Source organism: Zoogloea sp., assembly GCF_041908905.1.
GTDB lineage: Bacteria > Pseudomonadota > Gammaproteobacteria > Burkholderiales > Rhodocyclaceae > Zoogloea.
Genome location: NZ_JAYREK010000001.1, coordinates 332,752 through 385,090, shown reverse-complemented (window position 1 = coordinate 385,090; position 52,339 = coordinate 332,752). Strand labels below are relative to the sequence as shown.

The window sequence follows — 52,339 nt, the reverse complement described above, 5'->3', positions numbered from 1 at the left end:
CACGGCGCTGCCTTCAGCGATGATCTGCGGGGGCTTTGGGTAGGCCTTCATGGGGCAGGGCTCCGGGCCGAGGGTGTCTGGAAGGTACTGTCTAATTATACATGTTTATGCCGTAAATGTTGTTGTGAATGCCATGGAGATTCATGTCATGGCGATGGTGGGCGCGGGGTGGCCTGCAGGGCGTCAGGCCGTCGAATGACGGGAGGTGCCGGGGCTGGCCGCAGGGGAGGGTGCAGGGAGCGCCGCGCCCGGGGGAAGGGCGCGTGGGGCGGGGAGAGAGGATGATCCGCACGAACCCCATTGTCGGGCCGGGCGGGGGCGGGCGTCGCGGCCCGCGGCCAGGGCTCAGCTGCGGCGGATGCCGACCACCTTCTGGTATAGCCCGCCGAAGAAGGTCTCCTTGCGCCACTCAAAGTCCGCAGTCTGCGGCACCATGGTGGAAATCTCTTCGGCCAGCAGCGAGTTGGCGAAGGGCTCGAGATAGCGGAACACCAGCGCCATCGCCGGCCCCATCGGGTGCCACCAGCGCGGCTTGTGGTAATCCACGAAGACGATCCTGCCGCCCGGCTCGACCGCCTCGAGGAGGTTGGTGACGATGCGGTGGCGCGCGTAGGTGGGCACCTCGTGGAGCAGGAAGAAGCAGCACACCGCGTCGAAGCTGACGCCCATCGGCTCGGTGAGGTCGGCCACCTGGGCCCGCGCCTGGGGCCAGGGCTCCAGCTTGCGGCGGGTGTTGGCGATCTGGATCGGCGCCACGTCCACCACCGTGAGCTGCCCGCCGTCGCCCAGCCGCCGCGCCAGCCGGGCCGAGAAATCCCCATACACCGCCGCCGCCTGCAGCACCCGCTGGCCCGGCGCGAACTCGCGCACCGCCGCATCCATCAGGCGGCTCGCGTTGCCCCACAGGATCGCCGACACCACCGCCGGCTGGTCGAGCCAGGGCACGGTGCGGTGGTTGAGGTAAGCCCAGCTGTAGGTGTTGCGGAGATAGTCGGGGAGCCGATGCGCGGAACTGCTGGAAGAGTCGGACATGATCTGGGTGCAGTTGAACGGAATCAACCGTGATCATACCTCTTGAGAGGTAGGCCGGCGCCTTTCGCCACCCGCGGGCACCTGGTGCATCATGTCTGGCAGGTAGCCCGCCGCGCCCGCGGGGGCTTTCCCATCCAGCGGAGGAGACCCCATGAACCAGATCATCAACGCCCGGCTCCGTGGCCGCGACGGCCTGTTTTCCATCGAATGGGCGGGTGGCCTGATCCGCGCCATCGACGCCCAGCCTGGCCCGCAGCCCGCCACCGCGGAGGCCCTGGACGCCGGCGGGATGCTGGTGATCCCGCCCCTCGTCGAGCCGCACATCCACCTCGATGCGGCGCTCACCGCCGGTGAGCCACGCTGGAACCTCAGCGGCACCCTGTTCGAGGGCATCGAGCGCTGGGCCGAGCGGAAGGCCCGGGTGACACCGGAAGACACCAAGGCCCGCGCCCACCGCACCCTGCGGATGCTGGCCGCCCACGGCATCCAGCACGTGCGCAGCCACGTGGACGTCACCGAGCCCGGCCTCGGTACCCTCAAGGCCATGCTCGAAGTGCGCGACGAGGCCCGCGGGCTCATCGACCTGCAGCTCGTTGCGTTTCCGCAGGAGGGCATCGAGTCCTTCGCGAATGGCCGCGCCCTGATGACCGAGGCCGTCGAGATGGGCGTCGATGTGGTCGGCGGCATCCCGCACTTCGAGAACACCCGCGAGCAGGGCGTGGCGTCCATCCATTTCCTGATGGACCTGGCCGAGCGCCACGGCCGGCTGGTGGACGTGCACTGCGACGAAACCGACGACCCGCACTCGCGCTTCCTCGAGGTGCTCGCCGAAGTGACCCGCGTGAAGGGCATGGGGGCCCGGGTGACGGCCAGCCACACCACGGCGATGGGCTCCTACGACAACGCCTATTGTTCCAGGCTGTTCCGCGTGCTGAAGCAAGCGGGGCTCAGCTTCATCAGCTGCCCCACCGAGAGCATCCACCTCCAGGGGCGCTTCGACAGCTACCCCAAGCGCCGCGGCCTCACCCGCGTGCCCGAGCTCGACCGCGCCGGGCTCAACGTGTGCTTCGCGCAGGATTCCATCGTCGACCCGTGGTATCCCCTCGGCAACGGCAACCTGCTGCGCATTCTCGACGCCGGCCTGCACATCTGCCACATGCTCGGCTACGAAGACCTGCAGCGCTGCCTGGATTTCGTCACCGACCACAGCGCCCGCGCGCTGGCCCTGGGCGCGGGCTACGGCCTCGAAGTGGGCCGCCCCGCCAGCCTGGTGCTGCTGTCGGCCGACAGCGACTATGAAGTGCTGCGCAGCCAGGGCCAGGCGCTGCTGTCGCTGCGCCACGGCGAGGTGATCATGCGCCGCACGCCGGGCGAGACGACGCTGCTGCCGCTCAGTACGCCAGCGCCGGGCTACGGTCCCTGAACAGGCCGGTGCCGGAGGCGATCGCCTCGCGCATCGACTCGCGCATGCTGCGGCTCAGGGTCGTGTCCTTGTTGATGTCGATCAGCGTCCGGGTGAGGTTGTCGTTGATCTTGCGGTCGATGTAGGTGGCGGCAAAGTCCAGCGGGTTGCTGTAGGTCTTGGAGTAGGCCGAGAAGGCCGGGTCGAGGATGTCGGTGACGTTCTGGTTGGTGGCAAACCCCAGGGCGCCGAAGGCCTTCTGGGCGTAGTCGATCGCCTTGTCCTTGAACGTGGCCTTGAGGCCGTTGCTCCCCGGGATCGTGCCCAGGGCCGACGCCACCCGCTCCCAGGTGTTCAGGTCGCGGCCGTTCACCCAGCTCTTGCCGCTCACCGCCTCGTAGAACGCCAGCAGGTTGCCCACGATCGGCATCGCCTCGACCAGCTTGGCGGCGGCCGGGGAGTTCCGGAACACGCCCAGGAAGGCATCCCTCACCTTGCCCGGCTGCGCCACGCTCTTGAAGGCCTTGGTGGCGAGGAAGCGGGCCGCGTCGTACAGCACCCCGTCGTCGATCTTCTTCTTGAGCTTCTCCCACAGGGTGATGTCTTCGGGGAGCACGTCCATCGGATAGGCCCGCGCCAGCACTCCGTCCGGCCGCGACGGATACATCGCGATCCGCTGGGCGCGCCGGGCGGGCTGCATCACGTAGTCGGTCAGGTCGATGTTCACCGGCGCGTTGCCGGCATTGGCGAGCAGGATGCGCGGCGTGAGGGTGCTGGTGCCCACCGAGAAGGTGGCCACCGTCGGCGAGATCATCTGGTAGTCGCGGTTGTCCTGGGGCACCGCCCCGGTCACCGGCTGGTTCATCGCCGCCGTGTGGCTCTTGAACAGGTCCGCCATCGCCTGCTCGCTCTTTTTCGGGTCGATCAGGTCGAAGGGGTTGACCTTCTTCCCGCCGGTCTTGATGGCGATCTTCTTGCCCAGTTTGTCCAGCAGCTGGGCCTGCATGATCTGCCCGTTGTGGTAGTCGGCAAACTGCTGTGCGCCGCCGGGCAGCGCGTCCTCCATCAGTTGCAGGGTCTTGCGGTCCACGTTGGCGGCCATCCCGGTGGGGTTGCCGGCGGAGCGCAGCGTCCACACGATGGTCTGCATGCTGTTGCGGTACGGCTCGTCGCGGTACGCCTTCTGCATGATCGCCTTGTACAGCGGCAGCAGGGGTGCGGGGATCAGCTTGCCGGCGGACGTGAGGCTGAGCTTCTCGTCCTTGCCCGGGGCCGGCAGCCCCGAATCCATGCAGTAGCCCTTCTGATTGACCGTCACCATGAAGCCTGGCGGCAGCGTGATCGTGCCGTCCGGCGCCACATTCACCCGCCCGCGGTTCTTGGCATTGCGCAGCTTCTTCTTCAGCTCGGCGGGATTGACGGCGTTGATGTCGAAATACATCCGCAGCATCGGCAGCATGTGGCGCACGAGGTCGTAGGTCTCCTCGCTGCCGAACTCCGTCAGGCTGGCGTATTTGGTCTTTGCCTCCGCGAACAGCGCCAGCGCCTTGTCCACCTGTGCCTCGCTCGGGATGGGCAGCTTCTGCGGCATCACGCCGTTCCTGAGGAGGCTGTAGAAGATGTCCTGGGCCTTGTTGGACAGCTCCGGCACGTAATTGCCGTCCTGGTCGATGGTGTAGAAGCCGTTCGACTCGGCAGCCCCCGCCACCGAGTAATACAAATCCTCGACCTTGCCGACGCCCAGCGAATCCTCGATCTTCCTCACAAAATCCGGCCTCGACTCCGTGCCGGCACAGCCGCTCAGCACTCCCAGCCCCAGGATGGACACCCTCCCGGTAAATTTCCGCCTGCTGCGATCCACGTCAAACCCTCTTCAATGGCAATCAATCGTCAGGCCCGATCATGACGCAGTTTTGTGAAATTCTGTGCCAAAAATGTTGGTTTTGATGGATTGACGGGCGTTGTGAAGTTGAACAGGCGCCCCGGAGCGCGGCAACGGGGGGCGCCTCCCGGACATCCCGGGAGACGCCACGAACACCCGCCGACGCCTCGCAAAAACGTTTCTCCACGTCGCCAAATTCCTGACGCACTCCGCGCGCGCTTTCCGCGGTGCCGCCAGAACTCCCCGCTCCGTCGCAAAAATTGCCGGTTACGCCAAAAAAGCTTTCCGCCTCGCCACAGAAACATCCAGCCGCGTCACAAAAATCTTTTTACACGCCGCCTGCGCCTTTTGTCATATCAAAAAAACTCCCGGTGGACCCGCCGATATTTTTTGTGGCGCCACCGACGGATTTATTGATATGACAAAAGGAGTTTGCAGCGTGACGAACGGTTTTTGTTACATGGAAAAAAGTTTCTGCGGGCCTGCCGGCAAGTTTTTTCCCTTCGCCGACGGTTTTTGTCACGTCCCCCGGGGGATTTGTCATGTGACAAAAACTTCAAAAATCCCAGCACTGCGCCCCGTGGAAAGAGCCGAAACCCAGTGATGGCGCGGGTTTTACGCATGAGTCGATGATGTTGTAAATTCCGTGTCGGACCAATGAATCGATATCACGATGCACGAACAAGAATCCTGTTCAACACCAGGCGCCTATTGGGGTAAGGCTGATAATTCCGGTGCCTATCACCTGCTGCACTATCACGCTCTGGATGTCGCTGCCGTCGGTGTTGCCCTGCTTCGACAGAGTGCTTCACTGCAGCAATTATTCCGGAAGGCTTTGCCCGACTGTACGTCAGAAGCGCTTGAGGGGTGGGTGACGTTCTTCCTGGCTCTTCACGATCTCGGCAAGTTTTCCGAAGCTTTCCAGAGTCAGCGTGCTGATCTGATGCAGCTTCTGCGCGGACGTGCGCCAGACCCTGGCAAGCCCTACACGCTGCGTCACGATACGCTCGGCTGGCTGCTCTGGAAGCAGCGGCTGGAGGAACAGGCGATTGACGAGGGGTGGTTCGGGCCGGATTCCTGTGATCTGGTGGAGTCTGGTGGACTGGACTGGTGGATGAAGGCTTGCACAGGCCACCATGGCACACCACCGGAATTGGGCCGAGGGGATTGGAAGCAGCACTGCAACGCCCGCGAAGATGGCATCGCAGTTGACCAATTTATCGGCAGCCTCTTCATCCTTGTTCCGCGCAAGTTACTCGCGGAAATAGCGAGCCAACTGGAGGCGGAAACCTTTGCGCAGGCTAGCCAGACTCTCTCCTGGTGGCTGGCTGGTGTCGTGGTGTTGGCTGACTGGCTCGGCTCCAACCAGAGCTACTTTCCCTATTGTGCGACCCCGATGCCCATTGAGGAGTACTGGGGTCATGCACAGACCCGGGCGTCCTTGGCGCTGGCAGCCTCGGGTTTGACGTCGCGGCCATCGGGGGCGCGTGAATTCTCGGATTTCTTTCCGGGCATTACCCAGCCTTCGCCGCTGCAGGCTTGGGCGATCAATGTTCCAGTGTTGTCAGAACCCCAAGTCCATCTGCTGGAGGATGTGACCGGCGCCGGCAAGACCGAGGCGGCCATGATGCTGGCTCACCGCCTGATGGCGGTTGGTTTGGCCGATGGCTTCTTCATTGCGCTGCCCACCATGGCAACCGCTAATGCTATGTACGGCCGGATCGCCGAGGTCTACCAGCAGCTTTTTGCCGGTGATGCCAGTTTGGTGCTCTCCCATGGTCAAAGTCGGTTGGTCGAGGAGTTTGCGACGTCAATCCTGCCTGCCATCGACCCGGAAGCGGATGGTCACCAGCTGGACGAAACGGCGGGCGCTCGTTGCGCCGTCTGGTTGGCGGAGCACGGCAAGCGTTCGCTGCTTTCTCCGGCCGGTGTGGGCACCATCGACCAGGCATTGCTGGCGGTACTCACCAGCAAGCATCAGTGCCTGCGCCTTCTTGGTCTGTTCCGTAAAGTGCTGGTTGTGGATGAGGTGCACGCTTGCGATGCCTACATGCAGCGGGTACTGGAAACGGTGCTCACCTTCCACGCGTTTGCGGGTGGTAGCGCCATTCTGCTCTCGGCAACGCTGCCCGAACGCATGAAGCAGTCCCTGCTGGACGCTTTTGCCCGCGGACGTGGATGCCCGTCTGCGCCACAACTCTCTATCGATGCATTTCCACTCGCCACCTCTTGGCGGGATTGTGCTGCGAGGCTGGATGAAACTCCTATTGCCACCCGAGATGCAGTAAAGCGTCGGTTGGAGGTGCGTTATGTGTCCGATGAGTCACAGGTGCTGTCGGTCATCCGAGAGACGCTGGCTGTGGGGCGCTGCGTCTGTTGGATGCGCAACACTGTAGCGGATGCGCTGGTAGCTCACGCTCACTTCCGCGATGAGTTGCCCCCTGAAAACCTGATTCTCTTCCATGCCCGCTTCACGCTGGGGGATCGCCTGGCGACGGAAGAACAGGTGCTATCCCATTTCGGAAAAGGCAGCGATGCTCAGATGCGGGCAGGAAAGTTGGTGATCGCGACGCAGGTGGCCGAGCAATCGCTGGATGCCGATTGGGACTTGGTCGTTTCAGACCTTGCGCCCATCGATCGTCTTATCCAGCGTGCGGGTCGTCTGCAACGTCACCCGCGGGATCTCGCTGGCAATCGGTTGATGGATGCTGCCGGCGGGGATCAGCGTGGTGCGCCCTGTCTATGGGTGTTTGGCCCGGAATGGGTCGAAAGCCCTGCAGAGGACTGGTACAAACGGACCCTTCCTCGTGCCGCACGGGTTTACCCTCACCACGGGCAATTGTGGCTGACCGCCCAGGTGCTGCAGCAGGGGCAGATCGCCTTGCCCGACGATGCGCGTTTTTTGGTCGAAAGCGTATTCGGCGACCTGGGGGACATCCCGGAAGCCTTGCTGGCCAGCAGCGGGGCGGCGGAGGGTCGGGCACTGGCGGACCGTAGCGAAGGCCAGCAGAACACTATCAAGCTGTCCAGTGGTTACACCGCCGACGGCACTGAATGGTGGAGCGACGCCCGTGCCCCGTCGCGTTTGGGAGAGGCCACTGTCAATGTCATTCTTGCCCGCTGGGTGGATGACACCCTGGAACCGTGGAATCACCATGCCGAACGCCGTCATGCCTGGGCTTACAGCAGTCTGCGCATGGCGGAACGGCAGATCTGCGCTCGTTGGGTGGAAACCGATCCGGATCGGGAGTCGGTCGTGTTAGCAGCCCTTGAAACCCTGCCGGACAAGGGCAAGTGGTCGGTGCTGCTGGCGCTCGAAGAGCAGGCGGGGCGTTGGGTTGGTCGAGCGCTCGCCCCTGGCAAGGATAATCAAGCGTCGCGACCTGTGTTCTGGCGCTACGACTTCGAGGCTGGATTGATTCGGGAGAAAACGCCGGCGGGCTGACGCCCGCTCGGCAAAGACCCCGCGGAGGCGGGGAACGTCAAATCACCGAATCATCGCTTGAGCAGACACACGGGTCATCTCTGCGGATGCAGAGAACGCATGCATTCTAGCAGTCGCGTTGGTGGCTCTGGAGGAAGAGGATTGCCCATATTTTGAATTTTCGTTTGAACAAACACACTTAAAATAATTTGCTGGGCAGTGTACCCAATGCTAGTATTCATTTGTAGTTTAAAAAGCCTCCTGTCCTGGTTGTGTGCCTCCTGAATATCTGCAAGGGCTGGGGGCGGGAGCCTTCAGCGCTCGTTGCCACTTCGCCTTTTTTCAGGAGCCCCGTTCATGAACCTCCTGCAACACCCCTGGATGCCGGTGCGCCGTCGCGACGGGCTGCGCGACTGGGTTGCCCCTGGAATGCTATCCGATCCAGATATCGTCGCTTTTGATGCGGATCGGGCGGATTTCAACGGCGCCTTGATGCAGTTTGCCATCGGTCTGCTCCAAAGCGTCAGCCCAGCCGAGACGCACTCCGCCTGGAGCCGCCTGTTTCGGCTGCCACCAGACTTCGCCGCACTGTCAGCCTGGTTCGATCCGGTTTTGACTGCCTTCGAGTTCGACGGGGAGGGCGCCCGCTTCATGCAGGACTTCAGCCTGAAGCCAGAAGAGGCGGGGCTTAATTCCATCGCCGCGCTATTGATCGAATCGCCCGGGGAAAATGCCCTGCGCAATAACAGCGATCATTTCGTCAAGCGAGGCAGGGTGGAGTGTCTCTGCCCCGACTGCGCTGCCCTGGCCTTATTCACGCTGCAGACCAACGCGCCCGCGGGAGGGGTCGGCTATCGCACCGGGTTGCGGGGTGGTGGCCCTTTGACCACGCTGCTTTTGTCCGGAACTCCTCAGAGCCTGTGGCAGGATTTGTGGCTCAACGTGCAGCCACGCGCCCAGCACCTGGAGAGCTGTGGAGACGCTGGCTTGAACCTGCTGCATCACCGTTTTCCGTGGCTTGCAGACATTACCGTTACTCAACCGGGGCAGGAGACCGTACCGGTGCAGGTGCACCCGGATCACATCTTCTGGGCAACCCCACGCCGCATCCGTCTGAATCTGGATGGACTCATGAGCGGAAAGTGCGATATTTGCGGGCGAACCTCGGACCGTTTGATCCGCCAGTTTTACGCCAAGAACTACGGCCTTAACTATAAGGGCGCCTGGCTGCATCCTCTGTCCCCTTATTACTCGAACAAGGGTGATTGGCTGCCGATGCACCCTCAGCCAGGAGGCATCGGTTATCGCCACTGGCTGGGTTGGGTGCTGGGCGTTTCCGACGGCAAGGAGCAATTGCGTCCGGCACGCACTGTGGTGTCGGCTTTGGACGGGACGCGCAGCCGGCAGGTCGGGCCGAGCCTCCGCCTGTGGGCCTTCGGTTATGACATGGATAGTATGAAGGCCCGGTGTTGGTACGAGTCTTCACTCCCGCTATATGGACTCGCCGATTGCAATCAGGATGCCCTGCGCACCCTGACCGTCAGCGCGGGCGGCTGGCTGGCGGGTGCCCGCCTAGCCGTGCAGGCCTTGCGCAACGCGGTCAAGGATGCCTGGTTCGGCGGTGATGCTCGCGGCGATTTCAGCGCCGTCGACATCAGCTTCTGGGGTGCCACCGAACGAGCTTTTTTCTTCCAGTTGCACGACTGCATCGAGGCCTTGCGCTTGGACCCGCTGGCAGAGCCCGACACGCTCGAGCTCCGCCAGCGCTGGCAGGCCCAGCTGCAACATGCAGCCTATCAACTCTTCGATCAGCAGTTCGTCGGTGCCGGTCCCGTAGAGCGTCAACACCCCCGTCGAGTGGCTGAAGCCCGTCGTCGGTTGGGCTACGCCCTCAACGATGAGAAATTACTCACGGCCCTGCGCCTCCCCCTTCCCGAAAAAACCGCCCGCAGTCGCGGCAGGGCCATGTCGGCCCAGTCTTGAAGGAGACACCATGAGTGAACGTTTCGAACGGGATAAACCCATCGGAAAAGCCCTGGCCGAGTGGTGGCAAGGTCTGGAGAACGATCGCGCAAGCCGGGCTACCCTCCGCCGCGCCGCCGGCCCCACCGAGGTGGCTCTGTCTGCCCCTTACCAGCGCCTATATCGACGCCTGCAGCTCCAGGGGTGGAATCCGGACAGCAAGGCTTACTTGGATGACCGCCTCGCCGCAGCCGTGGGCTTGCTGGCACATGTCCGTGAGGATAGCCCTGGCCTCTCACCCGCCAAATCCATGAGCCAGAGGAAGGCTGGGGATGACCGCCTGGCGGTAAGCGAATTGCGCTTTCTTCGCCTGCTCGACGCGCGGGATATCGAAGCTCTCTATGACGGCCTCCGTCGAGTGCTCCCCCTGATGGATCGCCGGGTTGATGTGCTTGCTCTCACCAATGACCTGCTGCAGTGGGGCGAGCAAGTGAAAAAACGTTGGGCCTACGCCTACGAGTGGCCCGCTCGCACTAGCTCTTGACGCTTTGCCCAGTCATTCCCATCTCATCTAGTCACCTTCCGGAGACCGCTCATGCAACGTTTCGTGCAACTGCATCTGCTCACCAGCTATCCGCCCTCTAACCTCAACCGCGACGACACGGGCCGCCCGAAGACAGCGCTGATGGGCGATGCGCAGCGTCTGCGCATCTCCTCCCAGAGCCAGAAGCGGGCATGGCGTACCTCTGAACTCTTCGAGTTCGCGCTGGCCGGCCACATTGGTACCCGTACGAAGGACATGGGTAAGCGCATCCACGAAGCGTTGACGTGCGCCGGCATCGCCGACAAGGCTGCTCGCGAATGGGCACGGCAGATCGCTGGGCGCTTTGGCAAGCTCAAGTCCGACAAGAAGATGGATAAGGACGAAGATCTGCAGATCGAGCAACTCGCTCATTTCAGCCCGGAAGAAGTGGAAGCCATCGAGGCCTTGACCAAGACCTGCGCCGAGCGGGGAGGAGCCCCCTCCGACGAAGAGCTGCAGTTGCTGCGCAAACCACGCAAGGCTGCTGACATTGCCATGTTCGGGAGAATGCTGGCCGACAGCCCGGCCTTCAATATGGAGGCTGCCGTGCAGGTAGCCCATGCGATCACCGTGCACAGCAGTCCGGTGGAAGATGACTATTTCAGCGCAGTCGATGACCTCAACACTGGGCTCAGTGACAAGGGGGCAGCGCATATCGGTGAGCGAAGCTTCGGGGCGGGTCTGTATTACCTGTACATCTGTATCGACCGCACACTCCTCGCGGAGAACCTGGGCCAGGATGTCGCGCTTGCCCGCCGGGTGCTGGAGGCATTTTTGCATGCCGTCACCAAGGTCTCTCCCACCGGTATGCAGAATAGCCACGCCTCCCGCGCCTACGCCAGCTACGTATTGGCTGAAAAGGGTGATCAGCAGCCACGCTCGCTGTCCCAGGCGTTCCTCAAACCGGTCAAGCCCTACGGTGATCAGGACATGCTTGATCTCGCCGTCCACGCAATCGAACGCCGATACCAGAACTTCGATAAGGTCTATGGCCCTTGCGCTGACGCACGCAAGAGCCTGAACGTGGAGAAGGGCGAAGGCAGCCTTGCCGAGCTGATTGCTTTTGTCCAGGACTGAGACCATGGACTTTCTGGTCTTTCAATTGCAGGGGCCGATGGCAGCCTGGGGCGACACCGCCGTAGGCGAATTCCGCCCCAGCCTGGACGCTCCCGGCCTCTCGTCGTTGGTGGGGTTGCTCGGTGCGGCACTGGGCCTACGCCGCGAGGATGAGGCCGCCCATGCCGCGCTTCGTGATGGGTACGGTTATGCGGTGGGCGTGCAGTCCGCAGGTCGGCTGCTGCGGGATTACCACACCGCCCAGGTGCCCGGACAGGCCAGTTTGAAAAAACGCCCTCACGCCTCACGGCGGGATGAGTTGGCGCTGCCTCGGGACGAACTAAACACTATTCTCTCCACCAGGGACTACCGCCAGGATGCCGCCTGTCTGGTGGCCATCCAGCCGCGGGGGGAAGCGCCATATTCCCTCGTCGAACTGGCAGAGGTATTGCGGTGCCCGCGCTTTGTACTTTACCTGGGGCGCAAGGCCTGCCCACCAGCCGCGCCTTTGTTTCCCCAGGTGATAAGCGCTGGAAATGCTGAGTCAGCCTTTGAAGACTACATCCTGCAACTGATTGCTCGGCTTAATGCGCTGGACAAGCCGCACAACCGGCATGGCCTGCCCGCTCCACAAGCTTTGGAGCGCTTGATCTGGGGCGACGGCATCCGTGTGGATCTTGTTCCCGATCTCACCACCTCCCGCAAGGATCGCCCTATCCGCCGCCGTGGCTGGCAGTTTGGTGACCGCACCGAATATCAGGCATTTTTTCGACCGGAGGCTTGAGACATGTATTTCAGCCTGATCATGCCCCATCCCGATCGGGAACTTGCTGCCGCTCATGCCCGATTGAGCGGCCCCTATGCTGAACACCAGTGGCTGTGGAGGTTTTTCCCTGCAGAGGCCGGCAGTCCGCGGGATTTCCTGTTCCATCGTCGTGAGGTAGCGGGGCGGCCACGTTACTACGTGGTCTCGGTACGCGCTCCCCATTCCGTCGATCCGTCCTGGCTAGTCCAAACACAAAGCTACGCACCGCGTTTGGCCGCCGGAATGCGCCTGGGCTTTGAGTTGCGCGCCAATCCAGTGGTCAGCCGCCGGGTCGACGGCAAACATAGTCGGCATGATGTTGTAATGGACGCTAAGCGCCGCATGCTTGCCGAGCGAGGTTTGTCCCGTTGGGTGGAATGGAAGCCTGACCACATCGCTGCCGACGGCCAGCCCGACCCGCGGCCACCACTCTACGAACTTGTCCAAAGCAACTGCAGCGCCTGGCTAGAGGCCAGGGCCGAGGCGGGAGGCTTTGCTGTTGATCCAGCCTGTCTGGTGGCTGACGCCTACCAGCAACAGGCTGGCAAGCAGGAGCAGTTGCATTTCAGTACCGTTGATTTTCGCGGGGAATTGACTGTAATCGACCCTGACCGGTTTAGTGCCACGCTACGTCAGGGTATCGGCCCTGCGAAAGCCTTCGGCTGTGGCTTGCTGCTCGTGCGACCGTTACCCTGACCATGCTTCCACCCCTCAAACCCATTCCCATCAAGGAGCGCATGTCCATCGTCTTCGTCGAGAAGGGCGAAATCGACGTGGTGGACGGCGCTTTTGTCGTGGTGGATCAGCAAGGCTTTCGGGTGCGGCCGGTACTCACGCACATTCCGCTGGGTGGGGTTGCCTGCATCATGCTGGAGCCAGGCACGCGGGTGTCCCATATGGCAGCAGCGCTGGCGGCGCGGGTGGGGACGCTGCTGGTGTGGGTGGGGGAGGCGGGCGTGCGCCTGTATTCCTCCGGCCAGCCCGGTGGAGCGCGTGCCGACCGTTTGCTCTACCAGGCGCGGCTGGCGCTGGACGACGCCCTGCGGCTGAAGGTGGTCCGCAAGATGTATGCGATGCGCTTCGGCGAGGAGCCGCCGGCCCGCCGCAGCGTGGAACAGTTGCGCGGTATAGAAGGCGCGCGGGTGAAGCGCAGTTATCAGCTGCTAGCCCAGAAGTTCGGCGTCAAATGGTCTGGTCGTGCCTACAACCCCGAGGACTGGGACGTCTCCGACCTGCCCAACCGTTGCCTGTCGTCCGCCACCGCCGCGCTGTATGGCGTCACGGAAGCTGCGGTGCTGGCTGCCGGCTACGCACCGGCGGTGGGTTTCATTCACACCGGCAAGCCCCTGTCGTTTGTTTACGATGTGGCCGACATCTACAAATTCGACACGGTCGTGCCCGCAGCCTTTCAGGTGGCGGCCTCCAACCCGCCCAACCCGGAGCGGGCGGTGCGTCTTGCCTGTCGCGACATCTTCCGCAAGACCAAGCTTCTGGAACGCATCATCCCCGACATTGAGGAGATGCTCTCTGCCGGCGAGATCCCACGCCCTGAGGCGCCGGAAGACGCCGTCGGCCCGGCCATTCCCAACCCGGAGAGCTTAGGCGATGCTGGTCATCGTGCTTGAAAACGCCCCGCCGCGGCTGCGCGGCCGGCTGGCGGTGTGGCTGCTGGAGGTGCGCGCCGGGGTCTACGTGGGCACCTACTCGCGCAAGGTCCGTGAGCACATCTGGAGCCAGGTGGAGGCCGGCATCGAGGACGGCAACGCGGTGATGATGTGGTACACCAACAACGAAGCCGGCTTCGAATTCCAGACTCTCGGCGCCAACCGTCGGCTGCCCGCAGACTGGGACGGCGTCCGGCTGGTCAGTTTTCATCCCGAGCGGATGTCGGACGATCTTTAACAATTTGGCATGTTTGGATGGGGCGAAAAATATGGTGGATCGGAGCGATGCTGGATTCTCGCGTAGAATCAAGGTGTTGAAAGAAGTGTGTTCCCCGCGCTCGCGGGGATGAACCGCTCACGGCCCGTTTCACCGAAGCGCAGCGCTTGTGTTCCCCGCGCTCGCGGGGATGAACCGATCATGGCAGATCCGAAGTATTTCCCGGCGTAGTGTTCCCCGCGCTCGCGGGGATGAACCGCTGCTATTCGCGCCGGTTATAGCCAAGCTACCGTGTTCCCCGCGCTCGCGGGGATGAACCGTCACGTAGCTGGAGGCAACGACCTGTATCGCCGTGTTCCCCGCGCTCGCGGGGATGAACCGCGAAGGGGACAAATCTTCCGTCGTTGCGCACTGGTGTTCCCCGCGCTCGCGGGGATGAACCGGCGGCGGCCGGCGAGGGCGGCACCCAGAAGGCGTGTTCCCCGCGCTCGCGGGGATGAACCGCCGGTATTGACCCGACGCCGAAGGACACCGACGTGTTCCCCGCGCTCGCGGGGATGAACCGGCGGACCAGATGCGGCCGACCTTCTCGGCGCCGTGTTCCCCGCGCTCGCGGGGATGAACCGGTCACGATCGACGGCATCACGTTTGACTCGAAGTGTTCCCCGCGCTCGCGGGGATGAACCGTCGGGGCTACGCGGGTCGGCGGCCTGGTGGGAGTGTTCCCCGCGCTCGCGGGGATGAACCGACCTGGCGCGCGGACTTCACGCCATGGAGTGAGTGTTCCCCGCGCTCGCGGGGATGAACCGTGCGAAGACCGTCCGGCATGGTCATGACCCCTGTGTTCCCCGCGCTCGCGGGGATGAACCGAGTAGGTCGGCTGGTCGTGGTGGCCTGGTAGGGTGTTCCCCGCGCTCGCGGGGATGAACCGCGGCCTTGATCTTCGATACGGGCTACCTGTACGTGTTCCCCGCGCTCGCGGGGATGAACCGCTTGCTGATGGTTTCTGCCTTGGCGCGGGCGAGTGTTCCCCGCGCTCGCGGGGATGAACCGCTATGATCGAGGCGACCAGACGTTTTGCTCTTGTGTTCCCCGCGCTCGCGGGGATGAACCGGGCGTGATCAGCACGAAGTAGCGGCGGTCCTTGTGTTCCCCGCGCTCGCGGGGATGAACCGTTCACCCACTCGAGGACGTGGTAATGGCCGCAGGTGTTCCCCGCGCTCGCGGGGATGAACCGCGCTCGGACACCCCGCGCCAGATCACGTTCTTGTGTTCCCCGCGCTCGCGGGGATGAACCGTTGAATCATGGAAACCAAAGACAAGCCCGCCGGTGTTCCCCGCGCTCGCGGGGATGAACCGCCGGGCAGGATGTGATGCGTGAGTCCCTATCTGTGTTCCCCGCGCTCGCGGGGATGAACCGTATGGAGAAGGACCTCCTACTTTTAAATAGGTGTGTTCCCCGCGCTCGCGGGGATGAACCGGCCTTCGACAGCGGAAATCTGCTGCCGGCTGTGTGTTCCCCGCGCTCGCGGGGATGAACCGGGCTTGGTGATTTTCGTGCTCATGATCTTTGCGTGTTCCCCGCGCTCGCGGGGATGAACCGTAGTCGCGTAGAGCCATTCCTGCGTAATCTCGGTGTTCCCCGCGCTCGCGGGGATGAACCGGCCCTAGCCATGAGCATCCGCTTCTCCCTCCGGTGTTCCCCGCGCTCGCGGGGATGAACCGCGGTCGATGTGGCTCCGCTCCCAGGGCATACCGTGTTCCCCGCGCTCGCGGGGATGAACCGGATGCTGCCGCCCAGGTAGAGCGCCGACGATTGTGTTCCCCGCGCTCGCGGGGATGAACCGCCTACGCACAAAGGTGCGGGACCACCCTTAACGTGTTCCCCGCGCTCGCGGGGATGAACCGGAGAAGGCCCGCCAGGAGCGCGAGGCCGAGGCGTGTTCCCCGCGCTCGCGGGGATGAACCGCGTGTTCGCTGGACTGAAGTCCGGCAAAACGCGTGTTCCCCGCGCTCGCGGGGATGAACCGGATAGTGGCAACTGTCCCCGATAGCCGCCCGGGTGTTCCCCGCGCTCGCGGGGATGAACCGGTCGGCAGCGGGTTCATTTAAACCTCTGGGTCGTGTTCCCCGCGCTCGCGGGGATGAACCGTTGTTCAGGTCGAGCTCGACACCCATCGACAGGTGTTCCCCGCGCTCGCGGGGATGAACCGCCTTACCAGCGCACTGCGCTGCAGCCCGGCGGGTGTTCCCCGCGCTCGCGGGGATGAACCGTCTTCTTGTGCGTCGGCTTGGTTTTCCGCTTCGTGTTCCCCGCGCTCGCGGGGATGAACCGCGGTGACGGCCGTTGCGGATGCGCTCGAGGGTGTGTTCCCCGCGCTCGCGGGGATGAACCGCCCGCAAGCGGGCCGCAGAATCCAAGGCCAAAGTGTTCCCCGCGCTCGCGGGGATGAACCGGCGATCATGGGGGCGCCTTGGGCGTCGAGCTCGTGTTCCCCGCGCTCGCGGGGATGAACCGTTCGAGTCGAGATCCACTTCCGTGGAAACGGGGTGTTCCCCGCGCTCGCGGGGATGAACCGGCTGCGACCAGGTCGGCGATGGCGGCTTCGACGTGTTCCCCGCGCTCGCGGGGATGAACCGGACAGATCGCAGATAGAATCCTGCGAATCGTCGTGTTCCCCGCGCTCGCGGGGATGAACCGAGCTTGCACCGGCAAATTGCGCGATGTAGCCCGTGTTCCCCGCGCTCGCGGGGATGAACCGTCGTCGTCGTCGAGCAGCCAGACGACAACGACGTGTTCCCCGCGCTCGCGGGGATGAACCGTGACCGTCGATTTAAGAATTACTGCCCCCCCGGTGTTCCCCGCGCTCGCGGGGATGAACCGAGTTCGGCGCGTATCGGATCGACCCGGCTGCAGTGTTCCCCGCGCTCGCGGGGATGAACCGAATGACTGCGCAATCTGTTGTTAATGTTAAAGGTGTTCCCCGCGCTCGCGGGGATGAACCGCCCGTAGCCATTGCGGGGGCTGACTGAATGGGGTGTTCCCCGCGCTCGCGGGGATGAACCGCCCGTGCATTGCAAGAGGCGGGTTCTCCACAGGTGTTCCCCGCGCTCGCGGGGATGAACCGGGTGCTTGGGTGCAGCCGAGACGGCCATCGTTGTGTTCCCCGCGCTCGCGGGGATGAACCGGGTAGCTCCTAGCTTTGCAAATGAACTAATCGCGTGTTCCCCGCGCTCGCGGGGATGAACCGCTGGTCTTGCCGCTTCGTTGAGCGAGGACGATGTGTTCCCCGCGCTCGCGGGGATGAACCGCGAGCTGTTGCATCGCTGGGCAGCCTCCAGCCGTGTTCCCCGCGCTCGCGGGGATGAACCGCGCCTGGGCGACTACAACCGTTCGGTGAAGGAGTGTTCCCCGCGCTCGCGGGGATGAACCGCTGACATGCAACAGCTGACGGACCAGCCCGAAGTGTTCCCCGCGCTCGCGGGGATGAACCGGGGGCGAGCTGTCCCCCCCCCCTTCGCGCCCTAGTGTTCCCCGCGCTCGCGGGGATGAACCGGGCTCGCGATGCGGTGTTCGAGGTGGTCGCCTGTGTTCCCCGCGCTCGCGGGGATGAACCGTCGCCGCCCTCGTACATATCGCGGCCCTCCGGGTGTTCCCCGCGCTCGCGGGGATGAACCGGCCGTCGACTTCCTCGGCCCGCCCGACGGCTCGTGTTCCCCGCGCTCGCGGGGATGAACCGTAACCGCGGCTGTTCTGCACCAGCTCGCCCGTGTGTTCCCCGCGCTCGCGGGGATGAACCGGTCGGCAAGCGCGGGCGCAAGTGCTATGCGCTCGTGTTCCCCGCGCTCGCGGGGATGAACCGACAGATCCGCGGCCCCCTCCATGTGCAAGGTCGTGTTCCCCGCGCTCGCGGGGATGAACCGCGCGTTTCGACTCCACCACCGCACGCGCAATTGTGTTCCCCGCGCTCGCGGGGATGAACCGTGCGGATGATTGCGTGGATTCTCAGGGGCTCATGTGTTCCCCGCGCTCGCGGGGATGAACCGGTGGCCCGCGCCGTGGCCGAGCTGGGCAAGGCGTGTTCCCCGCGCTCGCGGGGATGAACCGGTAGTTAAGCTCGGTGTTCGAGCCGATGATGAGTGTTCCCCGCGCTCGCGGGGATGAACCGTCTCCTGGCTGAAGGGGGACGCACTCCTGCGCGTGTTCCCCGCGCTCGCGGGGATGAACCGTCACCTCATCGCCGGTGCCCTTGCCGAGATCCGTGTTCCCCGCGCTCGCGGGGATGAACCGCACGGATGTTCCTTCTTCTGCGCGTCCTTCACGTGTTCCCCGCGCTCGCGGGGATGAACCGCGGGCGATCTTGCGGGCGCAGTCTTCCGAGAGGTGTTCCCCGCGCTCGCGGGGATGAACCGAAGCCGAACAGCCCGCACATCACCGGCTGCCCGTGTTCCCCGCGCTCGCGGGGATGAACCGACATGACACACCCCACCGCAATCACGCCGCGCGTGTTCCCCGCGCTCGCGGGGATGAACCGCTATTGCATAAACTTCGGCGTCCTTTCGCGCAGTGTTCCCCGCGCTCGCGGGGATGAACCGTCCGACTGGAGGCTGAAAGGCGCCCCGTAGGCGTGTTCCCCGCGCTCGCGGGGATGAACCGGCCTGGCTCAGCATGTACACCGCGCCGTCGGCGTGTTCCCCGCGCTCGCGGGGATGAACCGCAGGCCGCCCGCAGCAACGACACCCTGATCGAGTGTTCCCCGCGCTCGCGGGGATGAACCGCATCTGCTTGCGGCGGTTCGCATGGTATTCGAGTGTTCCCCGCGCTCGCGGGGATGAACCGACGCCCGCGCCGCCCTGGTGTCGGTGTTCGCCGTGTTCCCCGCGCTCGCGGGGATGAACCTCGATCTTCATCTACACGCTGCGGTTTTCAAGCGTGTTCCCCGCGCTCGCGGGGATGAACCGATTAGCCGCGATAGCTCGGCGGTGGGCATTGCGTGTTCCCCGCGCTCGCGGGGATGAACCGGAACAATAGCGAATTTCACCGTTTCGTAAGTCGTGTTCCCCGCGCTCGCGGGGATGAACCGTGGTCGGAACTGAGGCCAGCAGTACCCTGATGGTGTTCCCCGCGCTCGCGGGGATGAACCGTATTCACGGCCTTGCCCGACGTGGGCCGTGAAGTGTTCCCCGCGCTCGCGGGGATGAACCGTCGGCATGAGCAAGAACGAAGCCCAGGGCTTCGTGTTCCCCGCGCTCGCGGGGATGAACCGCTCGCTGTCGTCCTGGCGCCAGGCGTTGTAATGTGTTCCCCGCGCTCGCGGGGATGAACCGGGCGTCGGCAGCGAGCTGCTGAGACGTCATCGGTGTTCCCCGCGCTCGCGGGGATGAACCGCCAGAGTTCGCATCAGTGCCACCGACAGCATCGTGTTCCCCGCGCTCGCGGGGATGAACCGCCGGCGAGCCGTTCGGCCCACAAGCTCATTGCGTGTTCCCCGCGCTCGCGGGGATGAACCGATCGGCATGAGCCCCGATGAGGCGCAAAAGGTGTGTTCCCCGCGCTCGCGGGGATGAACCGGATGAGGTCGGGCGTCAGAGAGGACCACAGCCGTGTTCCCCGCGCTCGCGGGGATGAACCGACCACGAAGAGCCCGGTTCGCATGGAGTACGCGTGTTCCCCGCGCTCGCGGGGATGAACCGCCAGTAGGCGACACGCTGGCCGATGGCGTTGTGTGTTCCCCGCGCTCGCGGGGATGAACCGGACGGCGCCGAGCTTTGGATGATCGGCACCGACGTGTTCCCCGCGCTCGCGGGGATGAACCGCTCTCGGTGCCCGCCCGCCCGGGCGTCAACCGGTGTTCCCCGCGCTCGCGGGGATGAACCGGTGTCGCCCACGGCAGGCGTGGCCGGCAGCGGGTGTTCCCCGCGCTCGCGGGGATGAACCGATCCAGCCGACTCGCGTCGCGATTGCATATAAGTGTTCCCCGCGCTCGCGGGGATGAACCGGAATTTCTGTGCTTTTTGTGCCCGTTGTCGCGGTGTTCCCCGCGCTCGCGGGGATGAACCGCGCCATCTGCTCATGTCCGACCGGAGCCGGCGGTGTTCCCCGCGCTCGCGGGGATGAACCGGATTCGCTGCAAGCCTGGGTTGGCATCAAGGAGTGTTCCCCGCGCTCGCGGGGATGAACCGGCGTCGCGGACAGCATCCGCCAGCTCCTGCTGGTGTTCCCCGCGCTCGCGGGGATGAACCGGCGATCACCTCGATCCTGGCGCCGTCGCCCAAGTGTTCCCCGCGCTCGCGGGGATGAACCGTCAGTAGTCAAACGAACGGTAGGGCTTCGAGAGTGTTCCCCGCGCTCGCGGGGATGAACCGGCGACGTTGTTGCGCAGCCGGCCAGGGCCAGCGTGTTCCCCGCGCTCGCGGGGATGAACCGCCAGCCAGATCCGGTACGAGTCGGGCGACTCGGTGTTCCCCGCGCTCGCGGGGATGAACCGGTGGATACCGGGAGGCTGGAGCGCAGGTTGCAGTGTTCCCCGCGCTCGCGGGGATGAACCGGTGGCTTCGCCTTCGCTGGTGTTCACGCCCTCGTGTTCCCCGCGCTCGCGGGGATGAACCGCGCGTCGAGTTGCCGGCGCTGAGCGGGCCTGGGTGTTCCCCGCGCTCGCGGGGATGAACCGTGACGATTGAACAGACTGCGGCCCCTGGTCAAGTGTTCCCCGCACCCGCGGGGATGAACCGGCTGGACAGGTGTCACCGACCGGCACATAGGAGCCACTTGATGATCGGCACATTGGAGCCAGCGCCGGATCGGCGTAATGGAGCCAGTCTCACTCTGACGGACCTTTCGATCTTTCGTGGTCCACCGCTACCCTGTCGGGTTTGGCAGGATGAAGCCCGCGGCCAGATACCGCCGCACCGTGTTGCGCGCAATCCCCGGCGTTCTGACTGCCACGCGGCGGTATCGCCGGTTGCTACCTCTCCGGCAGATTGCGTAGACAGCGCCTGCGTAATCTCGCCAATGCACGGCCGCGTCTGATCATGCCTGCCGCCGCGCAACGCAACCTCCCCCGACTTGAGCCAGAACAGGGCGCCGCGCTCGCCGTCCAGCTACATTCCTGCCCATGCGGCCCCGCTTTTCGGGCCACGCCGGACGCCTTCCGGCGGCGGGCTGCGCTAGGATTCCCGGCGTGTTTCCCGGACTGCCGGGCAGGGGCCTGGCGGCGGGGTGGCAAGGAGACCGGAGCAGATGATCAAGACGGAAGAACTGGCGGGCAGGCGGGCCCTGGTGACGGGGTCGACCTCGGGGATCGGGCTGGCGGTGGCGCAGGCGCTGGCGCGGGCCGGGGCGCGGGTGATGCTGCATGGCTCGCGGCCGGCGGCCGAGGCCGAAGCGCTGCGGGTGGCGCGGGCTGCCGCGACCGGCACCGAGCCGGGCTATCTGTCGGCCAACCTGGCCGACGCGGCGGCGGCGCGGGGGCTGGTGGAGGCCACGGTGGTGGCCTTCGGCGGGCTCGACATCCTGGTGAACAACGCCGGCATCCAGCACGTGGCGGCGGTGGATGCCTTCCCCGACGAGAACTGGGCGCAGATGCTGGCCATCAACGTGTCGGCGGTGTTCCACACCACCAAGGCGGCGCTGCCGGGCATGAAGGCCCAGGGCTGGGGGCGGATCATCAACATTGCGTCGGCCCACGGGCTGGTGGCGTCGCCCTTCAAGGCGCCGTACACGGCCACCAAGCACGCGGTGGTGGGGTTCTCCAAGGCGGTGGCCCTCGAGGTGGCGGAGCAGGGCATCACCTGCAACGCGCTGTGCCCGGGTTACGTGCGCACGCCGCTGGTGGAGAAGCAGGTGGTGGACCAGGCCCGGGTGCACAACCTGCCCGAAGACCGGGTGATCCGCGAGGTGATCCTGGCGGCGCAGCCCACCCGGCAGTTCATCGAGGCGGACGAAGTGGCGGCCTTCGCGGTCTTCCTGTGCTCGGAGGCGGCCCGATCGGTCACCGGTTCGGCGCAGCTGATCGACGGGGGCTGGACGGCCCGCTGAGGCGGGCGACAACAGGCGGCAGGCAGACATGGAAGAGTTCATCGGCGGGCTGTGGCACCGCTTCATCACCCGGGCGGCGACCCGCAGCTACCCCCAGGCGGCGGTGCGGCTGGAGAGCATCGAGCGCACCGCGGGCATCCTGTTCCGCGCGCTGGGGGGCGATCCGGGCCTGCGGGTGGCGCCGGCGGCCGAGGTCGAGCACGGCGCCCGGCGCGGCTGGCTGGCGCGCATCGCCCACGTGGGCGAGAAGGCCGCCCAGGCAGCCCGCGACGACGAGACCCTGCGCCTGCCGGCCGAGATCGCTTTGTTTGCCGAGCGCAGCCTCAACCGCGACCTCTACCTGTGGCTGATCGCCCAGGGGGCGGCGCTGCCGGCCGGTGGGCTGGCGGCCGACAGCTGGATCACCGCCAACCAGGCGGCCAGCGCGGCGACCCTGGCGGCCTTTCCGGGCTTCGCGTCGCGCTACCGCCGGCTGGTGGAGGCGGTCGTCGCCGAGCGGCCCGACCCGCGCAAGCTGCCGGCCGACGAGGCCGCCGCCGAGCGGGCGATCCGCCAGGCCCTGACCGAGCCGGGCAGCGTGGCGGCGCTGCCGGCGGCCAAGCGTCCGCCGACGCCGGTGGCCCTGTGGCTGTACCCGGCGCCGGTGGCCCTCGACCGGCGCCAGGCCGAGCCGCCCGCCACCCCGGCCGAGCGGCCCGACGGTGCCAACAAGACCCACGACGCCGCCGACCGCCGCCGCCAGGCCCAGCGGGAGGACATGCCCGACGGCAAGAATGGCCTGATCCTGCCCTTCCGCGCCGAGAGCCTGCTGTCGTTTGCCGAGTACGTGAAGGTCAACCGCGGCCACGATGACGACGAGAGCGACGACCCGGCCCGCGCCGCCGCCGACATGGACCGCATCGCGGTGGCCCAGGACGGCCGCGATACGGCTTCAAAGCTGCGCTTCGACCTCGACCTGCCCTCGGCCGCCCAGGACGACATCCCGCTGCAAAGCGGCATCCTGCTGCCCGAGTGGGACTGGAAGAAGCAGCAGCTCAAGCGCGACATGTGCCGCCTCACGGTGCTCGACCCGCGCAACGCCGCGCCCTGCGAGCTGCCCTCCCACCTGCTGCGCCCGGCGCGGCGCCTGCGCCACCAGTTCGAGGCCCTCACCCCGGCCCGGCGCTGGCTGAAGAACCAGCCGGAAGGCCCCGAGCTCGACATCGACGCCTGCGTGCGCGCCTTCGCCGACCGGCGCACCGGCCACGCGGTCAGCAACGCCGGCGGCTACCTGGCCTGCGAGCGCCGCGAGCGCGACCTGTGCTGCCTGGTGCTGGCTGATCTGTCGCTGTCCACCGACACCTGGGTGAGCGACGAGCAGCGGGTGATCGACGTGATCCGCGACAGCCTGTGGCTGTTCTCCGAGGCCCTGGGCGCCACCGGCGACCCCTTCGGGCTGTACGGCTTCTCGTCGCGCAAGCGCGACCACATCCGCTTCCACCGCATCAAGGATTTCGACGAGCCCGCCGACGCGCGCATCCGGGGCCGCATCGGGGCGCTCAAGCCGGGCTTCTACACCCGCATCGGGGCGGCGATCCGCTACGCCACGCAGATCCTGGCCAGGCGGCCGGAGGCCCTCAAGCTGCTGCTCATCCTGTCGGACGGCAAGCCCAACGACGTGGACCACTACGAGGGGCGCTACGGCATCGAGGACACCCGGATGAGCCTCAACGCGGCCCGCCAGGAGGGCGTGCGGCCCTTCTGCGTGACCATCGACAAGGAAGGCCAGGGCTACCTGCCCCACCTCTTCGGCCCGGCCGGCTACACCATCCTGCGCAAGCCCTCCGAGCTGCCCGCCCGCCTGCCGCTGCTCTACGCCCAGCTCACCAGCGCCTGAGGCGCGCGTTGCCCGCTGGCGGCTTGAGGCTAGCCCGCTTCCTCGGCACGGCGCCGGGCGAGGTACATCGGGCCGACTTCGGCGACGATCTTTTCGCAGTTCAGCCAGATGTCCGGGTGAGGCCGGAAGCTGTCGCGGAGCTGCTTCCAGAGGGGCGAGGCCTTGTGGAGCAGCTCGTGGACCATGGTGTCGAGGAGGTCCAGCGCGTCGTCGTCGGAGAGCCGCGCCAGGTAGCGCGGGTTGAGGCGCAGGGTGTCGGAGTGCCACCGGTATTGCCCCAGCACCCGGCCGGCCGGCGACAGCTTGCGGGTGCACAGGTGCCGCGGAATGCCCAGGTGGGGCAGGGTCTCGCGGACGATATCAAGGGCCAGGTCGATGTCGCGCTGAGTCATCGAATGCGTTTTTGTTGGAGTGATGGGAAGCCCGCCGGCTCGCGGCGGGGCAGGGCGGCAGCCGTGGTGGAGGGCGTCACACGCCCCAGGTCACCGGCACCTTGTCCTTGAGGGAGCGCTCGAGCAGCTCGAGCAGCGGCACCGCGCGCTGGAAGAAGCTCACGCCGCCACCGGCAGGCTTGGCGTCGCCGTCGTCTTCAGTGGCTGGGGCGCTCTCGGCGAGGCGCGTCTTGTCGGCGTCGATGGCCGCGCGCACCGCGGCGATGGCGCCGGGCAGCTGCTCGACGGTGACGATGCCCTTCGCATCGGCCGGGTCTTTGCCGAGCACGCTCAGCATCTCCTTGCCATTTTTTTCGAACATGATCACGTCGCCGCTGGCGGGGGATTTGAAGATGATCAGCATGGTGGGCTGCCCTTGTAATGTAATGTCACCATTGTAGGCCCGAGCGGGCCTCTCGCGGAAAACCCCAAGCTCGTTTTGAGGCGGAGAGTGCTACCGTGCATGTCCGATTTCTCCCCAGGTTTGAGCGTGGACAAAGGTAAAACTCTCTCCGGCATCGCCTTCGGCCTGGGTGCCTATGGCATCTGGGGCTTCTTTCCGCTGTTCTTTCGCCAGCTGGGCCACGTGAGCCCGGCCGACGTGCTGTGCAACCGGGCCCTGTGGGCCTGCCTGGTGGTCACCCTGATCCTCGCCGCCCGGCGCGGCTGGAGCCAGGTGGGGGCGGCGTTGAGGCGGCCCGGCACGCTGCTGCGCCTCACCGCGGCTGCGTGGCTGGTGGGGGCCAACTGGCTGGGTTTTTTGTGGGCGGTGGACCAGCAGCTGGTGATCGCCGGCAGCCTGGGCTACTTTTTGGTGCCGCTGGTGAATGTGGTGCTGGGGATGCTGGTGCTCAAGGAGCGCCTCAACGGCAAGGAGTGGGCCGCCGTCGGGCTGGCCGTGGCGGCGGTGGGCAACGAGTTCGTGGCCCTCGGCAGCCTGCCCTGGGTGTCGCTGTTTCTGGGGGGCACCTTCGGGCTCTATGGGCTGGTGCGCAAGCAGGTGCCGGTGGATGCGGTGTCGGGGCTGTGGCTCGAGACCCTGTCGATGCTGCCGCTGGTGGGGCTGTACACGCTGTGGCAGAGCAGCCAGGGGCACGCGGTGTTCACCGGCCACGACGGCGTCACCGACTTTCTGCTGGCCATGTCCGGGCTGATGACGGCGTTGCCGCTGATGCTGTTTGCGGCCGCCACCCAGCGCCTCAACCTGGCCACCATCGGCATGCTGATGTACATCAACCCGACGATGCAGCTGGTGACCGCGGTGTGGATCTTCGGCGAGGATCTGCAGCCCGCCCGGATCGTCACGTTCGCGCTGATCTGGGCCGGGCTGCTGGTGTACAGCTGGAGCGGCTGGCAGAAGTATCGGCAGGGCTGAGGGGCAGCGGGCCTCACGACTTGCCACAGGTCTGGAGGGTGGCGATCAGCGTGGCACCGCAGGAGGTCTTGTGCCCTGCATAGGCGACCGGGACGCCGTTGATCCGGTGGTCCGGGTCGCCCTCGGCGATCACGCAGTTGCCGTGGCCCCGCTTCGGGCAGGAGCACGGGTCGCCGAGCAGGGCGACGGGGATGCCATCGACAAGGTAGTAAGGCGCGCCGCTGCCGACCACCTGGCCACCGTGGTCGGTCGGGTCGCCCAGGCGAATGATGGCTTTCATGGCGGTGCTCCAGCGGGCGGTCAGCTCTTGTCGGCGGGGGGCTGCGGAGCATTGCTCCGGGCGGTGTCCGGGGCGGTGGCGTGCGTTGCTGCTGCGTCGTCCGGATAGGCGCTCAATTGCCAGACCGTGGCGCGGCGGAACTGCGGTGTCTCGCCCTTGACCCGCTGCCACAGGCTGGGTTCGCCCTGCAGCACGACCTCCGGCATGGGCTCGTTCTGGCGGATGAATTGCCGGGAGCCGCCGAGCACCGGGGCGCCTTCGTCGGCGCACTGCCACCAGCCGGTCTCCGGGCAGGCCCGGCCGGTGAGGGCCAGCGCGCCCAAGGGTGTCCTGGGGGGCGGGGCTTCGCTGTGCCTGGCGGGGCTGGTGGTGCGGAGGCGGATGGAGTTGACGATGCGGTCCCAGAGTTTCAGCACTTGGGCGTCTGAAAGGCTGGAGTTGGTGTGCTTGTAGCCCTTGTAGCCGGTCTTGCCTTCGAAGTTGATCGAAGGCGCGGTCGGGTCCGTGGGCTTGCCCAGGGCCTCCCAGTCCAGCGCATGGACTCTGGCGCCATCGGCTTCGTGCACGGCTTCGACCAACTCCTGCCCCTCCATGCCATTGACCGGCCGCGGGCCCGAGCGCAGCTTGTTGAAGCGGTGCTGGATGTGGGCCAGCGTTTGTTCTGCCCGGGCTGCGCGTGCCAGCAAGGGCTCGTCGAGCTTGTCGCCGTTGGTGGAGATGACCAATCTGAACTTCACGTCCGGATGGTGCTTCAGCCCGAACTGGATTTCGGTGGCCTCGTGCTGTTCTGGCGGCGGGGCCCCGGCGATGAACGCCCGCCCCAGGTCCATTTCCATGCAGTAGCCGGGTTCGGCTGGGATTTCGTCGGCGGATAGCGAGCGGAGCGGGGTGGCGCGTTGCATGAGAATTTCCCGAACGTCGGTACGCCGGTAGCTGCCTTTGAACGAGACTCCGTGATTGCCGAGCCAGAGCCATCCTTCACCAGTCAATTCATCTTCAGTAACTATCTTCTTTCCATCTTCGAACCAATAAACGGGTTTCTTCCTGCCATAAAGAAAGAGTTTGCCGCTTGAGCTGTCAAGGCTTAAATCTTCCGTGCGCTCCATTGATGGTTTTCCATATTCATTCTTTTCCTGTGAAAGTTCAGCCTCTCGTTTGGATAGTTTGGCTTTGAATGCAGCCTCGTCTTGCATTTCGCCGAGGGACTCGATATCAACGCCATCGATCCGATAGCGGTGATACTCCAATACGTATTGGGCGGGCACGTCGATCAGGTGGCGGCCGACGCACAGGGTATGCATGGGTTTGTCGAACAGGTCCTGGCTCATTTGATGTTCCCGATGAATTTTCCATCCAAATCCGCCGATGGCGGCCACCGCAAGGGCCGCCATGGCCAGCATTCCGTATCTCGATTTCGAGGGCTGCATCTCAGGCGGCTCCCTGGACGATCTTGCAGATCAGGTGAAAGGTCAGCTGGCGCATGTTGGTGTCGTTGTAGCTGCCTTGGTGATCATAGCCGGTGGTGCGGAAAAGTCGCTTGACCTTCCGGGCTGGCGCCTCGCCCGATTGCCAATTCACGGTGCCATCCCCGGCTGCGTCCTGGGGCTGGATCTGAAACTCGATGCTGGGGTTGGCAGTTGGGAGTGGTACCGGCTGGGAATGCCGAGCGGACGCCTGGGCGCTTGAGCCAAAATCGGCAATGACTTTTCCCGGAGTGTTGAACGACTTTGGTTTGCCCTGGCGCAGCGTGGCTTCATCCATGGAGTCCGCCCTGTGCCAGTTGCCTGCCCAGCGAACGGTGCCATAGCTGAGATGATGGGTATCCTGCCCGCAGAAAGCGTAGGTGTTCGGGTGGTAGTAGTCGCTGATTATTTCTTTATGAAAGCGTTCGGCCTTATCAATTGCTGCGATACATTTTGCGGTAGCTCCTTTCATCTGGCTTTGGCTGAGATAGCCGGAATACTTCTTTCCAGGGTCAAGCAGCGCCGGATCTATCAATCTGTACCAGCTGCTCATGTCCCGATAGATTTCGTCATAGGGGTCGGCCTTTGGCAGCGCGAGCATTTCTCTCGGGGTCGAACTGCTGGGCTCCTTCACGAGGGTTTTCAGCCAACCGGGTGGGTGAAGGTGACTGGGGAGCAGTTCGAGCGGGCCGGGCGATACCCCCATCACCGGGACGGTTTCGGCTGGCGTCTTTCCGGCGATCATGGCGAAATAGTTCATCTTCAGGTCATCTATCTTGCCGTTGTTGGGACTGCTTGTTTCGGTGCCGCAGGCCATGCGCCGATAGGCGAGTGGGGCGCCCACGGCGGGCTGAACGCCGTGAATGACGCCCAGGATCTTGTCCGGGTGTTGCCTGGCGTAGGCGCGACACACCAGCCCGCCCATAGAATGGGAGATCAGGATCACCTTGTCGCATTGGTAGCCGGGCCTGGCTTTCCACTCCGCGATCCAGCTGTCGATTTTCTGCGCGAGGCGGGCGGCGGCCTCTGAATTGCAGCGCAGCCAGTTGTAGCCCAGCGCATAGACCGGGTAATGGTACTGAGCGGATTTTTCGAGCTCGGCCTCGCTCAGGGCGGGCATGTCCGCCGCATCCCAGCCCTTGCGGTCGGCGTTCATGACCGTGCGCCAATGGGCCGCGATCAGGCGTCGGTCGGGTGTGGCGCCTCGTGTGAATGTTCGGTTGAGCCCTTCTTCCAGATTCAAAAGCCAGTCGCCGTAGCTGTCCCAATGGATCTCGCCCCAGCCGCGTGCCCGGTACTGCTCCTCGCTGGCAAACCAGCCGACCTCGATATCTCCGCCATCGTCGATCTCGGTGTTGTCCGGGTCGAGGAGCGCCTGTCTGAGCTTTGGGCTGCGCTTTTCCCATTCCTTGGCCTGGTTATAGCCCTCCACCGAACCATTCGGTGGTCGCCAGGCGATCTCGGACGGCTTGCCCTTGCTGGCTTTGGTTTTCAGGTTGCTGCCCATGATCCCGGGCACGAAAACGATCGGGATGATCTTGGAGGGTGGAACGCCGACCCCGGCGCGAACCCCGAAACGGATCGGGCTGGTCACGCTCTGTGCCTTGACTTGACCTTGCGCGTCGATTTCAACGGGGACACGGCGGATGGGTTCGCTCATGATGAGTGCCTGGTTAGCTTTGGAATCAGGGAAGGACGAGACGGACGAGTTGGATGGCTTGCGCGGGGGACAACGCCGTCCGCCCTTGCGCATCGGTAAGGCCCTCGATGACTTGTCCATCGTCGAGCGTCGCCCGATAGGCCCGGCCGGCGATCGGCGCGCCGGTCTGCTCGTTGTGGATCACGAAGCGTTCATCCGTTGCGAGGCTCGACTGTGGCAGGTCGGGCAGGTCGGCCTTGCCACCACCGCCCTGGTTGAAGTTGAAGCCGGGTGCCTTGATCTCGACGCCGTTGGCCGCGGACAGGGTGATCTTGCCGTCGGCGAGGGTGATCTGCGCGCCGCCGCTGCGCAGCGTGATGCCCTTGCCGGATTCAAGCAGGATCGATTCGAGGGACGCCAGCCGCAGGAGCTTGGCGGCGATCATCTCCATTTCGTCCGACTGGGCCTGCAGGCTCAGTTTGCCGGCGGCGGCGATGAGCTTCATGCCGGCCTTGTGGGCGAAGGCGGCCAGGCCTTGCCCGGCGTGCAGGAGGAGTTTGCGCCCCGTGCTGAGGTGGGCGTCCTGGGCGGCGGTCAGGTTGAGCGCGGTGCCGCTGGCGGCGGCGATGGCCCCGGCGCTGCTCATGGCGAGGCCCGCAGGTGCGCTGATGGCGATGGCCGGGGCGCCGCCGCCGGCTTGCCAGCGCTTGATGTCGTCGGTGAGCCTGGCAGCTGGCTGGAGATCGGCCGTGCCGGCCTGGTGGGTGTCGGCCAGCTCGGCGAGCTGCCGGGCGATGGCGAGCGCGGTGTCGAGCTGGCCGGCGAGCTCCTGTCGGGCGAGCGCCTCGCCCTGGGCTCTGGCTTGCGCGTCGCTGGTGATGAGAAGGCCCTGCGCGGCGCGGATCGCGCCGGCGAGATCGCTGCGTAGCTCGAAACCTTCTCCGCGCGGTTCGGCTTTGCCGTCGTGGCGTGGGTGGCCGAGCCAGCCCTGGTTGAGGGCGGTATGGCCGTGCTCGCTGGCAAGCTGGGCGCCGATCTGGCCTGGGCTGTCGTCGAAGCGCAGTTGCTGCAGGCGTGTGCCGTGCAGTTCGCGGGTGCTCCAGCCGCTCACGGCATGGTTGGCGGGCAGGCTGCCGGCGTTGTTGAAATGGGGCGGGCGGTTGTCGGCGTTGTAGACGCGGCCGGTGATGAGGGGCCGGTCGGGGTTGCCGTCGAGGAACTGGACGATCACCTCCTGGCCGACGCGGGGCAGGGCGAGCTGGCCGTAGTGTTGGCCGGCCAGGTCGGTGGCGACGCGCACCCAGGCCGAGCTGAGGTCATCGTGCCGGCCGCTGCGGTCCCAGTGGAACTGCACGCGCACCCGGCCGTATTCGTCGGTGTGGATCTCGTGGCCAGGCGGGCCGACGACGAGGGCGGTCTGCAGGCCGTGGATCTGCGGTGCGTGGCTGCTGTGGCCGGGCGTCGGGCGCCACGGGATGCGCTTGCGCAGGCAGGTGAAGCGGGCGCGGTATTCGGCAGCCTGCCCCTGTCCGGTTTCGTAGTTGTTGCTGACGATGTGATGGACGTCGGTGATGAGGAATTCGTTGTCGCCCTCGCCGCGGCCGATGGCCTGGATGTCGTAGGGGCCGGCCAGGGTGAAGCTGCGGCCGGGCTGGACGGTGTCGGCGTCGCCTTCGGCCGAGAAGTGCTTGGCGCCGGCCTCGTAGGCTTCCATGCGCCGTCGGGCGAGCGCATCCCCGTCGGCGGCGTTCTGGAAGCCGTAAGCACCGGCATAGTCGTAGACCTCCATCGGCGGCATCTGGCCCTGGTCGTTGAGGGATGGCACGTCGGCCGTCCGGGGCTGGGGGGCCTTGAAGTCGAAGCTCGCCGCGCTGTAGTGGTTCGGGATCACCCGGCGGCTGGCGGCCAGCGCCCAGATGCCGCAGGGGTTGACGCCGCTCCGGCCCTCCCAGCTGATGTGCCCGCCGCCGTCGACCGGGTCGGCTTCCCGGCTGTCGCCGCACAGCACCAGGGTGTGGCCATCCTGGCGATGTTCGTACCAGTAGGCCCACCCCTGGGCCTCCCAGCGCCGGTGCAGGTAGTTGTGGTCGTCTTCGGCGAACTGGACGGCATCGCTCATCGGCGCATCGGGGCCGAGCTGGCGGGTCTGCCAGTCGTGCATCGGGTAGGCGTCGAGGATGTGGTGGGTCTGCTCTTCGAGAGTCTTGCCGTGAAAGATGCAGTTGTTGCGACGTTGCCGAAGGAAGGCCAGCCAGGGTCGCAGGGTCATCTGGTAGTGGGCAAACCCGGCGTCGTGCTTGAGGAAGCTGAAGGCGAACACGTGGCCGTTGAAGTAGCGGACCGAGCCGTCTTCGCGCTGGAGCTCGACGGTGACCATCTTGCCCATGACTTCTTTCAGGGGAATGGCCGGGTTGAGCGAGAGGACGTCGACGGTGTACTCGAAATCGCGGGAGAGCCCCTCGTCGGCCTCCAGGCGATTGGCCACGAGCTGGCTGCCTGCGGGGGCGTCGTCGTGGGGAAAGGCGAGCTTGAGCAGGCGTCCGTGCTGGCGCTGTGCGTGGAGCAGGGTGTCGAGCGTATTCGATGGAGCCATGCCTTGTCCTTTCTGCCCGTTTCACATTGCGCGAGGCATTTCGTGTGTGTGTGTCGGCACTGGAGCACTGCATTGTAGAGGGTCGTATATATGAATGGAATTAAACTAAAGTCATACGTTTTGGCAAGTTTCGGCGAGATCTTAACCCGCACTACCGTTTTCCGGTCGCTGCGCCCACCTTTGCAGAAGTCCGGAGTTCGGTGCGCGGCCCGCTAGAATGTGGCCCCGTGCGGGCTGGATGCGACGGGACCTCCGACAAGATGGCAAACCCTTTTGGCTGATTGATCATGCAACTCCGTATCGGAATCGACCTCGGCGGCACCAAGATCGAGGTGATCGCCCTCGGCGCCGCGGGGCAGGAGCTCGCCCGGCACCGGGTGCCGACGCCCCAGGGCGACTACGCGGCCACGCTGGCGGCGGTGGTGGGGCTGGTCGAGCGGGTCGAGCGCGAGACCGGCCGGCGGGGCACGGTGGGGGTCGGCACGCCGGGGGCGTTGTCGCGGGTGAGAGGCCTCATCAAGAACGCGAATTCCACCTGCCTGATCGGCGAGCCGCTGAAGGACGACCTGCAGGCCCTGCTGGGCCGTGAGGTGCGCGTCGCCAACGACGCCAACTGTTTTGCCCTGTCCGAGGCGGTGGATGGGGCCGGGCGGGGGGCGCAGGTGGTGTTCGGGGTGATCCTCGGCACCGGGGTCGGCGCCGGCATCGTGGTGAACGGGCGGGCCCTGGATGGCGCCAACGGGATCGCCGGCGAGTGGGGCCACAACCCGCTCCCGCTTCCGGCGGGTGATGATCTGCCCTTGCCGGCGTGTTATTGCGGCCGCGCGGGCTGCATCGAAACCTATCTGTCGGGGCCGGGCCTGGCGATGGATCATGCCCGCTGCAGCGGTGAGCTGGCGCGGCCGGAGGGCATCGTGGCGGGCGCCGCCGAGGGCGACCCGGCCTGCGAGGCCAGCCTGGCGCGCTACGAGCAACGCCTGGCGCGGGCCCTGGCGGGGGTGATCAACATCCTCGACCCGGACGTGATCGTGCTGGGCGGCGGGCTGTCGAACGTCGAGCGCCTCTACGAAACGGTGCCCAGCCTGTGGCGCCCGCACGTGTTCTCCGACCACGTGGCGACGCGGCTGGTGCAGGCCCGGCACGGGGATTCGTCGGGGGTGCGGGGCGCGGCCTGGTTGTGGCCCGATTGACCGTTTTGCCCCGGGATGGCGCAAAATGGGGGACGTTGCATTTATGGGGCGCAAAGGGGCGGAAACGCCCGGCCCTGATGGGTTGCGGCCGTGAAGCAATGTTCGGCAGCCTGTACCCGGGGCCGGGCCTCGTTTCGCCCGGCCTTGACTCGTGCGGCCCGCCGACTAGATTTCAGAATTCCCCGCGATGATTTCCAACGAGAGTTCAACCATGCCTGTCCTCCGCCACCCCGCGCTGCTGGGTCTGCATTACACCGAACTGCTGGGGCGCCTCAGCCTCTCCCAGGCGGATGTCACCCAGCGCCTCCAGTATCTGGCGTGCCGTCTGTCGATGGGGGTGATGGAGAACAGCCTGCGTCAGTTCATCCTGCGGCGCGACGAGGCTTACTATGCCGCCGACTGCGTGGAGCTCGAGGAGCGGCTCGGGGTGCTCTTCGATGCGGGGGCCGAGGGCTGCGTGACGATCCTGCGCAGCTACATCGAGGAGTTCACCAACGCCCACATCCGCTGCCTCGAGGCGGCCTTCGAGACCGGCGGTGAAGCGCTGCCCCTGCGCCTGCTGCCCTTTGTGCCGCAGCGCGCCCTGCCCGCGCCGGGCCTGCCCGGGCTGAAGCGCGGCGCCCTCCGCTGAGGCGGTGCCGGGCGTTCAGGCCCGGCGCCGGTCTTCGGGCGCTTGCGGCGCGATGTCTTCGGCGTCGGCCGGGCGAGCGTTGGCCACCATCAAGGTTCCGCGCCAGCGCTCGATGGCCGTGGCGAGGGCGAGCCGGTCGACCGGCTTGGGCAGGTAGTCGTTCATGCCGGCGGCGAGGGCGGCCTGGCGTTCCTCGCTCATCGCGTCGGCGCTGACGCCGATGATGTACGCCGGGGTGTTGGCCCTGCGCAGCGCGACGGTGGCGGTGAGCCCGTCCATCCGCGGCATGCGGGCGTCCATGAAGATCAGCTCGAAGTCGTGGTCGGCGCAGCGGGCCAGGGCTTCCTCGCCGTCCTTGGCAAAGGCGATGTCGTGGGCGCCGAAGCTCTCCAGCATGCGCGCCAGCACGGTGCTGTTGATCGCGTTGTCCTCGACGATCAGGATGCGGGTGGCGCGCCGCAGGATCAGCCGCGGTGCCGCCTGGGGCGTGGTGCCGGCCTCGACCTGGCCGGTTTCGAGCTTCACCGTGAACCAGAACTCCGAGCCGACCCCCTCTTCGCTCTTCACGCCGATGTGGCCTTCCATCAGCTCGCACAGCATGCGGCAGATGGCGAGGCCCAGGCCGGTGCCGCCGTAACGGCGGGTGGTGGACATGTCCGCCTGCTCGAAGGGTGTGAAGATGTGGCGGCGCTTGTCGGGGGCGATGCCGATCCCGGTGTCGCGCACGCTGAAGTGCAGGCCGACCTTGCCGCCGGCCGCCTCGCCGAGCTGCAGGTGCACCCGGATCGCGCCCTGGCTGGTGAACTTGAAGGCGTTGCCGACGAGGTTGAGCAGGATCTGGCGCAGCCGGGTCGGGTCGCCGACCAGCGCGTGGGGGACGCTGGAGGCGACGCTCCAGTCGAAACGCAGGCCGCGCTCGGCGGCGTTGGGCTGGAACAGGGCGCCCACCTCGGCCACCAGCAGGTGCGGGTCGAAGCCGACCGTCTCGAGCTTGAGCTTGCGGGCCTCGATCTTGGAGTAGTCGAGGATGTCGTTGAGGATGCCCAGCAGGGCCTGGCTGCTGTTGCGGATGGTGGCGATGTAGTCGCGCTGCTCGGCGCTCTGGGGCGTCATCTCGAGCAGCTGGGCCATGCCGATGATGCCGTTCATCGGGGTGCGGATCTCGTGGGACATCATCGCCAGGAAGTCGCTCTTGGCGCGGCTGGCGGCGGTGGCGGCGTCGCGGGCGTCGATCAGGGCCTGCTCGGCCTGTCGGCGCTCGGTGACGTCGGCGATGCAATACACCCGCCCGATCACCTCGTCGTCGTGGCGGGCCGGCCGCGAGCTGACCTCGAAGATGCGCCCGTCGGTGGTGTGGAGGGTGTCGAAGGTCTCGGTCTGGCCCTGGTTGCTGGTGGCGATGAGGGCCCGGAAGGCGGCCGGGTCGGTGAGGCCGGCGGCCATGTATCCGAGGATCGCGGCCTCGTCCCGCTCCGCCAGCAGGGCCTCGGGCAGGGGCCACTGGTCGGCCAGGCGGCGGTTGAGGTTGACGATGCGGCCTTCGCCGTCGAGCACCAGGATGCCCTCGGTGGTGGCTTCGAGGGTGGCGCGCAGGTGGGAGGTCATCTGCGCCAGCTCGTCCTCGGCGCGTTTCTGGGCGCCGATGTCGGTGGCCCGCACCAGCACCCCCTCGGGGATCCGCCGGACCGTCTTGCGGGCTTCGAGCAGGCCGCCGTCGGCGCGCCGGTAGAGGCCCTCCATGACCTGATCGTCCACCAGGCCGCCGCTGCGCACGTCCTCCCAGAAGAAGATGTCGGCCAGCGCGCACTCGATTTCGGTGACCGGCTGCCCGACCAGCTGTTCTTCCGGGTAGCCGAGCAGGCGGGTGGCCGCGGGGTTGACGGCCAGGATGGCCAGGCTGGCCGGGTCGACGAGGAACAGGATCTCCTCGGCGGCGGCCAGCAGGGCGCATTGGTATTGGCAGTTCATTTTGAGCGCCCCTGGCGAGGGTCGCCGTCGAAGTAGTAGGTCACCCGCTTGCGGGGGCTGAGGTATTCGTGCACCTCGGGCGGGAGGTGGATCGGGCGCAGGGCCTTGGTGATGTTGACCTCGGGCTCCTCTTCGAGATTGAGCATGATGGCCTCGTCCTTCGGTACCTGGGGGTCGTAGACGGTGACCCAGGGCCGCAGCGGGCGCTGCGGGTTGACCGACGAGACCAGCGCCAGAGTGTCGTTGGAGAGGCGCACCACCGAGCCCGGCGGATAGACGCCGAGGCAGCGGATCATCACCTGCAGCGCGCGGGCGTCGAACTTGGAGCGGCGCTGGGCGAACATCAGCGACAGGGCCTCGTGGGGCGTCATGGCCTTGGCCAGGTCGCCCGGGTTGCACAGGTTGTCGTAGTAGTTAACCAGGGACACGATGCGCGCCGCCGGGTCCATCTGCTCGCCCTTCAGGCCCTTGGGGTAACCGCTGCCGTCGGCCAGCTCGTGGTGCTGGGCGATGATGCGCAGCACCGGATCGGGCAGCCCGAGCTGGCGGCCGATGCGCACGCCGTATTCGCAGTGCATCTCCCGCAGGCGCCGCTCGGGGGGGCTCAGCTCGTGGCGGGGCCGGGCGATCCGGTCCGGGATGTCGGCGAGGCCGATGTCGTGGAGCAGCGCGCCGACGCCCAGCACCTGGCTGCGCTGGCGGTCGAAGCCGAGCTCCTTGGCCAGCATCATCGCCAGGATCGAGCTGTTGAGCCCGTGGTAGTAGGTCTCCTCGCTGCCGGGGTTCTCGCCCATCACGTGCAGCGCCACCTCGGGCTGGTCGAGGAAGGCGATGACCATCTGGTTGACCAGCTCACCGACCTCCTCGAGGCACTCCTTGGGCCGCGCGAAGAGGTTCTTGCTGATGTTGCGCATCACCCCGGCGGCCTTCACGAAGGCCTTTTCCACCTCGACGACCTTGCGGTTGCGCTCGGCCAGCCGGGCGATGCGCTCGCGTTTGGCGGCCAGGGTGGGGTTGGCGTCCGGTTCGGCCGGGGTCGCCGGAGGCTGGGGCGGCGTCGGTGCGGGCGCCGCCCGGGTGGTGGCGCCGGCGGGCTGCTTGTCGGAGCGGGCGGGGTCGTAGCGGAAGTGCCGCACCCCCAGCCCGCGCAGGGTCTTGATCTGCTCCGCCGAGCTGATCTTGAAGCTGTTGAAGCTGAACGGGTGGCTGAACCAGGGCAGGTCGATATGGATGAACAGCCCGACGCAGAGCTGGTCGGGCGTGACGACGAAGTCCTGGGGCAGAGGCATGGTAGCGGCAGAAAGCGGTCAATAGTCCTATTTCGGCCTGCCCACCGCGAAGTTGAGCCCGGGCCGTGGCGCCGTGCCTCAGATCGGGGCGTCGACCAGGATCACGTGCACGCTGCGGGGGCCGTGGGCGCCCAGCTGCAGGGTCAGTTCCACGTCGCCGGTGCGCGATGGGCCGGCGACGAGGTTGATGGTGCGCGGCATGCCGCCGGGCCGGGCCCGCACGAGCGGCCAGACGTCCTCGAAGTGGCGCACGATCTGGCTGCAGTGCAGCACCACGAGGTGGTGGTCGGGCACGAAGTTGAGGGTGGTCGGGCTGTCCGGGCCGGAGGGCAGGGCGACGCTGCCCACCTCGGCGATGCCGGCCAGACAGGGGGTGACCGACAGCAGCTCGTCCGGGCCGGCCGGGCCCGGGTGGTGGCTGAAGCCGGCCGGCCACGGCAGGCCGGCCAGCGGGCGGGCCACGGCGGCGCGGGGCGGCAGGCCGAGGCGGGCCTGGTAGGCGGCCACCGCGGCGGGCACCTCGTCGAGGGTGGCGACCCGCGCGACGCTGCCGGCGCGGCTCTCGAACCTGGCGATGAAGCGCGTCACCAGGTCGTCGCCCACGGCGACGCGGGTGTGGGCCGGGCGGCGCGCCTCGAGGGCGGCGACGGCGTCGGGCGGCAGCGGGCCGCGGCCGAGCTGGCGGCGGATCTGGTCGAGGATGGCGGAGCGGGAGGACATGGACGGACGGAGGTCGGGGGGCGGTTCAGGGGCGCTTGTGGGCCTGCCACATCTCGAGGAAGGTCTGCCCCTCGGGCGCGGGCAGGTCGCGCAGGCCGCTCCAGGCTTCGCCGAAGGGCAGGCTGGCGAGGCGGCCCCGGTTGCCGGCGGCGGCCTTCAGGGCCCGGGCGGCGAGACGGTTGGCGGCGCGGTAGAGGGTCGGCCGTTCGGCGACGAAGCGCCAGGCCTGGAGGGCCCGGGTTTCAAGGGCCGGGCGCAGGCCGGCCTGGCTCTGGCGGTGGCGCAGCTCGCGCAGCAGGTCGGGCAGCGGGATGCGCACCGGGCACACGGTCTGGCAGCGGCCGTTGAGGGTGCATGCGTTGGGTAGGTCGTAGGTGCTGTCGAGGCCGACGAAGAGCGGCGTGAGCACCGAGCCCATCGGGCCCGGATAGACCCAGCCGTAGGCGTGCCCGCCCACCGCGCCGTACACCGGGCAGTGGTTCATGCAGGCGCCGCAGCGGATGCAGCGCAGCATGTCCTGGAACTTGCCGCCCAGCATCTTGCTGCGGCCGTTGTCCACCAGCACCACGTGGTATTCCTCGGGGCCGTCCGGGTCGCCGGGGCGGCGCGGGCCGGTGGAGAAGGTGGTGTAGGTTTCGGTCTCCTGGCCGGTGCCGCTGCGCGCCAGCAGGCGCTGGAACAGCGACACGTCGTCGAGGCTGGGCACGATGCGCTCGATGCCGCTGGTGACCACATGCACCCGGGCGAGGGTCTGGGTGAGGTCGCCGTTGCCTTCGTTGGTGACGATCACCGACGAGCCGGTCTCGGCCACCAGGTAGTTGCCGCCGGTGATGCCCACGTCGGCCTGGAAGTATTTTTCGCGCAGCACCAGGCGCGCTTCGGTGACCAGCTCGCCGACGCTGGTCTTGCGCGGCCCGCCATGGGCCGCCTCGAACAGCTCGGCCACCTGGGCGCGGGTCTTGTGGATGGCCGGGGCGATGATGTGCGAGGGCGGCTCGCCGGCGAGCTGGATGATGTATTCGCCCAGGTCGGTCTCGGTCACCCGGTAGCCGTCGGCCTCGAGGGCTTCGTTGAGGCCGATCTCCTCGGAGACCATCGACTTGCCCTTGGTGATGGTCTTCGCGCCGACCCGCCGGCAGATGCCGAGGATGATCTGGCGGGCCTCCTCGGCGTCGGCGGCCCAGTGCACCTGGCCGCCGGCGGCGGTGACCTGCGCCTCGAAGCGTTCGAGGTAGTGGTCGAGGTGGGCCAGCACGTGGTTCTTCACGTCGCGGGCCTGGTCGCGGAGGGCCTCGAACTCCGGCAGCTCGGCGACCAGCGCGCCGCGGCCATTGACGAAGCCCTTGCGGGACTGGCCGAGGGCGTCCTTGAGGTGGGGGTCGGCCAGGGCCGTGATGACCTTGGCCTTGAAGCGGGGGCTGGTGACCTTCATGGCTGCCGCGCCTCCGGGGCACCGCCGATGCCGTCGCCGTCGGCCAGCCCGGCCAGCACCTCGGCGGTGTGGAAGACCTTGACCGGCGCGCCGCAGCGGGTCATCCGCCCGGCCAGGTGCAGCAGGCAGCCCAGGTCGCCGCCGACGAGGGTGCCGGCGCCGGTCTCGGCCACCCGGGCCAGCTTGTCGTCGGCCAGGCGGCCGGAGATCTCGGGGTATTTGACGCAGAAGCTGCCGCCGAAGCCGCAGCACACCTCGGTGTCGGCCATCTCGGCGAGCTGCAGGCCGTCCACGCTGCCGAGCAGCAGGCGCGGCTGGGCCTGGATGCCGAGCTCGCGCAGCCCCGAGCAGGAGTCGAGGCAGGTGACGGTGCCGGGGTAGGCGGCGTCCACCGCCTGCACGCCGCGCACGTCGGTGAGGAAGGAGACGAGCTCGAAGCTCTTCGCGGCGAGGGCCTCGGCCCGGGCGCGCCAGGGCGGGTCGTCGGCGAAGAGGCGGGGGTAATCCTTGCGGATCGTCGCCATGCACGAGCCGGAAGGCCCCACGACGTAGTCGAAACCCTCGAAAACCTCGATAACCTGCCTCGCCAGCGCCCTGGTGGCCTCGAAATCGCCGCTGTTATAGGCCGGTTGGCCACAACAGGTCTGGTTTTGGGGCACTTCCACACGGCAACCGGCGTTTTCAAGCAGCTTTACGGCGGCAAAACCCACATTGGGGCGAAACAGGTTCATCAGGCAGGTGGCGAAGAGGCCAACGCGGGGGGGCATGGGTGTTTCCTTGAAGACAGGTCGGCCTGACGGAACGGAGCGGCGGCGCGCATGCAGTATTACCGCCGCCCATTCTAGCCGGGGCGCCCCAAAGTGGGGAGGGCGCGCCGCGCGGCCGCGGTCCGGGCGGGCGGCCACCGGCGCCCTGGCACCCTGGCTCGGTGGTATAAAACCCGTCCTTTATCGCACAGGTGGTCGACCGATGGAAATGGATCTCGCCGGGTGGGTCGTGACGGGGTTTGCGATCCTCATCACCGGCATCTCCAAGTCCGGCCTGGGCGGTGCGCTGGGCGGGCTGGCGGTGCCCTTCATGAGCATGTGGATGTCGCCCCGGGACGCGGTGGCGGTGATGCTGCCCATCCTCATCACGATGGACATGGTGGGCATCCGGGCCTGGCGGGGCAAGGCCGACTGGCAGGACCTGCGCACGCTGATCCCCGGCGCGCTGGTCGGCATCGCCCTCGGCACGCTGGCCTTCGGGGTGATGTCGGACCGGGTCGTGAAGGGCTCGATCGGCCTGATCGCGGTGGTGTTCGCCCTCGACCGGCTGCTGCGCAAGGGCGGCCGGGTGGCCAGCGAGGCGCGGCCGCCGCGGGCGGTCGGCTGGCTGTGGGGGGCCGGGTCGGGCTTCACCAGCACCCTGGCCCACGCCGGCGCGCCGCCGGTGATGATCTACCTGCTGTCGCGCCGCCAGCCGCGGGAGACTTTCGTGGCCACCTCGGTGTTCTTCTTTGCGGTGATCAACCTCGCCAAGCTGCCCTTCTACATCGGGCTGGACCTGTTCAGCCGCGAGACCCTGGTGATGTCGGCGCTGTTCATTCCGCTGGTGCCGATCGGCGTGTGGAGCGGCATGCGCATCCTGAAGCACATCCCCGAGCGGCCGTTCTATTTCTTTGCCACCGCGGCGCTGGGCCTGTCGGGGGTGAAGCTGCTGTGGGACGGGGTGATGGGCTGAGGGGGCGCCCTTCCGCTTCACCTCCGGGCGGGCCACCGCCCCTTCCGGTGGCGCTGGCCACGCTCTCCCGGCGGCCACAAGTGGCAGGGCGTCTGTTCGCGGTCTTCGCGCCCCTTCGCCGAGCGGCGCGAGCCCCTGAGGGGCGTGGGTTTACAGTCGCAGCCGTCCGCCCCGCTTGCGGGTACCGACGCCGGCCAGTTTGGCCAGCCCGGCGCTGCCGTGGGCGTGGCAGATGGCGCAGGCCAGCGCATCGGCCGCGTCGCTGGACGGGCTGCCGTCCAGGCTGAGCAGACGCTGCACCATGTGGTTGACCTGCTCCTTGGCCGCCTTGCCATGACCCACCACGGCCTGCTTGACCTGCAGCGCGGTGTATTCGGCCACCGGCAGGTCGCACGACACCGCGCCGCAGATCGCCGCGCCGCGGGCCTGGCCGAGAAGCAGGGTGGATTGCGGGTTCACATTGACGAAGACGATCTCGATCGCCACCTGGTCCGGCTGGTAGGTGGCGATCACCTGGCGCACCCCGTCGAGGATCACCTTGAGGCGCTCCGGCAGGCTGCCCTCGCCGCTGCGGATCACGCCGCTCGCCACGTAGCGCAGCTGGCTGCCGAGGGTGTCGATGACGCCGAAGCCGGTGTTGCGCAGGCCCGGGTCGATGCCCAGGATGCGCGTCGCGACGGTGGCGGAGGCGGCCGGCGCGTTCATTTGCGGGCCAGCCAGACGCCGAACACCGTGACGCCCATCCCGGCCAGGGCCAGGCCGGTGAGCGTCTCGCCGAACACCGCCCAGGCGATCAGCGCGGTGCTGGGCGGGGTGAGGTAGAACAGGCTCGCCACATTGACGGCGCTGCCGCTGCGGATCAGCAGGTTGAGCAGGCTCACCGCGCCCACCGACAGCACCAGCACCAGCCACAGCAGCGCGAACACGAAGTGGCCGCTCCAGGTGACCGCCAGCGCCTCGGTCTGGGTGGCGACGAGGCCGGTGGCGAGGAGGGACGGCACGAACTGGATCACCGAGCCTGTGCGCAGGTCGAAGGCCGGACAGAAGCGCTTCTGGTACAGGGTGCCGGCGGTGATGCCGATCAGGGCCAGCAGCACCGGCGTGAGCATCGCCGTCAGTTGCGGCGTGCCGGCGGTGCCGGCCACCTTGTTCGACACCACCAGCGCCACTCCGGCGAGGCCCAGCACCAACCCGGCCCACTGGCGCGGCCGCACCTTCTCGCCCAGCAGCAGGCCGGCGCCCAGGGCGGTGAGCAGGGGCTGAAGGCCGACCACCAGCGCGGCAATGCCGGCGGGCAGCCCGTGGCTGATCGCCACGAACACCCCGCCCAGATACACCCCATGCACCAGCAGCCCGGTGACGCCGATGTGCAGAAACTGGCGCGGCGTCTGCGGCCACGGCGCGCGGCTGGCCAGGGCGACGCCGCCCATCAGCAGGATCACCAGCATGTAGCGCAGGCACAGGAAGCTGAGCGGCTCGGCGTAGGGCATGCCGTAGCGGGCGCCGATGAAGCCGGTGCTCCACAGCAGCACGAAGAGGAGGGGATAGAAGCGTGTCACGGGGAAGGGGATGTCGGGGCTTGGAGCGGTGGTTCGCCGGGATCTGGAGCAGCGCGGGCGGCGCGGGCGCAAGGGGGCTCGCGCCGTCGCGCCACCTACTGCCCGGCCTTGTGCCGGCTGCGGTAGATGCGCGTGGCCGCGGTGACGATGGCCTGCACGTCGGCCGGCGGCAGCTGGGGCAGGTTCTCGCGCACCAGCCGGTAGGCCAGGTGCTCGAGCTGCTGGCCATTCCAGGCGTTGGAGGGGTCGAAGAAGGGTTCGATGAGGTGGTAGGCCTGGTCCACCAGCTCGCGCAGGGCCAGGTTCTTGCGGCGTTCGGGGATCGGGTTCATGGGCGGCTGTCCGGAAAAAGGCCGAAGAGGGCGAGGGGGATGATAACCCGGCCCTCAGGCCGCCCCGGGCCGGCGTGCCGGCGCGGCGTACCATTTTTCGGGGGGCACGCACTTCTCCTGGGCCGGGTCGGCCATGTAGTGGGGCGACATGATCTGCACGCCGTGCTCATTGAAGACGTCCTGGATGCTGGCGTGGAGATTGCTGAGCACCCGCGCCCGCGGCGCGTCGCCGGTGGGGGCGGCCTGGGCGACCAGGCAGTATTCGGGGTAGAAGTCGGACAGCGCGGTCTGGAACACCCGCGGCGGCGGGTCGGCGAGCACCCCGGCGGTGCGCCGGGCGGCCTCGAGGAGCATCGCCTCGACCTGGCGCCACGGGGTGTCGTAGCCGATCGTCACCGTGATGTCGATCATGAAGCCGAGCCCGTCGGTGGTACGCGAGTAGTTGCGGGTGGCGCTGCCGACGATCAGCGCGTTGGGGATGGTGACCTCGGCGCCGCGCCCGGTGCGCAGCCGGGTGTTGAAGAGGGTGATCGCCGCGACGGTGCCCTCGTGCTCGCCGATGCGCACATATTCGCCGGTGCGCAGGGTGCGCGAGTACATCAGGATCAGCCCGCTGGCGGCCTGGCCGACGACGCTGGAGGCGCCCAGCGACACCATCAGGCCGATCAGCACCGACATGCCCTTGAAGGCCTCCGTGTGGGCGCCGGGCAGGTAGGGGTAGGCCATCACCAGCGCGAAGATCCAGATCAGGATGTTGGTGATCTTGCGGGTCGGCTCGACGGTGTCCCGGTCCAGCCAGCCAACCCCGCCGCCGTTGCCCGCCACGTGGTCGAAGAAGGGTTTCAGCAGGCCCACCACCGCCCGGGCGACGAGCAGCATCAGCACCGCCACCAGCAGGTTGGGCAGGGTTTCGAGCATGCCCAGCCCGAGCCGGGCCAGCACGCCGAGCAGGTAGTCGTCGAGTTGCTCGCCCCAGGCCCGGGTGTAGGGGAACAGCGCCAGCACCCGGGCCAGCCAGGTGTAGGCGAGCAGGGCGGCGAGCAGCCAGAACGCCGCGCCGGTGAGCCACCTCGCCGCGGCCAGCACGCGCTCGCCGCGGATCAGCTCGGCACCGCCCGCCCGCAGCCGCCGGGTGTGGGCGTCGATGGCGGCGGCGAGGCGGCGGGCGATCCAGCCGCGCAGGCGCGCCAGCCCGGACAGCAGGATGACGAACAGCAGCGTCAGCCCGGCCGACACCGCCAGGCCTCCGGCCAGGGTCCTGCTGTCGTGGCTCTCGCGGGACTCGGCGAGGGCCGTGCGGAGGGCCGCCAGGGTGGTGTCGGTGAGGGCGTCGAGGCTCTCGCCGGCGAGCTTGTCGGTGTCTTCGGGGGTCAGTACGAAGGCCAGCTGGCCGCCGACCAGCACGATGTTGCCCACCGGGTTGGGCTGCACGCTGACGGTGTCGCCGGCCCCCCGTTCGAGCTGCGCAACGATCGCCTGCCGCCCACGCTCGGCCCGCTGGCGGGGTGGGGCGCCCAGGAAGGTCGCCCGGAAGCGTACGATCCGGCGGTTCATCAGCACCAGCTCGGCCTCTTCGCCGGCCGGCACGGCGACGGCCGCCGGCGGAGACGGCTCGGCCGGTGTCGTCGCCCGGGCCTGCTCCGGCCCATGGCGGGCGTGGCCGGAGGCGGCGCTGCAGGCCGCCGCCAGCCCCAGGGCCCAGACCAGGAACAACAGGCGGAGGATGCCGCCGCGGGGCGGACGCAGGGAGTCGGAGCGCATGGCGATGGGGTGTGGTCGGTGCATGCCGGCGGGGCATCCGGGCAATCGGGAAATGCCCTGATGATAGCCGTTCGCCCGGCGTGGGGCGTGCTTTTGCGGCGGACCGGCTTGTGTTCCGCCGCGTTTTGCGCGACAACCCCGGCTCCGACGCGCCGGCTCCGGCCGCGCGCCCAACCCCGCGACGAGGACCCGCCATGCCCTGCTGGCTGATGAAATCCGAACCCGACGACGTCTCCATCGACGACCTGGCCGCCCGCCCTGGCCAGACGGTGCCCTGGTACGGGGTGCGCAACTACCAGGCCCGCAACTTCATGCGCGACGCGATGCGGGTCGGCGATGGGGTGCTGTTCTACCATTCCGGCTGCGCCGAGCCGGGGATCGCCGGCATCGCCCGGGTTGCCAGCGGGCCTTACCCGGACGCCACCCAGTTCGACCCGGCGAGCAAGTACTTCGACCCCCGGGCCACGCCTGACAACCCGCGCTGGCTGCATGTGGACGTGGGCTTCGTGCGCAAGACCCGGCTGGTGGGTTTGCCCGAATTGCGCGGCCGGCCCGAACTGGCGAACATGCGCGTCCTCGCCCGTGGCAACCGGCTGTCGATCACGCCGGTCGAGCCGGCCGAGTGGCGTTTCATCGTCGGGCAGCTGCTCGGCGCAACCGACCTGCAGGACTGGACATGAACATCGGTATCGAATGGCTGGCCGCCTACCTGGCGCTCGGCGCCTTCGTGGGCTTTTTTGCCGGGCTGCTCGGCGTGGGGGGCGGCGCGATCATGGTGCCTATGCTGACCACCTTCTTCGCCGCCCAGGGTTTCCCGCGGGAGCACCTGGTGCATCTGGCGCTGGGCACCTCGATGGCCGGCATCGTGATCACCTCGATCTCCAGCCTGCGCGCCCACCACGCCCACGGCGCGGTGCGCTGGGACATCGTGCGCGGCATCGCGCCGGGCGTGCTGGCCGGCACCTTCGCCGGCACCTTCGTGGCGTCGCGGGCGCCAACCCAGCCGCTGGCGATCTTCTTCGCCTGCTTCACCGCCTACGTGGCGGTGCAGATGATCCTCAACGTCAAGCCCAAGCCCTCCCGCGAGCTGCCGGGCACCGCCGGGCTGGTCGGGGTGGGCGGCGTGATCGGGGCGATCTCGTCGCTGGTGGCGATCGGCGGCGGTTCGCTGTCGGTGCCCTTCATGACCTGGTGCAACGTCAAGGTGCACAACGCCATCGGCACCTCGGCGGCCATCGGCCTACCGATCGCGGTGGCCGGCGCGCTGGGTTACCTGATCAATGGCTGGAGCGTGGCGGGGCTGCCCGAGTGGAGCCTGGGTTATGTCTACCTGCCGGCGCTGGTGCTGCTCAGCCTGCTCTCCAGCCTGACCGCGCCGATCGGCGCCAGGCTCGCCCACAAGCTGCCGGTGGCCACCCTGAAGAAGGTCTTTGCCGGGCTGCTGATCGCCCTGTCGGCCAAGATGCTGCACACCGTGCTGGCGGGCTGAGTCCCGCCTCTCAAGGCCGGGGCGGCCCGGCCGTAAGACAATGCACCGACTTCGTACGGGTGCGCCCATGTCCGCCGCCAATGTCCGTCTCCGGCTCCAGTTCGAGCTCGAACTCGCCGTCCCCACACAATTGACCGCCCTCGACCACGCGCAGCTGTGCCGCGCGCTGGCCGGGGCCCTCGGCCCGACGGTGATCCAGGGGCTGCCGATGATCGCCGGCAAGCAGATGGCCAAGGTCGGCGTCCGCGTGGTCAAGCATCACCACCACCTGGATGCCCGGGTCACCACGCAGGCCCGCGTCGAGCCGGCGCGCATCGTCGAGGTGGCGCCCCACCTGACCGACGCCGAGGTGGAGGCCCTCTCCGCCCGGGCCGGCGCGCGCCTGCCGGCGGGCGAGGCGGAGGCCGCCGCCTACCTGCGCGGCCAGGCGCTGGCGCTGGTCAACGAATACCGGCTGGTGCCGTGCTCGGTGAGCGCCGTGCTCACCAGCGGCAAGCCCGCGCGGATCGACGGCGAGCTCAACCTCACCAACGGCCACATCTTTCTTGATAGCGTCCACCGCCAGACCCGCCTGCGGGCCGACCAGGGGCCACTGCGGGTGGAGGTGGCCGGCACCGCGGTGGCGGTGTCCGCCGAGTGTTCCGGCCATACCCTCACCGGCCCGGTGCTGGATGTGGCGGTGGCGCAGCTGGTGCCCCACCGTGGCGCGCTGCTCGCCCGCTGGCAGGCGGGTTGAGGGGCGGCTCAGCGCCCCTTGAACACCGGCGGGCGCTTGGCAAAGAAGGCGTCGAGGCCTTCCTTGTAGTCTTCGGTGGCCAGGAAGTCGAAGGCGGCGCGCTTTTCGTCGGCCGACAGGGGCGTGCCCTTCATCAGCCGATGCACCCACTGCTTGTGCCAGCGGGCCACCAGCGGCGCGCCCTTGAGGATGCGGGCGGCGGTGGCGTGGGCTTCGCGCTCGACCTCCTCGTCGTCCACCACGCGGGTCAGCAGGCCCTTGGCGAGAGCCTCGTGGGCGCCGAGGATGCGCCCCTCGAGCAGGATCTCCAGCAGCACCGCCGGGCCGACGAGCTCGAGCAGGCCGGCCATCTCGCCCGGATACATCGAGAAGCCCAGCTTGTTGATCGGCGCGCCGAAGCGGCTCGACTCGCCGGCGATGCGGATGTCGCAGCAGCCGGCGATCTCCAGCCCGCCGCCGATGCAGGCGCCCTGGATCATCGCCACGGTGGGCACCGGGCAGGCGCGGATGGCGTCGAGGGCGGCGGCGACGAGCCCTTCGTGGTAGTGCAGGGCGTCGTCGACGGTGGCGCGCACGACCAGGAATTCCTCGATGTCGCCGCCGGCTGCAAAGGCCTTGTCACCTGCGCCGCGCAGGATCACGCAGCGTACCTCGGGGTCGGCGTTGATGGCGCTCATGCGGGCCTGCAGGGCACGCCACATGTCGGCGTCCACGGCGTTGAGCTTGTCGGGGTTGGAGAGGCTCAGGGTCGCGACGCCCGAGGTCTGGCTGCAGTGGATTTCTCCGGACATTGGGGGGTTCCGTGGGTGAAAAAGGTATTGCGCTGCAAAAAAGTTCCATACGCAGTAGTATGGAGTCTTGTGTATGTTATATCATCTGGCTCGGGCGTCGTTGCGGCGCGGCTTCGCCCTGCGTCACATCCATCGATAACACCAAGAAATGGCAGTCTGGGGTCTTTGCCCTGAGGAACCAACAGACAGTCCGCGCCACATCCACTGATGTACTAAGGGAGGAAACATGTCGAGCACTGCAAACCAGAGTGCGGTTTACGCACGCATCCGAAAGAACCCGCGCTTCACCGAGCTCGTCTCCAAGCGTACGAGTTTTGCCACCCTGTTGTCGGTGGTCGTCCTGGTGATCTTCTACGGCTTCTTCATGGTCGTGGCGTTCAACCCCAATCTGATCGGCCAGCGCCTCTCCGAGGGCTCCTACCTCACCGTGGGGATCGCCGCCGAATTGTTCATGTTCATCTTCTTCTGGGTGCTCACGGCGGTCTACGTCAAGCGCGCCAATGGCGAATTCGACGCCATCACCGAAGAAGTCGTCCGCGACGCCGCGAAGGGGGTGAAGTGATGCGAGCCCGTCTCAATCTTGCGCTGCTGGCCCTGCTGGCGCCGGCCCTGTCCTTTGCCGGTGATGCGATTTCCGCCACCGAGAAGCAGGCGCTCAACATCCACGCGATCGGCATGTTCGTGCTGTTCGTCGGCATGACCCTGTTCATCACCAAGTGGGCGGCCGGGCGCACCAAGTCGGCGTCCGACTTCTACACCGCCGGCGGCGGCATCACCGGCTTCCAGAACGGCCTCGCGATCGCCGGCGACTACATGTCCGCCGCCACGCTGCTGGGCCTCACCGCGCTGGTCTACACCAAGGGCGTCGATGGCTACATCTACATGATCGCCTTCTTCGCCGGCTGGCCGATCATCCTGTTCCTGATGGCCGAGCGCCTGCGCAACCTGGGCAAGTTCACCTTCGCCGACATCACCTCCTATCGCCTCAACCAGGGCAAGGTGCGCACGATGGCGGCGGTGTCCTCGCTCACCGTGGTGTGCTTCTATCTGGTGGCCCAGATGGTCGGTGCCGGCCAGCTGATCAAGCTGCTGTTCGGTCTCGACTACAACATCGCCCTGTTCGTCGTCGGCGCGCTGATGATGGTGTATGTCACCTTCGGCGGCATGGTCGCCACCACCTGGGTGCAGATCATCAAGGCCTGCATGCTGCTGGCCGGTGGCACGTTGGTGATGATCCTGGCGATGAGCCAGTTCGGCTTCAGCTTCGAGAACCTGATGGCCAAGGCCGTCTCGGTGCATAGCCTGGGCGAGAAGATCCTCTTCCCCGGCTCCCTGCTGCCCGACCCGATCACCGCGCTGTCCCTGGGTCTCGGCCTGATGTTCGGTACCGCCGGTCTGCCGCACATCCTGATGCGCTTCTTCACGGTGACCAACGCCAAGGAAGCCCGCAAGTCGGTGCTCTATGCTTCCGGTTTCGTGGCCTACTTCTTCAACGTGATCCTGCTGATGGGCCTCGCCGCCATCATCATCGTCGGCCAGAACCCCGAGTTCTTCGAGGGCGGCAAGATCGGTGGCAAGATCATCGGTGGTGGCAACATGGTCGCGATGCACCTGGCCAAGGCCGTGGGCGGCAACCTGCTGCTGGGCTTCCTGTCGGCGGTGGCCTTCGCGACCATCCTGGCGGTGGTGTCCGGCCTGGCGCTGGCCGGTGCGGCGTCGATCTCCCACGACATCTATGCCCGCGTGATCCGCAAGGGCAAGGCCACCGAGACCGAGGAGCTGCGCGTCTCCAAGCTGTCCTCCGTGGGTCTGGGCCTGGTGGCGATCGTCCTCGGCATCCTCTTCGAGAAGATGAACGTGGCGTTCATGGTGGCGCTGGCCTTCGGTATCGCCGCCTCCGCCAACTTCCCGGTGCTGATCCTGTCGATGTACTGGAGGGGCCTCACCACCCGCGGCGCGGTCGTCGGCGGCTACGTCGGCCTGGTGGCGGCGGTGCTGTTCGTGCTGTTCTCCAAGTCCGTGTGGGTGACCGTGCTGGGCAACGCCCAGGCGCTGTTCCCGTATGACCAGCCGGCCCTGTTCTCCATGCCGCTGGCCTTCCTGGTGACCTTCATCGTGTCGAAGCTCGACAACAGCGCCGAAGCCCAGGCCGAGCGCGCTGCCTTCGAAGACCAGTACGTCCGTGCCCAGACCGGTTTCGGCGCCGCCGAAGCCAGCTCGCACTAAGCCAGCCGGGCCCCGCGAGGGGCTCGCCGGATGCAGAAACCCCCGCTCGGGCCTGGCTCGGCGGGGGTTTTTACATGGGTGAGAGGCTGTGTTTTTGAGTGGGGCGGCCCAGGCCGCTGCCGGGCGCTCAGGTGGTGCTGTCGCGACTGGCGGCGAACTTGGCGAGGGCCTGGCGGCCGCTGGAGATGTGCTCGCGCATCAGCTGTTCGCTGCGCGCGACATCGCGCCGGGACAGCGCGTCGAGGAGGCCCCGGTGTTCGGCGAGGGACTGCCTGAGGCGGCCGTCGCTGAACAGCGAGTGGTGGCGCGACAGTTTGATGACCTTGCGCAGGTCGGTGATGGCCTGGGTCAGCCAGCGGTTGCCGGCGATGTGCTGGACTTCCTGGTGGAAGGCCTGGTTGGCCTCGAAGAAACCGTCGATGTCGTTGGCGTCGGCGGCCCGCTCGAGATCGTCGTGGATCGCGCGCAGCTGGTCGAGGTCGGCCTCGCTGGCCTTGCGGGCGGTGTCGGCGGCGCACTGGCCTTCGAGCAGCGCCATGACGGTGAAGATCTCGTCCAGGTCGCGCTCGGAGATCTCGGTGACGTAGCAGCCGCGCCGCGGCTTGAGCGTCACCAGACCCTCGGCGGCGAGCACCTTGAGGGCCTCCCGCAGCGGGGTGCGCGAGATCCCGTAGTCGGCGGCCAGGGCCTGCTCGTCCACCCAGGTGCCGGGCGGCAGTTCGTGGGAAAAAATGCGCTGGCGCAGTCGCTCCGCGACTTCCTGGTACAGGGCTAGGGGGGCTATCCGGCCGGCCTTCATCGATTCGCGTGACGGGTTTTGTTGGAGAGGTGACTCAGCTATTGCATCCATAATTATGGATAAAGTATTATTTACAGGATATCAAGTCAAGCACCTGCGCAGCATCTGAACCCGGGTCTGTCCGGCGGCATCGCCGGCGGATCGAACAAGACAAAGAGGGAGGGAGAAATGCCCTGCGCAGGGCACGACAGCCGGCCGTGGCCAGGGGTCACGGCCGGTACTGCCGTATATGATCGAACCGTCACGGGCCGTCCGGTGGCCCCAAAAATCGAGGGTAACAAGCCATGGCGAACAGCAAAGAACCGACCTTCCCGCAACCTGATCTGGCCGCCTGGAACAAGGCCGCCGCCAAGTCGGCCCCCGAAGGCGATGTTGCCAAGCTCAATTGGGTGACGCCGGAAGGCATCACGGTCAAGCCGCTGTACACCGCGGCCGACCTCGAGGGCCTCAAGTACGCCGACACCCTGCCGGGTTTCGAGCCCTTCCTGCGCGGCCCGCAGGCCACCATGTACGCCGCCCGTCCGTGGACCATCCGCCAGTACGCCGGCTTCTCCACCGCCGAAGCGTCCAATGCCTTCTACCGCAAGGCGCTGGCGGCCGGCGGCCAGGGCGTCTCGGTGGCCTTCGACCTGGCCACCCACCGCGGCTACGACTCCGACAACCCCCGCGTGGTCGGTGATGTCGGCAAGGCCGGCGTGGCCATCGACTCCGTCGAGGACATGAAGATCCTCTTCAACGAGATCCCCCTCGACAAGGTGTCCGTCTCGATGACCATGAACGGCGCCGTGCTGCCCATCCTCGCCGGCTACATCGTCGCCGCCGAAGAGCAGGGCGTCTCGCAGGACAAGCTGTCCGGGACCATCCAGAACGACATCCTCAAGGAGTTCATGGTCCGCAACACCTACATCTACCCGCCGACGCCGTCGATGAAGATCATCGCCGACATCTTCCAGTACACGTCGACGCACATGCCCAAGTTCAACAGCATCTCGATCTCGGGCTATCACATCCAGGAGGCGGGCGCCAACCAGGCCATCGAGCTGGCCTTCACGCTGGCCGACGGCGTCGAGTACGTGCGCACCGGCATCAAGGCCGGCATGGACGTGGACACCTTCGCCGGCCGCCTGTCCTTCTTCTGGGCGGTGGGCATGAACTTCTACCTCGAGATCGCCAAGATGCGTGCCGCGCGCATGCTGTGGTGGCGCCTCATGAAGCAGTTCGAGCCGAAGAGCCAGAAATCGATGATGCTGCGCACCCACAGCCAGACCTCCGGCTGGTCGCTCACCGAGCAGGACCCGTACAACAACGTCGTGCGCACCACCATCGAGGCGATGGCGGCCGTGTTCGGCGGCACCCAGTCGCTGCACACCAACGCGCTGGACGAAGCCATCGCGCTGCCCACCGAGTTCTCGGCCCGCATCGCCCGCAACACCCAGATCATCATCCAGGAAGAGACCCACATCACCAGCGTGGTCGACCCGTGGGCTGGCTCCTACATGATGGAGAAGCTCACCCAGGACATGGCCGACAAGGCCTGGGCCCTGATCGAGGAGATCGAGGCGATGGGCGGCATGACCAAGGCCGTCGAGTCCGGCTGGGCCAAGATGAAGGTCGAGGAGTGCGCCGCCGAGAAGCAGGCCCGCATCGACTCCGGCAAGGACGTCATCGTCGGCGTCAACAAGTACAAGCTGGCCAAGGAAGACCCGATCGAGATCCTCGACATCGACAACCACGCCGTGCGCGAGGCCCAGATCGAGCGCCTCGCCCGTATCCGCGCGATGCGTGACCAGGCCGCCGTCGACGCCGCCCTGGCCGCCCTCACCGAGTGCGCCAAGACCGGCGAAGGCAATCTGCTCGATCTCGCCGTGAAGGCCGTGCGCCTGCGCGCCACCGTCGGCGAGATCTCCGACGCGCTCGAGGTCGTCTTCGGCCGCTACCGCGCCAACCCGCAGGCCGTCACCGGCATCTACAA

General features: G+C 67.0%; 41 protein-coding genes and 1 CRISPR repeat array (1 of these 42 cut by a window edge). Of the genes, 21 read left to right on the top strand and 20 right to left on the bottom strand.

The annotated features are described in order from the left end of the window. Positions 1–345: 345 nt before the first annotated feature. On the bottom strand, positions 346–1,032 hold the full coding sequence (rquA, locus tag ACE3OU_RS01815) for a rhodoquinone biosynthesis methyltransferase RquA (RefSeq protein WP_374239818.1): 687 nt from the start codon (positions 1,030–1,032) through the stop codon (positions 346–348). A gap of 151 nt (positions 1,033–1,183) precedes the next feature. On the opposite strand from rquA, the gene codA reads away from it, so the two are divergent. After that, positions 1,184–2,455 carry a cytosine deaminase gene (codA, locus tag ACE3OU_RS01810; protein ID WP_374239817.1) on the top strand — a complete coding sequence of 424 codons (1,272 nt, stop codon included), beginning with the start codon at positions 1,184–1,186 and terminating at the stop codon, positions 2,453–2,455. On the opposite strand, the gene ACE3OU_RS01805 is transcribed toward codA, so the two are convergent. Both ACE3OU_RS01805 and ACE3OU_RS01800 read right to left on the bottom strand, forming a co-directional pair. Further along, positions 2,424–4,199, bottom strand: a complete 1,776-nt coding sequence (locus tag ACE3OU_RS01805) for a pre-toxin TG domain-containing protein (RefSeq protein WP_374239816.1) — start codon at positions 4,197–4,199, stop codon at positions 2,424–2,426. The genes codA and ACE3OU_RS01805 overlap by 32 nt on opposite strands. A 445-nt stretch (positions 4,200–4,644) precedes the next feature. Further along, complete coding sequence (locus ACE3OU_RS01800; protein WP_374239815.1) at positions 4,645–4,860, bottom strand: hypothetical protein; 216 nt, start codon at positions 4,858–4,860, stop codon at positions 4,645–4,647. Between the two features lie 129 nt (positions 4,861–4,989). On the opposite strand from ACE3OU_RS01800, the gene cas3 reads away from it, so the two are divergent. From cas3 to ACE3OU_RS01750, 10 genes are all read left to right on the top strand, one after another. Continuing rightward, positions 4,990–7,761: a CRISPR-associated helicase Cas3' gene (gene cas3, locus ACE3OU_RS01795; protein ID WP_374239814.1), complete on the top strand. Its 2,772-nt coding sequence runs from the start codon at positions 4,990–4,992 to the stop codon at positions 7,759–7,761. Between the two features lie 336 nt (positions 7,762–8,097). Then, positions 8,098–9,723, top strand: a complete 1,626-nt coding sequence (casA, locus tag ACE3OU_RS01790) for a type I-E CRISPR-associated protein Cse1/CasA (protein WP_374239813.1) — start codon at positions 8,098–8,100, stop codon at positions 9,721–9,723. Positions 9,724–9,733: 10 nt separating this feature from the next. Continuing rightward, on the top strand, positions 9,734–10,246 hold the full coding sequence (gene casB / locus ACE3OU_RS01785; RefSeq protein WP_374239812.1) for a type I-E CRISPR-associated protein Cse2/CasB: 513 nt from the start codon (positions 9,734–9,736) through the stop codon (positions 10,244–10,246). Positions 10,247–10,297: 51 nt separating this feature from the next. Continuing rightward, the gene (cas7e, locus tag ACE3OU_RS01780; protein WP_374239811.1) at positions 10,298–11,362 is read left to right on the top strand and encodes a type I-E CRISPR-associated protein Cas7/Cse4/CasC; all 1,065 of its coding nucleotides are present in this window, start codon (positions 10,298–10,300) and stop codon (positions 11,360–11,362) included. A 4-nt stretch (positions 11,363–11,366) separates the two neighbouring features. Further along, the gene (gene cas5e, locus ACE3OU_RS01775; protein WP_374239810.1) at positions 11,367–12,125 is read left to right on the top strand and encodes a type I-E CRISPR-associated protein Cas5/CasD; all 759 of its coding nucleotides are present in this window, start codon (positions 11,367–11,369) and stop codon (positions 12,123–12,125) included. Positions 12,126–12,128: 3 nt separating this feature from the next. After that, a complete protein-coding gene (gene cas6e / locus ACE3OU_RS01770; RefSeq protein WP_374239809.1) occupies positions 12,129–12,842 on the top strand; it encodes a type I-E CRISPR-associated protein Cas6/Cse3/CasE in 714 nt (237 codons plus the stop codon). 2 nt (positions 12,843–12,844) lie between these two features. Beyond that, the gene (cas1e, locus tag ACE3OU_RS01765) at positions 12,845–13,771 is read left to right on the top strand and encodes a type I-E CRISPR-associated endonuclease Cas1e (protein ID WP_374239808.1); all 927 of its coding nucleotides are present in this window, start codon (positions 12,845–12,847) and stop codon (positions 13,769–13,771) included. Then, the gene (gene cas2e, locus ACE3OU_RS01760) at positions 13,752–14,048 is read left to right on the top strand and encodes a type I-E CRISPR-associated endoribonuclease Cas2e (protein WP_374239807.1); all 297 of its coding nucleotides are present in this window, start codon (positions 13,752–13,754) and stop codon (positions 14,046–14,048) included. Before cas1e ends, cas2e begins: the two co-directional genes overlap by 20 nt. An 87-nt stretch (positions 14,049–14,135) precedes the next feature. Continuing rightward, positions 14,136–20,759: a CRISPR direct-repeat array (repeat unit 29 nt; unit sequence GTGTTCCCCGCGCTCGCGGGGATGAACCG). Between the two features lie 508 nt (positions 20,760–21,267). Further along, positions 21,268–22,065, top strand: coding sequence for a 3-hydroxybutyrate dehydrogenase (locus ACE3OU_RS01755; RefSeq protein ID WP_374239806.1), 798 nt, complete (start codon positions 21,268–21,270; stop codon positions 22,063–22,065). A 28-nt stretch (positions 22,066–22,093) separates the two neighbouring features. Then, positions 22,094–23,941, top strand: coding sequence for a nitric oxide reductase activation protein NorD (locus ACE3OU_RS01750; protein ID WP_374239805.1), 1,848 nt, complete (start codon positions 22,094–22,096; stop codon positions 23,939–23,941). 29 nt (positions 23,942–23,970) lie between these two features. Here ACE3OU_RS01750 and ACE3OU_RS01745 read toward each other — a convergent pair whose 3' ends face one another. Next, on the bottom strand, positions 23,971–24,333 hold the full coding sequence (locus tag ACE3OU_RS01745; protein WP_141354619.1) for a hypothetical protein: 363 nt from the start codon (positions 24,331–24,333) through the stop codon (positions 23,971–23,973). Between the two features lie 76 nt (positions 24,334–24,409). After that, positions 24,410–24,736 carry a DUF1840 domain-containing protein gene (locus ACE3OU_RS01740; RefSeq protein ID WP_141354617.1) on the bottom strand — a complete coding sequence of 109 codons (327 nt, stop codon included), beginning with the start codon at positions 24,734–24,736 and terminating at the stop codon, positions 24,410–24,412. Positions 24,737–24,862: 126 nt separating this feature from the next. On the opposite strand from ACE3OU_RS01740, the gene rarD reads away from it, so the two are divergent. Further along, positions 24,863–25,747: an EamA family transporter RarD gene (gene rarD, locus ACE3OU_RS01735; RefSeq protein ID WP_374239804.1), complete on the top strand. Its 885-nt coding sequence runs from the start codon at positions 24,863–24,865 to the stop codon at positions 25,745–25,747. Positions 25,748–25,760: 13 nt separating this feature from the next. Here rarD and ACE3OU_RS01730 read toward each other — a convergent pair whose 3' ends face one another. Genes ACE3OU_RS01730 through ACE3OU_RS01715 form a run of 4 tightly spaced genes read right to left on the bottom strand, consistent with a single transcriptional unit; the run spans position 25,761 to position 31,722 of the window. After that, positions 25,761–26,027, bottom strand: a complete 267-nt coding sequence (locus ACE3OU_RS01730; protein ID WP_374239803.1) for a PAAR domain-containing protein — start codon at positions 26,025–26,027, stop codon at positions 25,761–25,763. Between the two features lie 20 nt (positions 26,028–26,047). Beyond that, on the bottom strand, positions 26,048–27,427 hold the full coding sequence (locus ACE3OU_RS01725; RefSeq protein WP_374239802.1) for a T6SS immunity protein Tli4 family protein: 1,380 nt from the start codon (positions 27,425–27,427) through the stop codon (positions 26,048–26,050). Positions 27,428–27,455: 28 nt separating this feature from the next. Beyond that, on the bottom strand, positions 27,456–29,150 hold the full coding sequence (locus ACE3OU_RS01720; RefSeq protein ID WP_374239801.1) for an esterase/lipase family protein: 1,695 nt from the start codon (positions 29,148–29,150) through the stop codon (positions 27,456–27,458). A gap of 25 nt (positions 29,151–29,175) precedes the next feature. Next, a complete protein-coding gene (locus ACE3OU_RS01715) occupies positions 29,176–31,722 on the bottom strand; it encodes a type VI secretion system Vgr family protein (protein WP_374239800.1) in 2,547 nt (848 codons plus the stop codon). A 287-nt stretch (positions 31,723–32,009) separates the two neighbouring features. Here ACE3OU_RS01715 and ACE3OU_RS01710 point away from each other — a divergent pair, with 287 nt between their 5' ends. Further along, a complete protein-coding gene (locus tag ACE3OU_RS01710; RefSeq protein WP_374239799.1) occupies positions 32,010–32,912 on the top strand; it encodes an ROK family protein in 903 nt (300 codons plus the stop codon). A gap of 211 nt (positions 32,913–33,123) precedes the next feature. Continuing rightward, a complete protein-coding gene (locus tag ACE3OU_RS01705) occupies positions 33,124–33,543 on the top strand; it encodes a hypothetical protein (protein WP_141352660.1) in 420 nt (139 codons plus the stop codon). A 15-nt stretch (positions 33,544–33,558) separates the two neighbouring features. Here ACE3OU_RS01705 and ACE3OU_RS01700 read toward each other — a convergent pair whose 3' ends face one another. The 5 genes from ACE3OU_RS01700 to ACE3OU_RS01680 all read right to left on the bottom strand — a co-directional run bounded on the left by ACE3OU_RS01700 (position 33,559) and on the right by ACE3OU_RS01680 (position 39,719). Beyond that, a complete protein-coding gene (locus ACE3OU_RS01700; RefSeq protein ID WP_374239798.1) occupies positions 33,559–35,511 on the bottom strand; it encodes an ATP-binding protein in 1,953 nt (650 codons plus the stop codon). Beyond that, positions 35,508–36,800 carry an HD-GYP domain-containing protein gene (locus ACE3OU_RS01695; RefSeq protein WP_374239797.1) on the bottom strand — a complete coding sequence of 431 codons (1,293 nt, stop codon included), beginning with the start codon at positions 36,798–36,800 and terminating at the stop codon, positions 35,508–35,510. Before ACE3OU_RS01695 ends, ACE3OU_RS01700 begins: the two co-directional genes overlap by 4 nt. Before the next feature lie 78 nt (positions 36,801–36,878). Then, entirely contained in the window at positions 36,879–37,520 is a 642-nt protein-coding gene (locus tag ACE3OU_RS01690) for a lactate utilization protein C (protein ID WP_374239796.1), read from the bottom strand. A gap of 25 nt (positions 37,521–37,545) precedes the next feature. Next, complete coding sequence (locus ACE3OU_RS01685) at positions 37,546–38,952, bottom strand: LutB/LldF family L-lactate oxidation iron-sulfur protein (RefSeq protein WP_374239795.1); 1,407 nt, start codon at positions 38,950–38,952, stop codon at positions 37,546–37,548. Continuing rightward, positions 38,949–39,719, bottom strand: a complete 771-nt coding sequence (locus tag ACE3OU_RS01680; protein WP_374239794.1) for a (Fe-S)-binding protein — start codon at positions 39,717–39,719, stop codon at positions 38,949–38,951. The genes ACE3OU_RS01685 and ACE3OU_RS01680 overlap by 4 nt, the downstream gene beginning before the upstream one ends. Before the next feature lie 202 nt (positions 39,720–39,921). On the opposite strand from ACE3OU_RS01680, the gene ACE3OU_RS01675 reads away from it, so the two are divergent. After that, the gene (locus ACE3OU_RS01675) at positions 39,922–40,674 is read left to right on the top strand and encodes a sulfite exporter TauE/SafE family protein (RefSeq protein ID WP_374239793.1); all 753 of its coding nucleotides are present in this window, start codon (positions 39,922–39,924) and stop codon (positions 40,672–40,674) included. A gap of 150 nt (positions 40,675–40,824) precedes the next feature. Here the strand turns inward: ACE3OU_RS01675 and ruvC are convergent, their stop codons facing one another. The 4 genes from ruvC to ACE3OU_RS01655 form a co-directional block, all read right to left on the bottom strand. After that, positions 40,825–41,379: a crossover junction endodeoxyribonuclease RuvC gene (ruvC, locus tag ACE3OU_RS01670; RefSeq protein WP_374239792.1), complete on the bottom strand. Its 555-nt coding sequence runs from the start codon at positions 41,377–41,379 to the stop codon at positions 40,825–40,827. Then, a complete protein-coding gene (locus ACE3OU_RS01665) occupies positions 41,376–42,245 on the bottom strand; it encodes a DMT family transporter (protein ID WP_374239828.1) in 870 nt (289 codons plus the stop codon). The genes ruvC and ACE3OU_RS01665 overlap by 4 nt, the downstream gene beginning before the upstream one ends. A gap of 83 nt (positions 42,246–42,328) precedes the next feature. After that, the gene (locus ACE3OU_RS01660; protein ID WP_374239791.1) at positions 42,329–42,565 is read right to left on the bottom strand and encodes a hypothetical protein; all 237 of its coding nucleotides are present in this window, start codon (positions 42,563–42,565) and stop codon (positions 42,329–42,331) included. A gap of 54 nt (positions 42,566–42,619) precedes the next feature. Next, positions 42,620–44,350, bottom strand: coding sequence for a mechanosensitive ion channel family protein (locus ACE3OU_RS01655; RefSeq protein ID WP_374239790.1), 1,731 nt, complete (start codon positions 44,348–44,350; stop codon positions 42,620–42,622). A 185-nt stretch (positions 44,351–44,535) separates the two neighbouring features. Here ACE3OU_RS01655 and ACE3OU_RS01650 point away from each other — a divergent pair, with 185 nt between their 5' ends. The 3 genes from ACE3OU_RS01650 to ACE3OU_RS01640 all read left to right on the top strand — a co-directional run bounded on the left by ACE3OU_RS01650 (position 44,536) and on the right by ACE3OU_RS01640 (position 46,551). Next, positions 44,536–45,006 (top strand): EVE domain-containing protein, encoded by a 471-nt coding sequence (locus ACE3OU_RS01650; RefSeq protein WP_374239789.1) that lies wholly within the window; start codon positions 44,536–44,538, stop codon positions 45,004–45,006. Then, positions 45,003–45,815 (top strand): sulfite exporter TauE/SafE family protein, encoded by an 813-nt coding sequence (locus tag ACE3OU_RS01645; protein ID WP_374239788.1) that lies wholly within the window; start codon positions 45,003–45,005, stop codon positions 45,813–45,815. The genes ACE3OU_RS01650 and ACE3OU_RS01645 overlap by 4 nt, the downstream gene beginning before the upstream one ends. 67 nt (positions 45,816–45,882) lie before the next feature. After that, entirely contained in the window at positions 45,883–46,551 is a 669-nt protein-coding gene (locus tag ACE3OU_RS01640; RefSeq protein WP_374239787.1) for a hypothetical protein, read from the top strand. A gap of 8 nt (positions 46,552–46,559) precedes the next feature. Here ACE3OU_RS01640 and ACE3OU_RS01635 read toward each other — a convergent pair whose 3' ends face one another. After that, a complete protein-coding gene (locus ACE3OU_RS01635) occupies positions 46,560–47,342 on the bottom strand; it encodes an enoyl-CoA hydratase/isomerase family protein (RefSeq protein WP_374239786.1) in 783 nt (260 codons plus the stop codon). 226 nt (positions 47,343–47,568) lie between these two features. Here ACE3OU_RS01635 and ACE3OU_RS01630 point away from each other — a divergent pair, with 226 nt between their 5' ends. Both ACE3OU_RS01630 and ACE3OU_RS01625 read left to right on the top strand, forming a co-directional pair. Beyond that, entirely contained in the window at positions 47,569–47,904 is a 336-nt protein-coding gene (locus ACE3OU_RS01630; protein WP_374239785.1) for a DUF485 domain-containing protein, read from the top strand. Further along, positions 47,904–49,568, top strand: coding sequence for a cation acetate symporter (locus ACE3OU_RS01625; protein WP_374239784.1), 1,665 nt, complete (start codon positions 47,904–47,906; stop codon positions 49,566–49,568). Before ACE3OU_RS01630 ends, ACE3OU_RS01625 begins: the two co-directional genes overlap by 1 nt. Before the next feature lie 127 nt (positions 49,569–49,695). On the opposite strand, the gene ACE3OU_RS01620 is transcribed toward ACE3OU_RS01625, so the two are convergent. Beyond that, a complete protein-coding gene (locus ACE3OU_RS01620) occupies positions 49,696–50,367 on the bottom strand; it encodes a GntR family transcriptional regulator (protein WP_374239783.1) in 672 nt (223 codons plus the stop codon). A gap of 284 nt (positions 50,368–50,651) precedes the next feature. Between ACE3OU_RS01620 and scpA the strand changes: the two genes are divergently transcribed. Further along, positions 50,652–52,339, top strand: partial view of a methylmalonyl-CoA mutase gene (gene scpA / locus ACE3OU_RS01615; protein ID WP_374239782.1) — the 5' portion only. The gene runs 475 nt beyond the window's last position; 1,688 of the gene's 2,163 nt are visible here — the first part of the coding sequence; the start codon lies at positions 50,652–50,654; the stop codon falls past the right edge of the window.

What these genes read in the sequence shown, in the direction of transcription:
- rquA (WP_374239818.1), bottom strand. Translation starts at nt 1,032, where the DNA reads ATGTCCGACTCTTCCAGCAGTTCCGCGCATCGGCTCCCCGACTATCTC.
- codA (WP_374239817.1), top strand. Translation starts at nt 1,184, where the DNA reads ATGAACCAGATCATCAACGCCCGGCTCCGTGGCCGCGACGGCCTGTTT.
- ACE3OU_RS01800 (WP_374239815.1), bottom strand. Translation starts at nt 4,860, where the DNA reads ATGACAAATCCCCCGGGGGACGTGACAAAAACCGTCGGCGAAGGGAAA.
- cas3 (WP_374239814.1), top strand. Translation starts at nt 4,990, where the DNA reads ATGCACGAACAAGAATCCTGTTCAACACCAGGCGCCTATTGGGGTAAG.
- casA (WP_374239813.1), top strand. Translation starts at nt 8,098, where the DNA reads ATGAACCTCCTGCAACACCCCTGGATGCCGGTGCGCCGTCGCGACGGG.
- casB (WP_374239812.1), top strand. Translation starts at nt 9,734, where the DNA reads ATGAGTGAACGTTTCGAACGGGATAAACCCATCGGAAAAGCCCTGGCC.
- cas7e (WP_374239811.1), top strand. Translation starts at nt 10,298, where the DNA reads ATGCAACGTTTCGTGCAACTGCATCTGCTCACCAGCTATCCGCCCTCT.
- cas5e (WP_374239810.1), top strand. Translation starts at nt 11,367, where the DNA reads ATGGACTTTCTGGTCTTTCAATTGCAGGGGCCGATGGCAGCCTGGGGC.
- cas6e (WP_374239809.1), top strand. Translation starts at nt 12,129, where the DNA reads ATGTATTTCAGCCTGATCATGCCCCATCCCGATCGGGAACTTGCTGCC.
- cas1e (WP_374239808.1), top strand. Translation starts at nt 12,845, where the DNA reads ATGCTTCCACCCCTCAAACCCATTCCCATCAAGGAGCGCATGTCCATC.
- cas2e (WP_374239807.1), top strand. Translation starts at nt 13,752, where the DNA reads ATGCTGGTCATCGTGCTTGAAAACGCCCCGCCGCGGCTGCGCGGCCGG.
- ACE3OU_RS01755 (WP_374239806.1), top strand. Translation starts at nt 21,268, where the DNA reads ATGATCAAGACGGAAGAACTGGCGGGCAGGCGGGCCCTGGTGACGGGG.
- ACE3OU_RS01750 (WP_374239805.1), top strand. Translation starts at nt 22,094, where the DNA reads ATGGAAGAGTTCATCGGCGGGCTGTGGCACCGCTTCATCACCCGGGCG.
- ACE3OU_RS01745 (WP_141354619.1), bottom strand. Translation starts at nt 24,333, where the DNA reads ATGACTCAGCGCGACATCGACCTGGCCCTTGATATCGTCCGCGAGACC.
- ACE3OU_RS01740 (WP_141354617.1), bottom strand. Translation starts at nt 24,736, where the DNA reads ATGCTGATCATCTTCAAATCCCCCGCCAGCGGCGACGTGATCATGTTC.
- ACE3OU_RS01730 (WP_374239803.1), bottom strand. Translation starts at nt 26,027, where the DNA reads ATGAAAGCCATCATTCGCCTGGGCGACCCGACCGACCACGGTGGCCAG.
- ACE3OU_RS01725 (WP_374239802.1), bottom strand. Translation starts at nt 27,427, where the DNA reads ATGCTGGCCATGGCGGCCCTTGCGGTGGCCGCCATCGGCGGATTTGGA.
- ACE3OU_RS01720 (WP_374239801.1), bottom strand. Translation starts at nt 29,150, where the DNA reads ATGAGCGAACCCATCCGCCGTGTCCCCGTTGAAATCGACGCGCAAGGT.
- ACE3OU_RS01715 (WP_374239800.1), bottom strand. Translation starts at nt 31,722, where the DNA reads ATGGCTCCATCGAATACGCTCGACACCCTGCTCCACGCACAGCGCCAG.
- ACE3OU_RS01710 (WP_374239799.1), top strand. Translation starts at nt 32,010, where the DNA reads ATGCAACTCCGTATCGGAATCGACCTCGGCGGCACCAAGATCGAGGTG.
- ACE3OU_RS01705 (WP_141352660.1), top strand. Translation starts at nt 33,124, where the DNA reads ATGCCTGTCCTCCGCCACCCCGCGCTGCTGGGTCTGCATTACACCGAA.
- ACE3OU_RS01700 (WP_374239798.1), bottom strand. Translation starts at nt 35,511, where the DNA reads ATGAACTGCCAATACCAATGCGCCCTGCTGGCCGCCGCCGAGGAGATC.
- ACE3OU_RS01695 (WP_374239797.1), bottom strand. Translation starts at nt 36,800, where the DNA reads ATGCCTCTGCCCCAGGACTTCGTCGTCACGCCCGACCAGCTCTGCGTC.
- ACE3OU_RS01690 (WP_374239796.1), bottom strand. Translation starts at nt 37,520, where the DNA reads ATGTCCTCCCGCTCCGCCATCCTCGACCAGATCCGCCGCCAGCTCGGC.
- ACE3OU_RS01685 (WP_374239795.1), bottom strand. Translation starts at nt 38,952, where the DNA reads ATGAAGGTCACCAGCCCCCGCTTCAAGGCCAAGGTCATCACGGCCCTG.
- ACE3OU_RS01680 (WP_374239794.1), bottom strand. Translation starts at nt 39,719, where the DNA reads ATGCCCCCCCGCGTTGGCCTCTTCGCCACCTGCCTGATGAACCTGTTT.
- ACE3OU_RS01675 (WP_374239793.1), top strand. Translation starts at nt 39,922, where the DNA reads ATGGAAATGGATCTCGCCGGGTGGGTCGTGACGGGGTTTGCGATCCTC.
- ruvC (WP_374239792.1), bottom strand. Translation starts at nt 41,379, where the DNA reads ATGAACGCGCCGGCCGCCTCCGCCACCGTCGCGACGCGCATCCTGGGC.
- ACE3OU_RS01660 (WP_374239791.1), bottom strand. Translation starts at nt 42,565, where the DNA reads ATGAACCCGATCCCCGAACGCCGCAAGAACCTGGCCCTGCGCGAGCTG.
- ACE3OU_RS01655 (WP_374239790.1), bottom strand. Translation starts at nt 44,350, where the DNA reads ATGCACCGACCACACCCCATCGCCATGCGCTCCGACTCCCTGCGTCCG.
- ACE3OU_RS01650 (WP_374239789.1), top strand. Translation starts at nt 44,536, where the DNA reads ATGAAATCCGAACCCGACGACGTCTCCATCGACGACCTGGCCGCCCGC.
- ACE3OU_RS01645 (WP_374239788.1), top strand. Translation starts at nt 45,003, where the DNA reads ATGAACATCGGTATCGAATGGCTGGCCGCCTACCTGGCGCTCGGCGCC.
- ACE3OU_RS01640 (WP_374239787.1), top strand. Translation starts at nt 45,883, where the DNA reads ATGTCCGCCGCCAATGTCCGTCTCCGGCTCCAGTTCGAGCTCGAACTC.
- ACE3OU_RS01635 (WP_374239786.1), bottom strand. Translation starts at nt 47,342, where the DNA reads ATGTCCGGAGAAATCCACTGCAGCCAGACCTCGGGCGTCGCGACCCTG.
- ACE3OU_RS01630 (WP_374239785.1), top strand. Translation starts at nt 47,569, where the DNA reads ATGTCGAGCACTGCAAACCAGAGTGCGGTTTACGCACGCATCCGAAAG.
- ACE3OU_RS01625 (WP_374239784.1), top strand. Translation starts at nt 47,904, where the DNA reads ATGCGAGCCCGTCTCAATCTTGCGCTGCTGGCCCTGCTGGCGCCGGCC.
- ACE3OU_RS01620 (WP_374239783.1), bottom strand. Translation starts at nt 50,367, where the DNA reads ATGAAGGCCGGCCGGATAGCCCCCCTAGCCCTGTACCAGGAAGTCGCG.